A 41,101-nucleotide genomic window follows, 5' to 3' on the forward strand; every position below is an offset into this window, starting at 1 on the left:
GGCAACGCCGTCTGCAGTCAGTAATTCGATTTCGTAAACGAAGATGCCATCCTCTTCTTCCAGTTCGGCTTCCAGCAACCGAGCGCCGGGATGACGCTCCATTGCCTGGCGCAACAAACTTTCCAAGGGCAGGATCAAACCCTCGTGACGCAGCCGCAGGGCTTCATCCTGATCGAGGTCGCGGCTCGCCGCCGGGGTGGCAGCGAGCAGCAGGGCCAGCGGAAGGGTGAAAAGAATGGCGGGTCGCATTAGTCGTCCTGATGGTCCTTGAGGACTTCGCCGGTCTTGGCGTCGAGCTCTACATCCCATTCCACACCTTTGTCGTCACGCAATTCAACCTGATAGATGTGGCGACCGTACTCTTCTTCCAGTTCGGTATCATCGATGGTGGCGCCAGGGTGCTTGGCAAGGGCGGCTTCGTTCAGTTTCTCAAAGGATTGAATGGTGCCCGCATCGCGCAGTTTCAATGCTTCGTCCGGTCCCAGGTCGCGGGCCATGGCCAGGTTGGCACCAAGGGCGAGGGTGGCTGCAGTGGTCAGAGTAGTGAGTGTTTTCATGGTTTCGTTTTCCTGTGTGGGTTTCGACGATTCACAGGTTACGAGGCGCGGCTTACGCGAAACTGAACGAGGCGTCGTGTGACGGGGGCGCAGGTGGGCAGTAATCCTCGCCGCGGCATTGTCCAATACGAGGTACGTCCTGTTGCGGGAGGTCTGCCATGAAGATATTCCATTGCGTCACGCTCAGCCTGATATTGCTCGCCCCGCCTGCGCTGGCCCAGGATCTGCTCAAGCCTGAGGGGCCCACGGGTTCGCCGGAGATCAACGGCGGACCCGCCACCGAGATGGTTTCCGAGCCGGTGATTCACGCCACTGGCACCATCGAAGCCCTGGATCGTGAGCGGGGTGTGGTGACCATCGTGCACGGTCCGATTCCCGCGTTGAAGTGGCCAGCAGCGACCATGGACTTCCAGGCTCTGCGCGAGCAGCTGGAGGGGCTTTCACCCGGTGATCAGGTGCGCATCAGCTTTCAGAGTGAGGGTGACGAAGCAGCTCTGGTGTCCATCGAGAAGCCCTGAAAGGCGCAATCCAGACGAATTGCGATGAACCCTCGATGACTGATGTTGCTCGTATGTAACAGGGCTGTCATACGCCCAACGCTCATTCAGCAGAGAGGATTGACCATGTATCACAAGAAACTGACCGCCGCGCTTGCCATTGCCGTATTGGGTTCTACCAGCACCATCGCACTGGCTGACTCGCCGGGCGCTGATTGGATCACCTTCGAGCAGGCCATGGAAAAGGCCAAGGCCGCCGGTTATACCGAGCTGCATAGCCTTGAGGTCGACGACAAGAGCTGGGAAGGCACCGGCCTTAAAGCCGACGGTAAGAAGTACGAGTTCCAGATGGAAGGCAAGACCGGCAAAATCATGCTGGATGAGATCGACTAATCGTCGAACTCTACAGCTCGCCACGCGCTGCCAGGTCGCGGATGCGATCGGCAGTGCGGCAGGCGATGGCCTGAATGGTCAGGGACGGGTTCACCCCGCCTGAAGTCGGAAATACCGAGCCGTCGCAGACCCACAGGTTGCGGATGTCCCAGCTGCGGCAATCCGCGTCGACCACGCTGGTAGCAGGATCGCTGCCCATCCGCACGGTGCCCATCAGATGCGCCGTACCGTCCGCTTCGCTCCAGATGTTCTGCGCTCCTATGCCTTCCAGGCCCCGGCGCATGAAGTCGATGGAATGGTTCACCAGTCGTTGATCGTTATCGCCCATTGACCAGGTGACTCGCGCGATGGGTACCCCGTACTGGTCCTTTTCCTCAGCGAGAGAGACGCGATTGCTTTCCTGCGGCAATGTTTCGCCGACGATCTTCAAGCCAACCTGATGGTTGTAGTGGGCCATTTCATCCACCAGCGCCTGACCCCAGAGGCCGTGGTTACCTGTCTGGGTCGCGGCCCACGCAGCCGGTAATGGCCCCTGGCTCATGACTGCGTACCCTCCATGGAAATCCTTGCCACGGTCTTCGTAGTTCCAGTGCTCGGTGATCGCCAGCGACGGGGGGCCCTTGTACCAACGGATTTCTTCGTCGACGCGCCCCCAAACCGCCTGATTGGTGTGCACCATCAGGTTTTTGCCGACCAGTCCGCTGCTGTTGGCCAAGCCATCGGGGTAGCGCGCATTAGCCGAATTGAGCAGCAGACGCGGCGTCTCGATGGCATAGCCGGCGACCACTACATGCCGTGCGCGCTGAAAGCGCCATTCACCGTTGCGGTGGTAATGCACGCCGCTGGCGAGGCCGTCGGCATCCGTTTCGATGCGACCAACCATGGCCAGGTCGCGAATCTCCGCACCGGCGTTTAACGCGCGTGGAATCCAGGTGTTCAGCACGCTCTGTTTGGCGTTGGTCGAGCACCCGGTAACGCAAAAGCCGCGGTATACGCAGGGCGGCGAGTTGTCGCGTGGTGCCGAGACGGTCGCCAGCGGTGTTGGCGACCAGTCCACACCCATGGCTTCGCAAGCCTTGGCCAGTGCCAGGCCGGAGGCGTTCACCTCGTGCGGACGATAAGGGTAGCGGGGGCGTTTCGGGCCCCATGGGTAGCGCACCGGGCCGGCAATCTTGAGGGCCTGCTCGACCTCTTCGTAGTAGTGCCACATTTCTTGCCAGCCGATGGGCCAGTCGAACCCATAGCCGAGCAGCGAACGCGACTTGAACCACTCCGGACGCATGCGCAGCGAAACCATGGCGAAGTGCACCGTGCTGCCACCGACAGCCTTGCCGCTGTTGTTGGTGCCGAGCTTCAGCGGGTTGTCGCCGTCGCATAGGCGTTCGTCAGTCCAGAACAGCTTTTCTTGGTGCGCTTCATCTGAGGCGAATTCTTCAAGGGGTCGCCACCAGGCCCCGGCATCGAAAGCGATCACCGAGAAGCCAGCCTCGGCCAGCTTGCAGGCGAGGGTGCCGCCACCGGCGCCGGTGCCGACGATCGCGAAATCGACCGGCTCGTGCTCCGGGTATTCGCGCATCGGCACCCAGCCTCGGCGCTGAAAGACATCCGGTGCGCGACCGTCGCCGCCGCGCTGGTGGTAAAGGGCGTCGAGTAGCGGGTCACTGGACATGGCGGTTCAACTTCCTTGCTTTGGCTTCTTCGCCGGGATGAGCTTCGGCCGACTCCCAGCTGTCGCGGCTGTCTTCGGCGAGGCGCACGTAACCGCGTGGGCTTGCCGGGCCACCGAAGCCGAGCTCGTTCCAGGCGGTCGGGTGGCTGTAGTAGGCGGCGCTGATGTCGTGCACCACGCGATGGCTGAAGAAAGTGGCGGCCGGTACGCCCTGCCAGGCATCGCTTCTCAGCTCGTCGCGCTGCATGGCGGTGATCATTGCGTCCTGCTCTGCTACAGCCAGCTCCGCGAAGCCGCGCTGATGGCGCAGTTGCGCTTCACTGTCTAAGGCGTCGAGGCCGAGCGGCCAGGCCTGTTGCAGCGGCGGCAAGCGCGCGTCACGGTAGCCATCGCCACGGCCTTCGGCGACCTTGAATTGCACCAGCGCGGCGACCGGAATCGGTGGTCGATCCTTTGGCTGCGGAACGATGCGGTCACATAACGCCTCCAGCGTGCGTCGTTGCGTCGTGCTGAAAACAACATTCTCGCGCGGCACCGCCAGTCGGCGATCGACGACTTGACGGCTCGGCTCGTCCCACGAAGGACCCTGGCGTTTGCGCAGCACATCGTAATCGGGGTATCGGTTGCTCATCATTTCCACCATCGGTATTGGGCGAGTTCTTTTTCCTCGTCCAGTAGCGAATGCGCAGCCAGCCCGGCCAGCGCAAGCCCGGTGAAACTCGGCGGTGCCGGCAGTGGCGGGCCAGCCTGTAGATTTTGCCGCCAGTTGCGCCAGCCGCCGTTGTTACGGGCGATACCCAAGGCGTGGAAGCCCGCCCCAGCGAAGCCCATGAACGCGGTGAAGCGCAGCACGAGGCGCGACGTCCAGCGCATCCGCTTGTGCCGCGGGCTGGTCAGGGCGCTGGCTGCTAGCAGCGCGGCTGCGAGCGGCGGGGCGGTCACCGGCAGGTACATGGCCGGGTTCTGGAACGAGCCTCGAAAATGCAGCAGCCCGGCTTCGGCCGTGGTGCCGAGCAGGCCTGCAGCGGCCATCAGCGCGACGGATTTGCCTGCCGGCAGGCCCAGGACGCGTGGTTCGGCGTCACCGCTGGTATTACGCAGTTGCTCGCTGTAGTAGCCAAGCAGTCCGGACAGCACCAGCGCGGCCGGGGCGCCCAGTGGCGCTGCATAAAAGAGATTGCTCCAGCTCATGCCGCCTGGACGCTTGGTCACGTTGTAGAGATGGAAGCCGGCACCGGCCAGCCCGGTCAGGCCGGTCAATACATAGATCGGATCGCGAACCTTGCTGGCGAAGGCGTCCGGGTCCTGCTGGCCTTGGCCGCTGGCGAGCAGGGAGAGCGTCGAAGCCGCCAGCGGCGTGTACATGGCGCGGTTCTGAAAGTCTCCACGGTAGTGCTCCAGCGCGCTGTCCAGCGCCACCGACGTGGCCAGCAAACCCGCGCCGCGGTTCAGCGTACGCGCCGCATCGACCATGGTGCCCTCACTGGGGCTGAACAAGAGGCCGCGCCCGCGTTTCTCGTGCTTCTGCCAGCTCAGCGCAGCGACGCCCAGCGCGGTTGTCGCGCCAACAGCCAGCAGCCGGAGTTGCGTGCGTGAAACCATAAAATCCTCTTCAGATTGCGTAGCGGCGAGCGTCTGCCTCGCGCAGCGTCAGGCCATGCCCCGGCCTTGTCAGGTCTGGCGCTATCCGGCCGTGTTGAACCCGTGGTGCGCCGTCGAACAGCATCGATTCGAGCCGGACGTGATCGTGAAACCATTCCTGATGGCGAAAGCGCGGCGCGGCGCAGCAGGCATGCAGATGCAGCGATGGGGCGCAGTGTGCGGACAGGTCCAGGTGAAAGGCCTCGCACAATGCGGCCGCCTGCAGAAAGCCGCTTACACCGCCGCAACGGGTGAGGTCCGCCTGCAGCACATCCACCGATCCGTGCTCGGCCAGGCGGCGAAAGTCATCGGGCGTGTAGGCGTATTCACCTGCGGCTACATCCATTGCCTGCCCGCTGGCACCAATGGCTTCGCGCACCTGGCGCAGCCCCTTCAAATCGTCGGAGCTGACCGGTTCTTCGAACCAGCCAACCTGTTGTTCAACGATGCGGTGGGTGAAGGCGATGGCACTGCGCGGTGTATGGGCGCCGTTGGCATCGATGAACAGCCCGGCGTCGCCGATGGCCTCGCGCGCGGCACGGACCCTTTCGGCGTCTCGTCGCGCGTCGGCACCAATCTTCATTTTCACCCAACGGCAGCCGTCCTCATGCACCCAGCGGCTCAGCTGCTCGCGCAAGCGCGTATCCTCGTAGCTGGTAAAGCCACCACTGCCATAGACGTCGACGTCACCACGGCGCATGCCGAGTAGCTGCGCTAATGGCATGTCCAACAGGCGTGCCTTGAGGTCCCAGAGTGCTGTGTCGACCGCAGAGATAGCGCAGGCTGCGAGACCGGAGCGCCCCAGGTTGCGCACGCTTGCCCAAAGCTCTTCGTTGATCTGGCCAATAGCGAGCGCATCCGCACCTTCGAGCAAGCCGCGAAAGTGAGCCTCGATCAGCCGCACCAGCGATGCATCGGCATAGGTGTAACCCAGCCCGGTTTGGCCGCTGGCCTCAAGCTCGACCACCACCAAGGTGGTGGCGTCCCATTGCAGGGTGCCGTCGGCCTCGGGTGCGTCGGTCGGGATGCGGTAGGCCGCCACCCGCATGTTGCGGATGGCGGCGTCCGGCCGCGCAATCATTCCCGGTCCTTGCCCTTGTCCGCTTTGTGTCCAGGCAGCACCTTGCTCAGCACCTGCTTGGCCGACTGCTTGATGATCCCCGCTTGGTCGGGATCGCCATGCAACAGCACGGAGGCGTACTGTTTTGCCTGTTCCAGTTTGATGTGCGGTGGCAGCGGCGGTACGTCCGGGTCGGTCTTGAATTCGATCACCACTGGCCGATCCGCCGCAAAGGCACGGTCCCACGCTGCCGCCACCTGATCTTCACGGTCGACGTAGATACCGGTCAGCCCAATGGATTCGGCAAAGCGGTGATACGGCACGTTGGGAATATCCTGCGACGCCTCGAATTTAGGGTCGCCCTCCATCACACGCTGTTCCCAAGTGACCTGATTGAGGTCCTCGTTGTTGAACACGCAGCAGATCCACTGGGAGTTTTGCCATTCCTTCCAGTACTTGGCTACGGTGATCAATTCGGCCATGTTGCTCATCTGCATGGCGCCATCGCCGACCATTGCCACCACCGGGCGGTCCGGGTGAGAAAATTTCGCGGCAATGGCATAGGGCACCGCCGCACCCATCGAGGCCAGCCCGCCGGACAGTGAGCCCATCATGCCGCGGCGCATCTTTACATCGCGGGCATACCAGTTGGCGCAGGAGCCCGAGTCACTGGTAACGATCGAGTAATCCGGCAGCCGTGGTGACAGTTCGAAGGCAACGCGCTGCGGGTTGATCGGATTGGCCTCGACCAGGGCACGCTTCTCCAGCACGCTTTCCCAGTCCATGCGCCACTCCTCGACGCGCTTGCGCCATTTGCGCTCGGTCTTCTCTTGCAGCATGGGCAGCAGCGCGCGCAGGGTTTCAGCGGAGTCGCCCTGGAGATTCACTTCCATGGGATAACGGATGCTGAGCATGTCCGCTTTGAGGTCGATCTGGACACCACGAGCTTGTCCGACTTCCGGCAGGAATTCGGAGTAGGGGAAGCCCGAACCGATCATCAGTAGCGTGTCGCATTCTGTCATCAGCTTGTAGCTCGGTTCCGTGCCTAACAATCCGATAGAGCCGGTGACCCACGGCAGATCGTCCGGTACGGCGGCCTTTCCGAGCAGCGCCTTGGCAACCCCGGCCCCGAGTTTCTCGGCCACGGCAATGACCTCATCGGTGGCATTCAAGGCACCGGCGCCCACCAGAATGGCCACCTTTTCGCCTGAGTTGAGCACCTCGGCGGCACGCTGAAGATCAGCTTCGTACGGCACTATCTTCGGGCGCGTGTAGCCGATACCGGAATGCACGGCCCCGTGGGCGCGCGGTGGCTCGCTGTACTCGGCGTCTTGCAGGTCGCTGGGCAGGATGATGGTGGCAACCTTGCGCTCGCCCACCGCGGTGCGAATCGCCCGGTCGATCAAGTGCCGAACCTGCGCTGGCGCACTGGCCTGCTCGACGAACGCACCGGACACATCCTTGAACAGCGCCGGCAGGTCGATTTCCTGCTGGTAATGGCTGCCCAGTGAGGTACGCGATTTCTGACCGGTGATGGCCAATACCGGCATGTGGTCCAGTCGCGCATCGTAGAGACCGGTGATCAGATGCGCTGCACCTGGACCGGATGTGGCGATGCAGACACCCAGCCCGCCGTTGAATTTGGCGTCGGCGGAGGCCATGAACGCAGCCATTTCCTCATGTCGGGCTTGGATGAAACGGATCTTTTCGTTGGAGCGATTCAACGCACCAAACACGCCGTTGATGCCGTCGCCGGGGTAGCCATAAATGCGGCGCACACCCCATTCATAGAGGCGTTCAATTACGTAGTCACCGACTGTCATTGCCATGGAAACCTCGCTTGGTCTGGGCGTGAGCGTTCAGACACAAGGAGTTGGAACTTCGAGGCTGCCTTCGTGCGCTGCGCAACGAAGCGGCCTTCTCAACCCTATGCCTGGCTGTTCTAGTTCTGGACATGACAGCGCCGTGAGGGTTTCCCGGAAACTTAAGCAATATGATGGGCGAGCCCTTGCTGGTGCGCGGGCACGTCGTCGAAGGTGCTTATCTGGCTGCCTGAGTGTCGACAGCCTGGTGACAGGGCCGGCCAGAACACTAGGCCGTGTCTCAGCTCGCCAAGCACGCTGCGGTATCATCGGCGACTTATCGGTTTGCACGGTTGTCTTCATGTCTGCTCCCAATGCTCGCAGCACACTGCATCTCCCTCAGGGCAACTGGGTGACCGTGCTCGAATGCCTGTGCGCGCATTTTCCGGCGATTGATCGCGATACCTGGGCCGATCGCTTCGCGCGGGGGCGCGTACTTGGCGCTGACGGGCAGCCGCTGGAGGCGACGCATCCTTATCAGGTCGGATTGAAGGTCTATTATTTTCGCGAGGTACCGGGCGAGAAGCCGATTCCCTTCGAAGAGCAGATCCTGCACCTCGACGAGCATCTACTGGTGGCGGACAAGCCGCATTTCCTGCCGGTCATGCCGGCCGGGGAGTACGTCAACGAAACCCTGCTGGCGCGCTTGAGCAAGCGTGTGGGGAATTCAAATCTGGTGCCGATCCACCGCATCGACCGACTGACGGCCGGGCTGGTGCTGTTCTCCACCAATCCCGAAAGCCGTGGCCGCTACCAGGCGCTGTTCCGTGAACGCAAAATCGACAAACGCTACGAAGCGATATGCCCGGCGCTGCCCGGCCTAGAGTTTCCACGGTGCGAACGCCTGCACATGGTCGACGGTGAACCCTTCTTCCTGATGAAGCGCGGCGATGGCGAGCCCAATAGCGAGACCCGCATCGAGGTGCTCGAAAAGCACGGCGAGCTTTGGCGCTATGCGCTCTATCCAGTCACCGGACGCAAGCATCAGCTGCGCCTGCAGATGGCCTCGCTGGGGGCGGGCATTTGCAACGACCCCTTCTACCCCGAGCTACTGGAACGCGGTCGCCGCGATCAGGATGACTACGCCAACCCACTCAAACTGCTGGCGCGTGGCCTGGAGTTTCGAGATCCGCTGACCGGCGAGCTACGTCAATTCGAGAGCCGCCTGCAACTGGACTGGTAATCCGCTTCGCTTCTCGTAGGAGCCAGCTTGCTGGCGATACAGGCTGCTTCGGTGTCGGGTTGATCGCCAGCAAGACGGCTCCCTGCATGGCTGCTATGCAGGCAGGTCGCACCTTCTTAGTCGACCCTAGTCGATATCGTTAACGCCCCAGCCGAAGCGATAAGGCCATGGCTGAGGCCCATCCAGTGTCATCCTGTATGAAGACGCCTCAGCATTCACTGGCAAAACCATCGGACGCGCGGAGGGCAGCGCCAAGATCGATAAAGCACGGTTGGCTGGTCAGACGGTGCGGTCGTTTCGCCGCTGGGGCAATCACTTTTTGCTCAAGCTGGATGACGTCTCGCGGCGCATTTATCGGCAGCTGCCGGAACAATGAACGGTCGAAGCGCCGGCTGATGAGGAAAACAAAACCGGCGCTATGCTTTGCCGACTCACCACCCAGGGCTTGATTACCAGAGGTCAATTATCGATGCGTATTGTTTTGCAGGCGCTGCTCGTCGCCGTGGTTGGGCCAGCCATCGTCCATGCCAGCGAGCCGCTTCTTGGCCTTCAGGTGGGCGGCGCCAGGATCGAGGCCGAGTACGCCCGCTCTCCCGCCGAGCGTGAACGCGGCTTGATGGAGCGCACCGAGATGGCTGCCGACCACGGCATGCTGTTTCGCTTCGATGACTTTCGTCGTCACTGCCTGTGGATGAAGAACACACCGCTACCGCTGTCGGCTGCGTTCATGGACGAGCAGGGACGCATCGTCGATGTGATCGATCTGGAACCGTTGAGTAAGGCGATTCGCTGCTCAAGCGAACCGGCCCGCTATGCGCTGGAGGTCAATCAGGGATGGTTCGAACGCAACGGGATCGAGGTCGGCGAGCAGGTGCGCGGGATACCGGGCCAGTAGCCGTTCGCGCTGGTGATATTTCGTGACGCCTCTGTTGCGGTTGAATGCTGGTGGAAAAGGCTGTGGCCGTTTTCCACCCTACGTTGGGGCGGCGCTGCGTTGTAGGGTGGATAACGGCTCTGCCTTATCCACCATGGCCATTACGCCTCAGCGGCCATCAATCCAACGGCAACTCCGTGGTCCGCTTCACTTCACTCATTGCAATGTGCGAATGCGCTTCCTGCACATGCGGGCGTTGCAGCAGGTGGTCGCGCAGGAAGCGTTCGTAGCTGTCGATGTCCTTGGCCACGACCTTGAGCAGGTAATCCGATTCGCCGGCCATGGTGTGACACTCCAGCACTTCGGGATAACCCACCACGGCGCGCTCGAATTCGTCGAGGTTGCTGCGCCCGTGAGCGGACAGCTTGATGTTGACGAACACCGTCATGTTCAGCCCGAGCTTCTTGGGGTTGAGCAGAGCGACCTTGCGCTCGATCAGCCCTTCTTCCTGCATGCGGTGGATGCGTCGCCAGCAGGGTGATTGCGACAGCTCGACCTTTTCCGCGACCTCGGCGGCGGAGAGGTCAGCGTTATGTTGCAGCAGCAGCAAAATCTTGCGGTCGATGCTGCTCAGAGGCGTCTGCATGGTTGTTCTCATTTTGTTGTTGTTAGTGAATGGATCATGCACGCGATAGCGCTTACACCGCAAAAGTAGAAAGAAAATCTCTCCTTGTCACAGCCAGAATTTATCCAACGCGCAACGGTGGGGTGATCCCCTGCCGGTCGCTGGCGTGGGACGGCTTACCGTGCAGCTACCCACGACCTTGTTAGGCGGACGACGTAAAGCGTCGTCCAGACTCCGATAAAAACAAACAGGAGCGCCACATGTCACTGGCCGAGATCCGCCTGGATGACAAGTACCGGCTCGCAACCGGACATCTGTACCTCACCGGCACCCAGGCGCTGACCCGCCTGCCCATGCTGCAGCATCAGCGCGACCAGGCTCAGAACCTGAATACCGGTTGCTTCATCTCCGGCTACCGCGGCTCGCCATTGGGCATGCTGGACAAGAGCCTCTGGGACGCGCGTGATTTCCTCAAGCAGAACGCCATCCATTTTCAGCCCGGCCTCAACGAGGAACTGGCGGCGACGGCAGTCTGGGGCAGCCAGCAGACCAACCTGTTTCCCGGCGCCAAATACGACGGCGTGTTTGCCATGTGGTACGGCAAGGGCCCGGGCGTCGACCGCTCCGGTGACGTCTTCAAGCACGGCAATGCCGCGGGCGTTTCGCCCCATGGCGGCGTGCTGCTGCTGGCCGGTGACGACCACGGCTGCAAATCCTCGACGCTGCCTCACCAGAGCGAGCACGCCTTTATCGCTGCCTCGATCCCGGTGCTGAACCCGGCCAACGTTCAGGAAATTCTCGACTACGGCATCATCGGCTGGGAGCTGTCGCGCTATTCCGGCTGCTGGGTAGCGCTCAAGACCATCGCCGAGAACGTCGATTCCTCCGCCGTGGTGGAAGTCGATCCGCTGCGGGTGAAGACGCGCATCCCCGATGACTTCGAACTGCCTGAAGACGGCGTGCACATTCGCTGGCCGGACCCGCCGCTGGCGCAGGAAAAACGCCTCAACCTCTACAAGATCTACGCCGCGCGGGCCTTTGCGCGGGCCAACAACCTGAACCAGGTGATGCTCGACTCGCCGAACCCGCGTCTGGGCATCATCACCACCGGCAAATCCTATCTCGACGTACGCCAGGCGCTGGATGACCTCGGTCTGGACGAAGCGCTGTGCGCCCAAGTGGGCCTGCGGGTGCTCAAGGTCGGTATGAGCTGGCCGCTGGAGCCGGTCTCGGTGCATGAATTTGCCCAGGGCCTGGACGAGATCTTGGTGGTCGAGGAAAAGCGCAGCATTCTCGAAGACCAGCTCACCGGCCAGCTCTACAACTGGCCGCTGGACAAGCGCCCACGGGTGGTCGGCGAGTTCGACGAGCACGGCACCTCGCTGCTGCCGAACCTCAGCGAGCTGACCCCGGCGATGATCGCCAGGGTCATCGCCAAGCGCCTTGCGCCGATTTACACCAGCGACAGCATCCAGGCGCGTCTGGCATTCCTGTCTGCAAAGGAAAAGGCCCTGGCCGCGCGCAGCTACGACACCGTCCGCACGCCGCATTACTGCTCCGGTTGTCCGCACAACAGTTCCACCAAAGTGCCGGAGGGCAGCCGCGCCTCGGCCGGCATCGGCTGTCATTACATGGTGCAGTGGATGGACCGGCGCACCGAAACCTTTACCCAGATGGGTGGGGAGGGCGTCAACTGGATCGGCCAGGCGCCCTTCACCGAAACGCCGCATATGTTCCAGAACCTCGGCGATGGTACTTACTTCCATTCCGGCAGCCTGGCCGTGCGCGCTGCGGTGGCCGCCGGGGTGAACATCACCTTCAAGATTCTCTACAACGATGCCGTGGCCATGACCGGTGGCCAGCCCATTGACGGCGAGTTGCGCGTCGACCAGCTCAGCCGGCAGGTCGCCGACGAAGGCGTCAAACGTATCGCCCTGGTCAGCGACGAGCCGGACAAATACCCGACCCGCGAAACCTTTGCGCCGATCACCAGCTTCCACCATCGCCGCGATCTGGACGCCATCCAGCGCGAGCTTCGCGAGTTCAAGGGCGTGTCGGTGATCATCTACGACCAGACCTGTGCCACCGAAAAGCGCCGTCGGCGCAAGCGCGGCAAGCTGGAAGATCCGGCCAAGCGTGCCTTCATCAACCCGGCCGTGTGCGAGGGCTGCGGCGACTGCGGCGAGAAGTCCAACTGCCTGGCAGTGATGCCGCTGGAAACCGAACTGGGGCGCAAGCGCGAGATCGACCAGAACGCCTGCAACAAGGACTTCTCCTGCGTCGAGGGCTTCTGCCCGAGCTTTGTCACCGTGCACGGCGGCGGGCTGCGCAAGCCCGAGGCCATGGCTGGTGGTATCGAGGCGGCGACATTGCCCGAGCCACAGCACCCGTCGCTGGATCGTCCGTGGAACGTGCTGATTCCAGGCGTCGGCGGCAGCGGCGTGACCACCCTCGGCGCGCTGCTGGGCATGGCCGCGCATCTGGAAGGCAAGGGCTGCACCGTGCTCGATCAGGCCGGGCTGGCGCAGAAGTTCGGCCCGGTGGTGACGCATATCCGCATCGCCGCCAAGCAGGACGATATCTATGCCGTGCGCATTGCAGCCGGTGAAACCGATCTGCTGCTGGGCTGCGATCTGGTGGTGGCCGCCGGTGACGATTCGCTCACCCGCCTCAATGATCAGATCAGCCATGCGGTGATCAACAGCCACGAATCGGCGACCGCCGAATTCACCCGCAACCCCGATGCTCAGGTGCCGGGCAAGGCCATGCGCGAGGCGCTGGTCGAGGCGGTTGGCGAAGAGAAAACCCATTTCATCGATGCGACCTACCTGGCCACTCGCCTGCTGGGCGATAGCATCGCCACCAACCTGTTTCTGCTGGGCTTTGCCTATCAGCAGGGTTTGTTGCCGCTGTCTGCCGAAGCCATCGAAAAGGCCATCAGCATCAACGGCGTTGCCGCGGAGTTGAACCAGCAGGCCTTCCGCTGGGGCCGCCGCGCATCGCTGGAGCGCGAAGCGGTGGAGAAACTGGCGCGTCCGGCTGAAACGGCCGAGCCCATCTGCCAAACCCTGGAAGAGATCGTCGACTGGCGTGTGGATTTCCTCACTCGTTACCAGAACGCCGCCTATGCCAAGCGGTATCGCGCCAAGGTGAAGCAGGTGCGGGCGCTGGATACGGCTGATGATCTGGCGCTGTCCAAAGCCGTGGCGCGTTATTACTTCAAACTGCTGGCCTACAAGGACGAGTACGAAGTCGCGCGGCTCTACAGCGAGCCGGAATTCCGTCAGCAGCTCGAAGCGCAGTTCGAAGGCGACTACAAGCTGCAGTTCCATCTGGCGCCGGCCTGGTTGGCCAAGCGTGACAGCACCACTGGCGAGCCGCGCAAGCGCGAACTCGGCCCTTGGGTGCTGAACGCCTTCAACGTGCTGGCGAAACTGAAGTTCCTGCGCGGGACGCCGTTGGACGTGTTCGGTTATGGCCACGACCGGCGTGTCGAACGCGAGCTGATCAGCGAGTACGAGCGCAACCTCGACGGCCTGCTGGCGCAACTGAAGCCGAGCAACTACCGCACCGCTGTGGCCATCGCCGCGCTACCGGAACTGATCCGTGGCTATGGCCCGGTGAAAGAGCGCTCCATTGCCAAGGCACGCCAGCAGGAAAAGGTGCTCAAGGAGCAGCTGAACCGCGGCGACGAGGTGCAGACCGTGCGGCTGTTCGAACCGGCGGCCTGACCGCCGGCGCTGGGCGCTCGTCGAGCGGGCCAGAGTTGTTCGGTGGGCTAAAGCCCACCCTACAAAACCGCCCGCGGCGATGAAGACGCACTCGTAGGGTGGGCTTCAGCCCACCATTCGCCGATGACATACGCCTCGGAGGCCCAGCCTACAAACGCGACCGGATACGCCGCACAGAACATTTTGAAGGGGCCTGAATGACAGGCTCGTACAGAACAACAAAGAGGAATCCGCAATGTCCGTTTTCACCCATCCCGATTTCGATCACCACGAGCAGGTCGTCTTTTGCCACGACAAGGCGTCGGGGCTGCGCGCGATCATCGCCATCCATGACACCACGCTCGGCCCGGCGCTGGGCGGCTGCCGGATGTTCCCCTATGCCAGTGACGACGACGCGGTGCGTGACGTGCTGCGTCTGTCTCGTGGCATGACCCTGAAATCCTCGCTGGCCGGGCTCAAGCTTGGCGGCGGCAAGGCGGTGATCATCGGCGACCCGCACGCCGGCAAGAGCCAGGCATTGCTCCACGCCATGGGTGATTTCGTCGACAGCCTCGGCGGACGCTACATCACGGCGGCCGACTCGGGCACCGGTGAGCCGGAAATGCAGGCCTTCGCCCAGCGCACCCGCCACGTTATCGGCGCCACACCGCGCACCACGCTCGATGGCACTATCGCCAGCGGCGACCCGTCGCCGTCCACGGCACTCGGTGTGTTTGTCGGCCTGCGCGAAGCAGTGCGTCAGCGCCTCGGTCGGGACGACCTGACTGGCCTGAAGGTCGCCATCCAGGGCGTCGGGCATGTCGGGCTCGGGTTGGCTCGTCATCTGAAGGACGCCGGCGCCGAGCTGTGGGTCTGCGACATTTTCGATGCCAACGTGCAGCAATCCGTCGAAGAGCTGGGCGCCAACGCGGTGCGGCCACACGACATCTATGGCCTGGACGTAGATGTGTTCGCGCCCTGCGCCATGGGCGGCATTCTCAACGCCGAAACCTTGCAGAGCCTGCGTGCCCCGGTGATCGCCGGGGCGGCGAACAACCAGCTGGCGAGCCCGGAAATAGGCGTCGAACTGCAGCGTCGCAATCATCTCTACGCGCCGGACTACGCCATCAATGCCGGCGGCATCATCGACGTCTATTACCAGCGCATCGGCGGCAGCCCGGCACAGACGGACGCGCACGTTCGAGGCATCGCTGAAACCCTGCGCGAGATCTTCGAGCGCGCCGCCAGCAGTGGTGAGTCCACGTCGGTCGTCGCCGATCGGCTGGCCCAGGAGCGCCTCGGCGGCCAGCACGCGGTGCAGAAGCACCCACAGCGCCTGCAGGCGTAACGAGCATGAGGGCGGCCCAGGGCCGCCCGTTTTGTTTTCGGCAGCCCGAGTTGTTCTGCCGAGCATGTGCAAATCCCTGACAAAAACAACAAGCAGGAATCCGCAATGACTGACAAAAGCAGCATTGCCGCCGGCTCTCTCGGTGGCGTTCATACTCAGCAAAGCGCGGCGCGTGGGCTCTGGTCCTCACGCTGGGTGTTCTTCCTGGCCGCCACTGGCTCGGCGGTCGGCCTGGGCAATATCTGGAAGTTCCCCTACATCACCGGTGAGAACGGCGGCGGCGCCTTTGTGCTGGTGTACCTCGGTTGCATTCTGCTGATCGGCATCCCTTTGCTGATGGCCGAAGTGATGATCGGCCGTCGTGGTCGGCAGAACCCCGATGACGCGGTGGCGCGTCTGGCCCGTGAGGCGGGCGCCAGTACTCGTTGGCGCATTGCCGGTTGGCTCGGTGGATTGACCGGTTTCCTCATTCTCAGCTTCTACCTGGTGGTGGCTGGTTGGGCGCTGTCCTATGTGCCGACCACGCTCAGCGGCGCTTTCGGTGGTGTGAGCGGTGACACCAGTGGTGAGATGTTCAATGGCCTGTTGGCCAGCCCGATGCGGCTGATCGTCTGCGGCACGCTGGTGCTGGCAGCGACCATGCTGATTGTCGGCTTTGGTGTGCGCGGCGGGCTGGAGCGCTCGCTGCGGTTCCTCATGCCGGGTCTGTTCGTGCTGTTGCTCGGGCTGGTCGGCTATGCCGCGGTCACGGGCGAATTCCTGCAGGCGCTGGAATTTCTGTTTGTGCCGGATTTCTCCGCACTGACCGCCACCAGTGTGCTGATCGCGTTGGGGCATGCCTTTTTCACGCTCAGCCTCGGTGCCGGGGCGATGATGGTCTATGGCTCCTATCTGCCCGAAGGCACCTCGATTGCCAAGACCTCCGTGCTGGTGGCGCTGGCTGACACCGTCGTTGCACTGTTGGCCGGTATGGCGATCTTCCCGTTGGTGTTCGGCAACGGCCTGGAGCCGGGCGCCGGACCTGGGCTGATCTTTGTCACCCTGCCAATCGCCTTTGGTCAGATGCCGCTGGGCCAGGTGGTCGGTGGGCTGTTCTTTGTCATGCTGGTGATTGCGGCGCTGACCTCGGCCATCTCCCTGAGCGAACCGAGCATCGCCTGGATGACCGAGCGCTTCCGCATGAGCCGTACTAAGGCGGTACTGATCAGTGGAGGCCTGCTCTGGATGCTGAGTCTGGGCAGCGTCTTCTCCTTCAACCTCTGGGCGGACTACCAACTGTTCGGCAAGACCTTCTTCGACAGCCTCGACTACCTCACGACCAATTGGCTGATGCCCTTGGGCGGGTTGATGACCGTGCTGTTCACGGGTTGGGTGATGAAGGAGCAAACGGTACGCGACGCCATTGGAATTCGGGACGGCGGACTGTTCCGCGCCTGGTGGGTGCTGCTGCGCTTCGGCACCCCGCTGGCGATCGTGCTGGTGTTCCTCAACCTCAGTGGGCTGATTTAGCACAAGTCTTGCGCTGACCTCGGTGCCCAGCGTCCGGCGCTTGAAGCGATGCGGTGCGGCGAGCTGTCGCACCCGGTTGTCAGGTTTTCGTTACGCGGAAAATGTCGCAACCTTGCAGCCCGGCGCTCGCAAAGGGCCGTAACGAAATCCTTCCAGGCTGAGCTACCTTAAGGTGCCAGCCGCGCTACCGGCGGGCTTGTGCGGCGGGTCCGAGTGGTTTGTCATGGCGGCGGCCAAGCCACTCCTTAGGCCTTGCTGTCTGCTTTGTTCAGCAGGGCTGCCGGGATGGTCAAAGGATTTGCCCGCCACAGAGAACCACGTACTGGGAGCGTTATGAGCAGTGAAACAACCACAACGGCCGGTTCGTCGCCCACGCTGAGGCTCTACGGCTACTGGCGTTCCAGCGCCGCCTATCGCGTACGCATCGCGTTGAACCTCAAAGGCCTCGCCTTCGAAAACATGCCGGTGCATCTGGTCAAGGACGGCGGCCAGCAACGCTCGGCCGACTACAAGGCGCTCAATCCGCAGGGGCTGGTGCCCTTGTTGGTCGATGGCGACGAGCGTGTCAGCCAGTCGCTGGCGATTATCGAATACCTGGAAGAGGTCTTTCCGCTTCCGGCTTTGCTGCCGGATGATCCGGCCGACCGTGCCCGGGTGCGCTCGCTGGCGCTTCATATCGCCTGTGACCTGCATCCGCTGAACAATTTGCGGGTGCTGCAGTACCTCAGCGGCCCGCTGGGCATCGGGGACGAGGCGAAACAGCAATGGATCCAGCACTGGATCCATACGGGCCTCGCCAGCGTCGAGCAGGGCTTGGCGGCCTACGACGGCAAGCTCTCACTCGGCAAACGGCCAGGCTATCTGGAGGCATGCCTGGTGCCGCAGGTATACAATGCGCGCCGTTTTGCCTGTGACCTCAGTGCGTACCCGCGCATTTTGCAGATGACCGAGCAGTGCGAATCCCTCGAAGCCTTTGCCAACGCAGCTCCGGAGGTGCAGCCCGACGCTCAATAGGTTCATCCGCCTTGCACTCCGTCGCGCCACAAGCGCGGCGGGTTCGATTCCGTCACAGATAACAACAAACAGGTGACGCATGACCCGTGAAAAACCCAAGAACCTCTGGCTCTCCCGCTGGGGCTTCATCCTCGCCGCGACCGGCTCTGCAGTCGGCTTGGGCAACATCTGGAAATTTCCCTACATCACCGGCGAGTACGGCGGCGGCGCGTTCGTGCTGATGTACCTGGCGTGCATTCTCGCCATCGGTATTCCAGTGATGATGACCGAGATCGCCATCGGCCGTCGCGGCCGCGGCAGCCCCATCGACGCGATTGGTCGGGCGGCGCGTGAAAACGGCAGCAGCCCGTTGTGGAAAGGCGTCGGCGGCATGGCCATGGCGGCCGGCTTCCTGATTCTCTGTTTCTACGTGGTGGTCGCCGGCTGGGCCTTTGCCTATACGGTGAAGATGCTCGACGGCTCGCTCGCGGCGGGCTCCGTGGACGATCTGGCGCAGGTGTTCGAGGCGCACAACGCTAATGCCCTGCAGCTGGGTGGCTGGAGCCTCCTCGTAGCGCTGTTGACGCTGTGGATCGTCGCCAAGGGCGTGCAGGCCGGCATAGAGCGCGCGGTGCGCTGGATGATGCCGGGCCTCGCGGTGATGTTGCTGATTCTGGTGGGTTACGCCTTTACCAGTGGCGGCTTCGATCAGGGCTTCGCTTTCCTGTTCAGCTTCGACACCTCCAAGCTCACCGGTGAAGCGCTGCTGGCCGCGCTGGGCCATGCCTTCTTTACCCTGAGCCTGGCGTCCGGCGCCATCCTGACCTACGGCTCCTATATCCCGGATGGCCAGTCCATCGCGCGGACCACCTTCATGGTCGCGATTGCCGACACGGCGGTGGCGCTGCTGGCAGGGCTGGCGATCTTCCCGATCATCTTTGCCAATGGTATGGACCCGACCGCCGGGCCCGGACTGATCTTCATGAGCCTGCCGCTGGCCTTCCAGCAGATGCCGTTCGGCACGCTGTTCGGCGTGCTGTTCTTCGCCATGGTTTCGATTGCCGCGTTGACCTCGGCCATCTCGATGATCGAAGCCACGGTGGCCTACCTCAACGAGAAGCACGGCATCAGCCGCGTCAAGGCCGCCATGGGCGCGGGTGCGGTGCTGCTGGTGATCAGCCTGCTGGCGATGCTCTCGTTCAACCTGATGGCTGGCTGGACGCCGCTGGGCAAGAACTTCTTCGACTGGCTCGATTACCTGACCTCGCGCTGGATGATGCCACTGGGCGGGATCTTCATCGTGATCTTTGCCGGCTATGCGCTGCGCAGCGAGATCATGCGTGAAGAGCTGGATCTGCCGCCGCTGGGGTATGCGCTCTGGCTGTTCATGGTGCGCTACGTCTGCCCGGTGCTGATCACCATGGTCTTCCTGCACGCCCTCGGCTGGCTGGGCTTCGATCCTCTGGTGCGCTGGTACTGGATTGTCGGAGCCGTGGTGGTGCTGACCCTCCTCGGTGAGGGGTTGCGCCCGCGGGTCATGCCGGCTTTGGCAGGACGCTGAGTTCGGCAATATTGCTCGCTGATTAACAAAACGGCATGCCTGCAGGGCATGCCGTTTTTGTTTGCAGGCTGAACACAGGGGCGCCCTCAAAAAGCCATGCCGCTCGTCTGAAAGCCGTAATGGTTTACGGCAAAAAGCCCGGCTGGCGGGGCCTGTGGGCTGATTCGATTAGAGGGTGCCTCAAGCTTGAGCCCCTCCGGCCGAAAGCACGTGCTAGCAGGACGCTACGCAAGGAAAGGATTGCCGATTCGATCCAGACCTATCCGGACACGCGCCCATGCCTAGCCGTCTCAAATTCAGCCACAAGATTCTGTTGGCTGCGTCACTCGTCGTGATCGCGACGTTCGCCCTGTTCACGCTGTACAACGATTACCTGCAACGCAGCGCCATTCGCCAAAACCTCCAGCGTTATCTGGACGAGATGGGCGAGGTGACTGCGCACAACATTCAAAACTGGCTGTCCGGCCGCATTCTGCTGGTCGAAAGCGCCGCACAGTCGATTGCCAACGACGATTCGGACGCCGGTGTAGTCGATCTGCTGGAGCAGCGGGCACTGACCTCGACCTTCAACTTCACCTATCTGGGCGAGCAGAGCGGCCGTTTCACCATGCGTCCGGAAGACGAGATGCCTGCCAACTACGACCCTCGCGTTCGGCCCTGGTACAAGGACGCAGTGTCCGCCGGCGGTACAACCCTGACCGAACCCTATGTCGATGCGGCTACCGGAGAGCTGGTCATTACCATTGCCACACCGGCACAAAGCGCCGGTCAGACCGTCGGTGTGGTGGGTGGTGATCTGGGGTTGAAGGCATTGGTGGAGATCATCAATGCGCTGGACTTCCAGGGCATGGGCTATGCCTTCCTGGTCAGCGGTGACGGCAAGGTGCTGGTCCATCCCGACAAGAACAAGGTGATGAAGACCCTGGCTGAGCTCTATCCAGAGAGCACGCCGTCGCTGACCAGTGGCTACAGCGAGGCAGAACTCGACGGTGAAAAGCGCATCCTCAGCTTTAGCCCCGTCCCTGGCCTGCCCTCGGTGACCTGGTATGTCGGTGTATCGGTGTCCAAGGAAAAAGCCTACGCCGCGCTGTCCAGCTTCCGTACCACAGCGTTGTTGGCCACGGTGATTGCCGTGGTGTTCATCCTGGTGTTGCTGGGCATGCTCATTCGCGTGCTGATGCGCCCGTTGACCGACATGGGTCGGGCCATGGCCAACATTGCAGAAGGCGAGGGCGATCTGACCCGCCGCTTGATCGTGCAATCGCAGGACGAATTTGGTGTGCTGGCAATGGCCTTCAACCGTTTCGTAGAGCGTATCCACGGCTCCATCCGGGAAGTGTCATCGGCGACCGAGCAGGTCAACGAAGTGGCGCAGCGCGTGCTGGCCGCCTCCAACTCCTCGATGATCAACTCCGACGAGCAGTCCAGCCGCACCAACAGTGTGGCCGCCGCGATCAACCAGCTCGGCGCCGCCGCGCAGGAGATCGCCCGCAACGCAGCCGACGCTTCGCAGCAGGCCAGCGGTGCCAGCCACCAGGCCGAAGACGGCCTCAAGGTGGTCGAGCGCAACATCGAGGCGATGAAGCAGCTGTCGAACAATATCAGTGCCTCCTGCCAGCAGATCGAGGCCCTCAATAGTCAGACCGTTGGCATCGGCCAGATACTTGATGTGATCAAGGGCATCTCCGAACAGACCAACCTGCTGGCGCTGAACGCTGCTATTGAAGCGGCGCGTGCCGGTGAAGCCGGGCGGGGTTTCGCGGTGGTCGCCGATGAAGTGCGCAGCCTGGCGCACCGCACCCAGACCTCGGCGCAAGAGATCCACGGCATGATCGAGAAGCTGCAGGTCGGTGCCCGCGACTCGGTGAGCACCATGACCGAGAGTCAGCGCCAGAGCGAGGCCAGCGTCGGCATTGCCAACCAGGCCGGCGAGCGCCTGGGCAGTGTGACTCTGAGCATCGGTGAGATCGACGCGATGAACCAGTCGGTGGCCACTGCGACCGAGGAGCAGACCTCGGTGATCGAGTCGCTGAACATGGACATCACCGAGATCAACACGCTGAATCAGGAGGGCGTGGAGAACCTGCAGTCCACGTTGCGGGCCTGTGGTGATCTGGAACAGCAGGCGGCGCGGTTGAAGCAGTTGGTGGGGAGTTTTCGGATATGATCCGGGGTTGATGAAAAGGGCGCTTCGGCGCCCTTTTTGTTTTGACGAGTTTGCGTTGCCGTAGGGGCTTGGAATAAGGAGTGGTCATCCCGTTGGCCGGGTTGTTTCAGGCATTGGTTTCGCCCTGCTGGGCGAGTCCCTTTTGGCAGTCGCCCCAAAAGGAACCAAAAAGTCTTGCCCCTGCATCCGGGTCTCGCTGCGCTCGACTTCCCTCAGTCCATCGCTGCTCCGAAGGGTCGCCGCGCAAGGACCATCCATGGCCCTTCACGGCTCTCGCGGCATCCATGCCGCTCGCCCCTCTGCGCAGCGATTCCATTCGGCCTCCTGAAAGGGGCGTTTAGCGTCGTCTGAGAGTTTTGCGTCTACAAAAGTGCCACAGGCGTAGTCCTGATGACTGTCACCGGCGCAAGCGATCCGAGCTCATGGGTAATCCTGAGTGCCGGGGCAGACCGTGCGGCGAAGCGGTTGACGAATGAAGGCTTGTAGTTAGTACTCGAAGCCTGCCAATCGCCCTTGGCCGTAAGCGGTACTGATTACACGTCCAACTTAGTTGCGCTGCACCGTAGCATGGGCGAGGCCCATCGCCCATGCTTGATGGGATGCCCCGTCCTACTAGGGCTGGGCACCTTGCTTCTCTGCTGACGAACCAACTCACAGACGCCGCTAAACGCCCCTTTCAGGAGGCTGAGCGCAGGTGGCGCGGAGGGGGTTGAGCGGCAAGGATGCCGCGAGAGCCGCGATGGGCCATGGATGGCCCTTCGCGGCGTGCCCCCGGAGCGTCACCGGAGTGAAGGAACCCCGGCGAAGCCGGGGCCGGATGCAGGGGCAAGCGTTTTTGCTTACTTTTTTGGCAACTGAATAAAGTGAGTCGCCCAGCAGGGCGAAACCAATGCCTCGGCCAACTCCGTAATAGGCCGCATGCACAAGCTAAAAAATCTTCGCGAGCAAGGACTCGACGTCTCCCTCGCTCTTACGAAAAGCAACGAGGCATCAGGCTTCACGGCTTTGCCGCCGCCAATGCCAATTGACCGATTCCCCCCTCCCACGGTCCAGATAAACCAAGGCCCCGCCAATCCCGGGCCACCCGACCACAGGAGACCCTCATGAAAGTCCTCATCGTCCTCACATCCCACGACAAACTCGGCGACACCGGCAAGCCGACCGGCTTCTGGCTCGAAGAATTCGCCGCCCCTTACTATGTGTTCAAGGATGCCGGCGCCGAGATCGTATTGGCCTCACCCAAGGGTGGCCAGCCGCCGCTGGATCCGAAAAGTGATGCGCCGGATGCTCAGACCGAGATGACCAAGCGTTTCAAGAACGATGCCGAATCCCAGGCACTGCTGGCCAACACCCGCAAGCTGGACGAGGTATCGGCAGCGGACTTCGATACGGTGTTCTACCCCGGTGGCCATGGACCATTGTGGGATCTGACCGGCAACTCGACCTCCATCGCCCTGATCGAATCCTTCATCCAGGCGCGCAAGCCAGTGGCGGCCGTCTGCCATGCGCCAGCGGCGCTGGTGCAGGTGCGCGGCGTGGACGGCGAGTATCTGGTCAAAGGCAAGCGCGTCACCGGCTTTACCAACACCGAAGAGGAGGGGGTGCAGCTCACCGAGGTGGTGCCCTTCCTGCTGGAAGACAAACTCAAGGAGGTCGGCGGCGACTACAGCAAGGGCCCGGACTGGTCGTCCTATGTGCTGGTCGATGGCCTGCTGGTTACAGGCCAGAACCCGGCGTCCTCGGAAGAGGCTGCCCGTGAGTTGCTCAAACTGTTGAAGGCCGGCTGAGCCTCGCTCGGCTCTACAGTCCGTTCGGCCATGCCAGGGAATCGGCGTGGCTGCAGGTCTCGAACAGCGGTTTGCTGAACAGATAGCCCTGCATCAGGCTGATGCCCAGGTCGCGCAAGGCCTTGCATTCGTCCGATGTTTCCACGCCCTCGGCGATCACCTGAATGCCCAGTTCGTTGCACATGCCCACCGTGCCGCGGACGATAGCCTGGCGCGTGTGGCTCTGGTCGATGCCGCGGATCAGGTCCATGTCCAGCTTGATCAGATCGGGCTGGAAGTCGGCAAGCAGGTTGAGCCCGGCAAAGCCGGCACCGAAGTCGTCGATGGCGGTGAGAAAGCCGATGCGCTGGTATTCACGGAAGACCTCGGTCAGCCACTTGGCGTCACTGATGCGCTCGCCTTCCACCGTCTCGAAAATGATCTGCTCGATGGGGAAGTTGTGCGCACGGGCAGCTTCCAGCGTCGAGCGGATGCACAGCTCCGGGCGATAGATGGCGTTGGGCATGAAGTTGATCGACAGCTTGCTCTGCATCTGGAGCTTGGCCGCGGTCTTGATGGCCTTGACCCGGCAAGCCTGGTCGAAGCGGAAGCGGTTGTCCTCGGTCACCTGCGCCAGCACGCTGGGCGCAGGTTCGCCGTTCACGCCTCGTACCAGTGCTTCGTGAGCGAAGATCTCGCGCTTGGCGATGTCCACGATCGGTTGGTAGGCGTAGCTGAAGCGAAAGCCGAGACGCTCGCCACTCGCGCAGCTGGGGCAGGCCCCATGCTCGCTGGCTGAATGGCAGGCGTATTGGTGCGGAGCAGGGTTACCGGCGGTGTTGCTATGAATCATGGGCGAGCTCGTTCGAAACCTATTGCTGAAGATAGCGGCTACCCTGGCTTTCGCTAGAGCCCGTTCGTCACCGGACCGGTCAGTCACACCGGAATAGATAGCAGGCCTATATGGTAGGCCAGAATCGACCCAGCATGATGGCCAAATGCTACGACATAAAAGCGGCGTCTGAGTTCCAGACCTTCAGAGAGGGTGCTTTACGGGCGGGTGGATGGGGCGAGACGGGCGCGCTCGGTTGGCGGTTCGCTTGACGCGCGGGGAGGGCGTTGATGTTGAACCGAGCCGGAAAACGCGGAGGCCGGTCATGTCGGCCGGCCTCCGGGCTTCGAGCGAGTGGCGTGTAATCAGCCGGTGACGCGGGCGATGGCCGCCGCCAATTGATCAAGCCGTGCAGCGTCCAGTCCGGCGATATTCGCCCGCCCGCTTTCGACCAGATACACCGCATCCTCTCGCCGCAGGCGCAGCACCTGCTCGGCGGTGAGGCCTGTGTAGGAGAACATCCCGCGTTGTTGCGCGATATGCGCAAAGCGCTCGGCCAACCCATAGGGCGCAAGCGCTTCCACCAGCCCCTGACGCAAACCGGCGATGCGCTCGCGTTTGGCGGCGACTTCCTGCTGCCAGAGCTGACGCAATTCGAGGTTGGAGAGAATCGTCGCCACTACAGCAGCACCGTGAGAAGGCGGTGTCGACCAGAGGTTACGCGCCACCGAAGCGAACTGGCTGCGCACATCGATCAGCGACTCGCCGTCAGCGGCAACCACGATCAACGCACCGGTGCGTTCGCGGTACAGGCCGAAATTCTTCGAGCAGGAACTGGTGATCAGCACTTCAGGCAATGCCGCGACAAACAGGCGGACGGCCCAGGCATCTTCATCCAGGCCGTCGCCAAAGCCCTGATAGGCGAAATCGAACAGCGGCAACAGCTCGCGGCGGCGCACGATCTCGAGTACCTGGCGCCAGTCGTCCCGGCTCAGATCGTAGCCGGTGGGGTTGTGGCAGCAGGCGTGCAGCAGCACCACGTCACCGCTGGGGATCTGCTCCAGCGCGGCGAGCATGGCCGGCACGTCCAGCCTGTTCTGCGCGTCGACGTAGGGATATTGCTCAACCTTCAAGCGGGCCGCGGCGAACAGGGTTTCGTGGATCGGCCAGGTCGGGTCGCTGAGCCAGAGGCTGCGGCCCGGCAGGCACTTGGCGATGAAATCGCCCACCAGCCGCAGCGCACCGGTGCCGCCGGGTGTTTGAGTGCAGCCAGCACGGTGTTCGACCAGCGCCGGTGAGCCTTCACCGAGCACCAGCTGCAACAGCTGCTCGCCGAACAGCGGGTCACCATGGCCGCCGATGTAGCTTTTGGTCTGTTCGCTGTCGATCAGCCGCTGCTCGGCCAGCTTCACGGCCTTGGGAATCGGCGTCAGGCCGAGGGCATCCTTGTAGACGCCAACACCGAGGTCGAGCTTCGCCGGATTGGGGTCTGCTCGATACGCATCGAGCAGACCGAGAATCGGGTCGCCGGGCACCCGTGCCACGTCAGCGAACTGTTTCACTTGCGACCCTCGGCGTTTTTCGCGACCTCGTCGGTGCGCGCGGCCATGATGAAGTCGTTGCGATGCAGACCTTTGATCGAGTGGCTCCACCAGGTCACGGTGACCTTGCCCCATTCGGTGAGCAGGCCAGGGTGGTGACCCTCAGCTTCGGCGATCTCGCCGACGGCGTTGGTAAAGGCCAGGGCGTGCTTGAAATTCTTGAACAGGAAGACCTTCTCCAGCTCCATGTGGCCGTCGCGGGTTTCGATGTTCCAGTCCGGGATCTGCTTGATCAGCTCGGCCAGTTCGTCATCGGACACCTTGGGTGCGTCGGCGCGGCAGGCTTCGCAGTGGGCTTGGGTGAGGGCAGTCATGGCTTGGTCCTTGTGGTGAGTCATAAGAGTTAAGCAGCGTAGGGTGGAAAACCGCGAAGCGTTTTCCACGCGTCTGCTTCGGTCTTCACGACGTCGAGCAACAGCGCCATCCGAAACGATGGACGCGTGGATGAGCCTTCGGGGTCATCCACCCTACGCCGCTTTAGGTGGAAACTTCGGCTGGTGCAGGCCCAGCTTCATGGCGGTGCGGACGTGGGCCATGATGTCTTCATGGGCCACGTCGAACAGCCGCTTGAGCTCCGGCAGAACGAAGTAGACCGGCTGCAGGATGTCGATGCGATAGGGCGTGCGCATGGCTTCGACCACATCGAACACCTGGTGCTCGGGTTCGTCGGAAAGGCTGTAGAGCGTTTCCTTTGGCGAGGAAAGGATGCCGCCGCCATAGATGCGACGTCCGGCTGAAGTTTCCATCAAGCCGAATTCGATGGTCATCCAGTACAGCCGCGCCAGGTAGACGCGCTCTTCCTTGGTCGCCTTGAGGCCGAGTTGGCCATAGGTGTGGGTGAATTCGGCGAACCAGGGGTTGGTCAACAGTGGGCAGTGGCCAAAGATCTCGTGAAAGACGTCAGGCTCCTGCAGGTAATCCAGTTCTTGCGGGGTGCGGATAAAGGTCGCGACCGGGAAGCGCTTGCTGGCGAGCAGCTCGAAAAAGGTCTGGAAGGGAATCAACGCCGGAACCCGAGCGACCTGCCAGCCGGTGGTCGCGTCCAGCACGCGGTTGATTTCGCCCAGCTGGGGAATGCGGTCGTGGGGCAGAGCAAGCTGCTCGATGCCGTCCAGATACTCCTGGCAAGCGCGGCCGTCTAGCAGTTTCAGCTGACGTTCAATCAGTGTTTGCCAAACCGCATGTTCAGCGTCCGGGTAGTGGGTGTGACCGTGCGCGTCCGGCTCGCGGGCAACGTATTGCGTGGCTTTCATCTGACCTCCTGAGCGGGGCGGCCGCCTGAGTCTTTGTTGTTATGGATGCCTCATCTGACCGCGGCATCCGTGCCTTGGCGAGGCCGCAGCCGGCTTGAGGGGTGACGCTAGATGCTTCTGCCCGTAACGAAATGATTACGATAGGGTCTGATCGGGCGAATATGACCTTGCTCGACGTTGTTTCTGTCAAATAATCTTGACGAAAATCAACGGTGATCGGCAGAAAGTCCGCCGCCGCTTATAACAACAAGCCCAAAGGCACCCTTGCATGCGTATCAAGATTCATTGCCAGAACCGCATTGGCATCCTCCGTGACATGCTCGAGCTGCTGGTCGACTACGGTATCAACGTGGCGCGCGGCGAAGTCGGCGGTGAGCACGGTAATGCGGTCTACCTGCACTGCCCCAACCTGATGAACCTGCAGCTTCAGGCGCTGCGGCCGAAGATCGAAGCGCTGCAAGGCGTGTTCGAGGTGCGCAAGGTCGGCCTGATGCCCAGCGAGCGGCATTCGCTGGAGCTCAATGCGCTGCTCGGCGCGCTGGAGTTTCCAGTGCTCTCCATCGACATGGCCGGTGCCATCGTGGCGGCCAACCGTGCCGCGGCGCAGCTGCTCGGGGTTCGCGTGGATGAGGTGCCGGGCATGAGCCTGTCGCGCTACGCCGAGGATTTCGATCTGCCGGAGCTGGTGCGAGCGAACAAGGCGCGCATCAACGGCCTGCGCGTTACCATCAAGGGCGACGTCTTTCTCGCTGATATCGCGCCCCTGCAGTCGGAGCACGATGACAGCGAAGCCCTGGCCGGTGCGGTGCTGACGCTGCATCGCGCCGACCGGGTGGGCGAGCGTATCTACAACGTGCGCAAGCAGGAGTTGCGCGGCTTCGACAGTATCTTCCAGAGCTCGAAGGTGATGGCCGCCGTGGTCCGTGAAGCGCGCCGCATGGCCCCGCTGGACGCGCCGCTGCTGATCGAGGGCGAGACCGGCACCGGCAAGGAACTGCTGGCGCGCGCCTGTCACCTGTCCAGCCCGCGCGGGCAGTCGCCGTTCATGGCACTCAATTGCGCCGGCCTGCCGGAATCCATGGCCGAGACCGAACTGTTCGGCTACGGCCCTGGCGCCTTTGAAGGGGCACGCCCGGAAGGCAAGCTCGGTCTGCTGGAGTTGACCACCGGCGGCACCCTGTTCCTCGACGGCGTCGGGGAGATGAGCACGCGCTTGCAGGCCAAGCTCGTGCGCTTTCTGCAGGACGGCTGCTTTCGACGGGTGGGCAGTGACGAGGAGGTCTATCTCGATGTGCGGGTGATTTGCGCGACGCAACTGGACCTGTCCGAACTCTGCGCCAAGGGCGAGTTTCGCCAGGACCTGTATCACCGCCTCAATGTGCTGTCGCTGCACATTCCACCTCTGCGTGAATGCCTGGACGGGCTGGAGCCGCTGGCGCTGCACTTTCTTGACCAGGCCAGCCGGCAGATCGGTTGCGCTTTGCCGAGCCTCTCACCGGCGGCCCTTGAGCGTTTGGCCGGCTATCACTGGCCGGGCAACGTCAGGCAACTTGAGAACACGCTGTTCCAAGCGGTTTCGCTGTGCGAGGGCGGCGTGATCAAGCCTGAGCACATCCGGCTGCCCGACTACGGGACGCCGGCACCGCTGGGCGATTTTTCGCTGGAGGGCGATCTGGGCAATATCGTCGGACGCTTCGAAAAAGCGGTGTTGCAGGAGCTGTATCAACGCCATCCCAGCAGCCGGCTCTTGGGCAAGCGGCTAGGGGTTTCGCATACCACCATCGCCAACAAGTTACGTGAGCACGGGATCGGCAAGGAGGGCTGATTGCCGCCACGGCGCAGCAAGGACCTGTAGGAGCCAGCTTGCCGGCGAATCCGGGGTGGGGCGAGGTACTGGCGTCGCGTTTGACGGCAGGATATCGAGCCGGCTCGCGCCAAGGATGAGCCGCGAGCCGTGGCCTGGCGGATCTAGTGCACGGCCTGGGTCACCGCGTCGATCAGGGCTTGCAGGTCGATCGGTTTGCGCAGGTGCAGGGTGAAACCGGCGGCTTTGGCTGTTTCCACGTCGCGCAGCGTGCCGTAGCCAGTCAGGGCGATGCTTGGCGTGTTGCTGTTAACGCCTTTGGCGCGAATCGAGGTCATCATCTTGTGGCCATCGATCTCCGGCATGCCGATGTCGGAGACGATCACGTCGAATGGCGTCTGTTCGGCCAGCTCGATACCCAGGGCGCCGCCGTTCGCGGTGGTGACCTGCGCACCTTCGCTTTCCAGCAGTTCGCACATGGTTTCGAGGATGTCGGGGGAATCATCCACCAGCAGAATGCTGATGCCAGCGAGGCCGCCGATCTCGTCGTTATTGGCCTGGTCGCTGAGTTCGATTTCGGTCTGCAAGTGGATCGGTAACCAAACGCTGAAGCGCGCGCCGCGATTGATGCCTTCGGAGAACGCTTCGATGCGCCCGTTGTGTGCTTCGACCAGCTGCTTGACCAGCGCCAGGCCGATGCCTAAGCCGTGTTTGGAGCGTTGCGCATGCTGCATTTCAGCTTGCCCGAACATGTCGAATACCTTGGGGAGGAAGTCCGCTGAGATGCCTTCACCCGTGTCGATGACGTCAAGTCTCGCCTGGTCGCCCTCGCGCTCGAGCTGAACGCAAATGCGGTCGCCACCCTTGGTGAATTTCCAGGCATTGTTCAGCAGGTTCCAGATGATCTGATCCAGGCGGGTCGGATCGGCATGGATGTAGATCGGTTGTTCGGGCTTGAACACCTCGAAGGTGACATTTTCCGTCTGAGCCAATGGCGCGAACACCGCTTCGATGCCGCGAAGCACGTCTTCGTACAGCAGGGTCGCGAACTGCAGCTTGAGTTTGCCGGTGCGGATGCGCGATACATCCATCAGGTCGTCGATGATCCGCGACTGGCTGCGAACCGCGTTCTGGATCGCCTGAATCGCCTTGCGCAGGTTCGGAGCGTGCTTCGCGACCTGGGAGCGTCCGATCAGATCGGTGTTCAGTTGGATTAGGTTCAGTGGGTGCTTGAGTTCATGCGATAGCACGGCAAAAAATTGATCCTTCTGCAAGTTGGCGGCCTGAATCAGCTCCAGCTCGCTTTGCTGCTCCGAGTTCTGCTGGCGCTCTTCGGTGAGGTCGCGGGCAATTTTGGTCAGGCCGGTGATCGCTCCATCCTGGTTGATCAGCGGATTGATCAGCCCACTGATAAAGCGCCGCGAGCCGTCGCGTCTCAGATGCCAACGCTCGTCCGCCGCTTGGCCCTGTTCCAGGGCGCGTTGCCGCTCCGCTTCGGGTACACCGGCCAGGCGATCCTCTTCGGTGTAGACCAGGTCTATGCTCTGGCCGATGATTTCCTGCTCGGTGTAGCCGAAGATGTCCTGCGCGCCGCAGTTCCATGTGGTGATCAAACCGTCGCAGTCGAAGGTGATGATGGCGTAGCCGCGGGTGCTCTGCGCAAGCTGGCGCAAGTGCGTCTGACCAGCCTCGAGCTGCTGTTCGGCATGGCGCCGTTCGGTGATATCGATGAAGGTCAGCACGGCGCCCTGAATGCGATCTTCCTGGGTCCTGTAGGGCAGGAAGCGCGCCAGGTACCAGCGGTTGTTGTCGTGGTTGCGGACCTCGCGCTCGATCAGCTGGAGCCCTTCGAACGCGCTCGCCGCATTTTCGTGTAACTGCGGGTAGTCGAGGCGATGGGTGATGTCCAGCAGCGAGCGGCCGGCGTCGGCGCTGATGACGTTGAAGATGTCGCGCGCGCGTGGGGTAAACCATTTGATGCGCATCTGGCGGTCGACAAACAGGGTGGCAATGTCAGTCGAGGAAATCAGGTTCTGCAGGTCATCGTTGATCTTGCTGGTTTCGTCGACCTTTTCCTTGAGCTCGGAATTGACCGTTGTCAGCTCCTCGTTGATCGCCTGCAGCTCTTCCTTGCTGGTTTCCAGCTCCTCGGTGGCCGAGCGAAGTTCTTCGTTGATCGCCTGCAGTTCCTCATTGGAGGCGCGCAGCTCCTCGGTGGAGTTTTCCGAGTGCTCCATGGTGACCTGCAACTGCTCCTTGGTGTGCTGCAGTTCGGCTTCGAGCTGCGTCAGGACGCTGTCCTTGGTCACGGTTTCGGCCGGTAGGCTGCTCTCGATGCAGGCCTCGACTTCGTCGAACAGCACCAACATATAGTCACTGCCCGACTCGTTGTCGCGGAACGGCCGGACCACAATGTTCACGTAGTAGTTACGGCCTTCGCGCTCCAGCCGGACACGGCGCGCCTCGATGCTCTTACCGGTGTGGGTCGCCTGATACAGCGCGGTGCGCAGCTCCAGGCGCAGCTGCGGATGGATCAATGTGGTCAGGTTGAGAGAAGGCTCGCCGCCGACATAGCGCAGGAAGCTGCCAGCGCGATCAGACATGTGCACGATCTCGCCTTCCTGATTGGCGATCACGCTGGGTGGCGCGTATTGCTCCAGGGCGCGCCGGTGGATATCGGCAAAGGAGAACTTCCGGTTGCGCCGCGACGGCTCGCTTGAGGGCAGCCGCGCCGGCATGCTTGGAGCGATGCCCTGGAAGGGGGCCGTCGGTGCGCGGCGCAGCGCTGGACTGACTTCCAGCGCGCGGTAGACGTGGTGCTTCTTGTCCACAGCGGTGAACAGCTGGCTGCAGGCGTCAGCGGTTTCCGAGCTGCCGAGAAACAGGTAGCCGCCGGGGTTGAGCGCGAAGTGGAATATGCGCAGCACTTCCATCTGGATATCCCGGTCCAGGTAGATCATCAGGTTGCGGCAGGAGATCAGGTCGAGGCGGGAAAATGGCGGGTCGCGCAGTATATTGTGGCGGGCGAAGAGCATCCGCTCGCGCAACTCCTTTTGCATGCGGAACTGGTTCTGTTCCTTGGTGAAATACCGTCGTAGCCGGTCCGGTGGCACGTCGGTGACGATGGCGTGCGGGTAGACGCCGGCGCGTGCCGTGTCCAGGGCGCGGTCGTCAATGTCGGTGGCGAATATCTGCAGCTGAATCTCGCCGCTCACCCCGCTGCTGCCGACCTGGTCGGCTAGCAGCATGCCCAGCGAGTAGGCTTCTTCACCTGTGGAACAGGCCGCCGACCAGACGCGGATGGCCTTTTCTTCCGACCCGAGCTTGCGCTGGATGATGTTCGGGATGATATTTCGTTCCAGTGCTTCGAAGGCGTCGCGGTCGCGGAAGAAGTTGGTGACCCCGATGAGCATGTCGGCGAGTAGTGCGGGAGTTTCTTCCGGGTGGTTTTGCAGATGGCGGGCATAGCTCGACATATCGCGCAAGGCGTTGACCTGCATGCGCCGCTCGATACGGCGCAACACCGTGGCTTGCTTGTAATGACGGAAGTCGTGGCCGGTGCGGGCTCGCAGGGCCGCGAGAATCTCGCGCAGCGCCAGTTCGTTGGGCTTGGATTGAGTATGCGCCTGGGCGTATTCGACCTCGCCTTCAGGAAGGTTCTTTTCCTCGATCTCACTTGGCGGCGACAGCGGATCCTTCCGGGCGAGCAAGCCTTGGAGATTCTGCGACAACCCGACCAGTCGCTGAGGAATCTCCGCCACCGGTAACACGATGTCGACCATGCCGGTCGCGATGGCGCTGCTCGGCATGGATTCGTACTCGGCATCTTCCGGCGCCTGCGCCAGGGTCACGCCGCCTTGTTCCTTGATGCGCGACAGGCCCACCGAACCATCGGCGCCGCTGCCAGAGAGAACAATGCCTACCGCATGGCTGTGATGGACGTCTGCCAGCGCGCGGAAGAACAGGTCGATGGCCACTTGGGGGCCGCGCTCACGCTCCGGTTGCTGCAGGCGCAGGTAGCTGTCATTCATCAACAGGTCCAGGGCCGGAGGGATCACGTATATATGGTTGCGCTCGATTGTTACGGCCTGCGTGACCTGTACCACCGGCATCTTGGTGACGTTCTGAATGATCTTGTCGACATTGCTCTCATGCTTGGGTGAGAGGTGCATGATCACCACGAATGCCATGCCGCAGTCGTTCGGCATGTGCTCGAAGAAGGTCATCAGGGCTTGAATGCCACCCGCCGAGGCGCCGATGCCGACCACAGGAAACTCAAGCGTGCTTCGGGTCAGAAGGCTGTTCTTGGGCGTCGATGGCTCAGGGCTGGTGCTCATCAATTCCTCTGCGTTTGTGTGGACGTTCCGGGTTGTCTAGGGGGAGACAGCCAGCCGGGCGAGGAAATTCATCCGTCAGGCATGACGCCGCCGAACGGATGATAAGGCTTTTGTGAACGTGGTTACTGCCGACGCGAAGCCTGAGTTCTGGTGCCGTGGCTGCATCAGCACTCGATGATGTTCACCGCCAGCCCACCGCGAGCGGTCTCCTTGTACTTGCTTTTCATGTCCGCCCCGGTCTGGCGCATGGTGCGGATCACCTTGTCCAGTGAGATGAAGTGCTTGCCGTTACCGCGCAAGGCCATGCGTGCCGCGTTGATCGCCTTGACCGAGCCCATGGCGTTGCGCTCGATGCAGGGCACCTGAACCAGCCCGCCGACCGGGTCGCAGGTCAGGCCAAGGTTGTGCTCCATGCCGATTTCAGCGGCGTTTTCGACCTGCTGCGGCGTGCCCCCGAGTACTTCGCAGAGGGCGCCAGCCGCCATGGAACAGGCTACGCCCACTTCGCCCTGGCAGCCAACCTCGGCGCCGGAGATCGAGGCGTTTTCCTTGTAGAGGATGCCGATGGCCGCCGCGGTCAGGAGAAAATGCACGATGCCGTCTTCGTTGGCGCCGCGGATGAAGCGCATGTAGTAGTGCAGCAGGGCCGGGATGATTCCGGCCGCGCCGTTGGTTGGCGCCGTCACCACACGGCCGCCCGCAGCGTTCTCTTCGTTGACGGCCAGCGCGTAGAGGTTGACCCAGTCGAGTACACAGAGCGCGTCACGCAGGTTGGCTTCGGGGTGCTCGCTGAGCTGACGGTAGAGGCCGGCGGCGCGGCGCTCGACTTTCAGCCCGCCGGGCATTAGCCCTTCGGTGTTGCACCCGGCCTGTACGCACTCCTGCATCACTTGCCAGATCTTCAGCAGGCCTGCTCGTGTTTGGGCCTCGGGGCGCCAGGCGGCCTCGTTGGCCAGCATCAATTGGCTGATGGAGAGGTTATGCGTGTCGCACAGTTCGAGCAGTTCGCTGGCGCTGTGAAAGGGAAAGGGCAGTGGCGTGGTGTCCTCGACGATGCGGTCATCGCCCGCAGCCTGCTCATCGACAACAAAGCCTCCGCCCACCGAATAGTATTCGCGGCTGCGCAACTGCAGCCCGGCGACGTCGAAGGCGCGAAAGATCATGCCGTTGGGGTGGAATGCCAGTGGCTTACGGATGAATTGCAGATCGTTACTGGTCTCGAATCGAATGAGTTTTTCGCCCAGCAGGCGCAGCTCGTGGGATTCGCGCATCGCTGCCATGCGCGGGGGGATGCTGCGGGTATCGATGTCCTCGGGCCGCTCACCTTCAAGACCCAGTAAAACGGCCTTGTCGCTGCCGTGGCCCTTGCCGGTGGCACCGAGAGAGCCGTACAGCTCGACTTTCAGGTGCTCGGTTGCCGCAAGCAGGTCGTCGCGTCTGAGCCCCTCGGCAAAACGTAACGCGGCGCGCATCGGCCCCACCGTATGCGAGCTGGACGGGCCGATACCGATCTTGAACAGGTCGAATACGCTGAGTGACATGGAGGGCTCCGTGGCGAACAGGCTTGTTATTCAGCCTAGACCGTCGCTGCAATCGAGCCGTTGCAAAAGTCGCCGCTGCGCTCGTTTTTTTTCAACGAGTCGCCTCCGTGCCGCCCCAGGGATTGGCTTCGAGGCTGTTATGCACGGCCGTCGCCGCCTGCGCTGCCTGACCGATGGCAACGGTCATCTGTTTCAGGCCCATGGTCACATCGCCGATGGCATAGAGGCCGCGCAGGCTGGTTTGCAGGTGGTCGTCCACCCAGATGCCACCGCACTCGTCACAGTCGGCGCCCAGCTGCAGCGCCAGGTCGGAGCGAAACCGCGCGCCCAGGCTGGGGTAGATGATGTCGAAATGGTGCCGTTCGCCGCTGCAGGTCAGCAGTTCGATGCCGGAGTTGCAAGGATGCAGGGATTCCACACGGTCGCTGATTACCCGAATGTCATAGTGCTCGGCCAACGCGATAGCTTGGTCGCAGGCATCGGGCTCGCCGTGCACCACCACTGTTACGTGAGCCGTGAAGGTGCGTAGGAACACCGCATGGCTGATGGCGTTTTCCGCCTCGCCATAGACGGCGACATTGTCCCCGTCGACCTCGTAGCCGTCGCAGATCGCACACAGCCGGACCTTGCCCTCACCGATGGCCCGCTCGACATCCGGCATGTCCGGCAGGGTGTCCTCAATCCCGGTGGCGAGGATGATTCGTCGAGTCAAGCAGGTGGCATCGCCATAACGCACGCTGAAGCCATCGGCATGGGGCTCGATGCACTCGACCCGGCCTTGCTCGAGCCGCGCGCCATACCCCTTGGCCTGCTCGCGCAGGCGCGCCAGCAGGTCGTTACCGTTGATGCCCGGCGGGAAGCCGGGATAGTTGTGCGACCGCGGAATCCATGAGGCACGGCTGGAGCCGGCATCGATGACCATGCAACTGCGGCGGAAGCGGGCGAGATAGAGCGCTGCCGTCAGTCCGCCCGGCCCACCTCCGACAATCAGGCAGTCGATCACGGTGGGGTTCGGCGATGAGGGGGGCGAAAGCTCGTTCATGGCTGACCGGATGGCTGAGGGTGTTGCCTGTAGAAAGGGGCAGCGGATCGAAAGTTCGGCCGTTCCGATGAGTGAGATGTGCTGTTTTGAGAGCTGGTTGGACTTTCTGGTGCTTGTGCCATCAAGGGTGATGGCCAAGACTTTCCGCCTCGGTTGGCACGGGCATTCAGTGTCCGGTTCGACGCCAACCGTATTCCAATAAAGGCCAGGCGCCGACCGCCGCAGTCGAGATGATCTGGCCACTCAAACCGAAGAATGGACGGACCGCGCTGCTGCGTGAGTCAGGTCTTGTCGTTGTCGATAAACCACTCGAGCGGTGCTCACAAGGCGCTGATTCGGGCTATTCCCGTTGGGGGTCAGATGTTCAAGTCTTGTGTTGCTGCGTTGGTCGCGGTCCTGTGTGGGTTGAGTGCTTCGGTCATGGCGGCCGAAGGAGAGCCTTTCGTCATCAAGTTCGCTCACGTCGTAGCCGACGACACGCCCAAGGGCAAAGGTGCGCTGCTGTTTCAGAAGCTGGTGCACGAGCGCCTGGCGGGCAAGGTCAAGGTCGAGGTCTACCCGAACTCGACACTGGTCGGTGATGCCGAGGAGATGCAGGCGCTGCTGAACAATGAGGTGCAGATCCTCGCACCGTCCCTGTCGAAGTTTGGCAAGTACACGAAAAAACTGCAGGTGTTCGACCTACCGTTTCTGTTCGACGACGAGGCTGCCGTCCAGCGCTTCCAGTCGCGTGAGACGAGCCGTGACCTGCTGCGCTCCATGGCCAATTCCGGCATCTATGGCCTCGCCTACTGGAACAACGGTCTGAAGCAGCTCTCCGCCACCCAGGCGTTGCGTCTGCCGGGCGACGCCGCTGGCTTGGCGTTTCGCATACAGCCCTCTGCAGTACTGGAGGCGCAGTTCAATGCGGTAGGTGCCAAGCCGGTGGTGCTGCCGTTCGCCGATGTCTACAAGTCGCTGCAGGCGGGCGTGGTCCAGGGCGCCGAAAACCCCTGGTCGAACATCGCCAGCCAGAACATGCACAAGGTTCAGCCGTTCATCACCGAGAGTAATCACGGGGTGCTCAACTACATGCTGGTGACCAGCTCGAAGTTCTGGATGAGCATGCCCTTCGCGGTTCGCTCCGAGCTCGAAGACATCATTCTTGAGGTCACCCAGGCGGTGAATCAGGAGGCCGCCGCGCTGAACCAGCGCGACCGCGACCGAATACTCGCCAGTGGCAGCAGCAAGCTGATCGTCCTGACGCCCGAGCAGCGCCAAGCCTGGCGCGAAAAGATGATGCCGGTCTGGCAGGCCTACGAAAGCGAGATCGGTGCTGACGTGATCCGCGCCGCATTGACGGTCAATCGCAAGCGCTGATCCTCAGCCCCTCGGCTCGCCGACATCCGGGGTCGGCGAGCGCGTTGTCGTTCCTTTCACCCGCCCTCGCTCCATCCCGCACTGTCATTAGCGCTGGCGCGACGGCCTTCCTGACGAAACGGTATTGCTTCCAGCCCTTCGGCAGCCGGGCTGCTTGTCACGCAGGCGTGCTGTCAGGGCAGTTGCCAGCCGGTTGGCCTTCGACCTGGCGTTACCTCAACCGCCAGGCAACGGCAAGGCTTGCCTGCGACGGATGACGGTTATGGAATCGTCGATGCCGGTCTTGGCCGTTTGGTATCACCCTTCGGCTGTTAGGATTCTTTCGAAGCGCGTACCTGAGCTCGTGTGCAGCAGAGGGGCGCTCCGTCTTTGTGCTTGTTTCCGATGTGCCAACCCAGAAGAAGGAGAACAGCAGGTGGCGACCAATCCTGGACAGACCACGGCAACGTCCGTGGAAAGCATTCCCGCACCGACCGGGGCGGCCAACCTGATCGATACCGACTACGTCATTGGTCAGGACAACATCAAACGCAAGTTTTTCGATGTGCACGGCAAGGTGTTCATCATCTCGGCCCTGACCATCGTGCTTTTCGTGGTCGTCACACTCGCCCTGCGCAGTGAGGTCGAACCGCTGTTCACCGCGCTTCGCGACTGGTTGACCAGTAACATGGCCTGGTTTTTCATCGGCTCGGCAAACATCTTCGTCTTGCTGTGCGTGGGGTTGATTCTTTCACCTCTGGGCAGGGTGCGCTTGGGAGGAAGGGAGGCGACACCGGACTATTCCTATACCGGATGGTTCTCCATGCTGTTTGCCGCGGGTATGGGGATCGGCCTGATGTTTTACGGTGTGGCCGAACCTATGTCCCACTTCTCTACCGCTTTGGGCGGGGCCACGGTTGAGAATGGCGTGCGTACCGATTGGGCTCCGCTGGGCGCTGCCGGAGGTGATGCGCAGGCTGCCGCGAGCCTGAGCATGGCCGCCACGATTTTTCACTGGGGTCTGCACCCCTGGGCGGTCTACGCGATCGTGGCGCTGGCGCTGGCGCTGTTCTCTTTCAACAAAGGTCTGCCGCTGAGTATTCGCTCGATCTTCTACCCGCTGCTGGGTGAGCGAGTGTGGGGTTGGCCGGGGCATTTCATCGATATCCTCGCCGTGTTCGCGACCCTGTTCGGCCTGGCGACCTCCTTGGGGCTGGGCGCCCAGCAAGCGGCCGCCGGTCTCGAGTTCCTGTTCGGCATGCCTAATACCGACATGAGCAAAGTGCTGCTGGTTATCGGTATCACGGCAATCGCGCTGATGTCTGTGCTGGCGGGCTTGGACAAGGGGGTCAAGCGCCTGTCTGAGTTCAACATGGTGTTGGCGCTGCTGCTGTTGCTGTTCATCATCATTGTTGGTCCGACGCTGGCCATCGTGACGGGCTTCTTCAGCAATCTGGGTAGTTACCTGAGCAACCTGCCAGCGCTGTCCAATCCGATTGGCCGCGAGGACGTGAACTTCAGCCAGGGCTGGACCGCATTCTATTGGGCCTGGTGGATCAGCTGGTCGCCCTTCGTTGGTATGTTCATCGCCCGTGTCAGCCGCGGGCGTACCGTGCGCGAGTTCCTGATTGCTGTGCTGCTGGTACCTTCCCTTGTGTCAGTACTTTGGATGACCGCGTTCGGTGGCACCGCTCTCGGTCAGTTCGTCTCCGACGGGTTCACCGGCGTACAGGATGCAGCGCTGGAACTGAAGCTGTTCGCCATGCTCGGTGAGCTACCACTGACCCAGATCAGCTCCTTTGTCGGTATCGTGCTGGTGGTGGTGTTCTTCGTCACCTCCTCGGACTCCGGCTCGTTGGTCATCGACACCATTACCGCCGGTGGCAAGGTCAACGCACCGGTGCCGCAGAGGGCTTTCTGGGCGGTGCTGCAGGGTGTGGTGGCCATTTCCCTGCTGCTGGGCGGCGGCCTGGTGGCGCTGCAGGCCATGGCGGTGTCCACCGGCCTGCCGTTTACCGTGGTCTTGCTGGTCGGTTGCGTGTCCATCGTCAAAGGGCTGATGAGTGAGCCCCGATAGCCTGGACTAGGCCTATCTCCAGGCGGCCCGGCTGCCTGGAGGGCGACACACAAAAGGCGCGACCGTTAGCGGTCGCGCCTTTTCAGTTCCAAAGATCGCCTATCGCCGTGGTCGGTGGGTAATGAAGGGCCGACTGCGCCTGCAACAGCTCGGCGGTAGCCAGGGCATCGGTCAGGGCATGGTGGGCCTGGTACAGCGGTAGGTTATAGCGCAGGCGGCTGTCGGCCAGACGGATCGATACAGGCCGCTTCGTGCTGAGCACGCGGCGCAGCCAGCCACGTCGGCGCGGATGCAGTCGTGCTTCCAGCTGCATCGTATCGATCACCGGAAACTGCAGGCCTTCGCCGAGCAAGTGGCGCACTGCCTGGTCGAGAAAACGCCGTTCGATGCTGCGGTAATGCACCACCATGATTCTGCCAGCCATCTTCTCGAGCAGTTCGTCGAGCACGTGGGCCAGCCTCGGTGCGTCGCTGACATCCGAGTGCGTGATGTGGTGAAAGGTAATTGACTGACTGCTCAGCTCACAGACCGGTTTGACGACCCAGTAGCTGGCCTCCCGGCAGCGTATTCGGTGCAAGTCGAAAGGCATCAAGCCAAGGCTGACGATTGAGTCGCGCTGGCTGTCCAGTCCAGTGGTTTCGACGTCCAGGGCGAGCAGCGGCACCTGCTCCAGTGGCGTGTCGGCACTGACGGTGCCTGCCTCATAGAAGCGCACCAGGCGCGGGTCGCTGGCCGTCCGCGCGAGCTCGGCAAATACGGCCGGCCAGTCCGGCGCCGTGCGGGATCCGCTACGTTTCATAGCGGCCTGCTTGGAAGCTGGCCCGGGTAGCGGAAGCGCAGAAATTGCTGCGCATTGCTGAGCACCTGGAAGGCCGACTTGAGGTTGTGTCGCTCGTTGGCGGAGATCTGTTCCGGTTCTATGTAGTTATCCGGTTCGCGCCCCTCCAGCAAATCCATGGCCTGATGGCGAATGCGCACAATGGAGAGGAATTCCAAGGCATTGCGCAGCTGGGTGATGGCGTCTTCGGTCAACAGTTTGGTGGCGGCGATGGCCTCCAGGCGCTCCTGGGAGTTTTGCGCCTTGGAGCCGACGGCCAGGGCGTGCACCCGGATCAGGTCGGTCAGCGGCGCGGTCCCACGCCCCTTGAGATTAATGATGTTGTTCTGCTGGCCATCCTTTTCCATCACGAAGGTGCGGAAGAACCCCAGCGGTGGCGTACGGTTGAGCGCGTTGCGTGCGAGGGCGGCGAGAAACAGCGGGTTGCTGCTAGCCTTTTGCGCGATCAGGTCCTTGAGGCTTTCCACGAGTCCGGCCTCTCCGTAGACGCTGCTGAGGTCGAAGAAAATCGAGCTGTTAAGCAGGGTTTCGGGATTGGGCTGCTCGATCCACTGGGTGAAGTAGCCCCTCCATACCCGCAGCGGTTGGCGCCACTTGGCATTGCTCGCCATGATGCCGCCTTTGCAGTAGCTGTAGCCGCAGGCGGCCAGGCCGTCGCTGACGAAGCTGGCCAGCTGCAGGAAATACTCGTCATGGATGCGCGGATCGAAACGGTTATCGAGGACCAGGGCGTTGTCCTGATCGGTGACGATCAGTTGCTCATCGCGTGCCATCGACCCTAACACCATGTAACAGTAGGGCACCGGCGGCGGCCCCAGCCGCTGTTCGGCCAGTTCCAGCAGGCGATGGGTAAGGCTGCGGCCGATGCCCGACATGGCGCTGCCGATCATGTGTGCGGTGGCTTCTTCGTTGACCATGCGCAGGAAGGTAGCGCGCAGGTCCGGCACTAGCAGCCTGTCGGACTTGAATTCATAAATGGACAGAGCGCGACAAAGACAAAGCGAATTGCCCACTATTTGAGCG

Annotated in this window: 31 protein-coding genes (1 of these 31 only partly in view); 14 read left to right on the plus strand and 17 right to left on the minus strand. The window is 62.3% G+C overall.

Annotation, left to right across the window (positions count from 1 at the left end; all coding sequences use genetic code 11):
* Window positions 1-249 carry the 5' portion of a PepSY domain-containing protein gene (locus ACSSNI_RS14490; protein WP_102837871.1) on the minus strand. 57 nt of this gene lie to the left of the window's left edge, so the window shows 249 of its 306 coding nt (coding positions 1-249); it begins with the start codon at window positions 247-249; its stop codon lies off the left edge, out of view.
* The gene (locus tag ACSSNI_RS14495) at window positions 249-557 is read right to left on the minus strand and encodes a PepSY domain-containing protein (protein WP_200638354.1); all 309 of its coding nucleotides are present in this window, start codon (window positions 555-557) and stop codon (window positions 249-251) included. The genes ACSSNI_RS14490 and ACSSNI_RS14495 overlap by 1 nt, the downstream gene beginning before the upstream one ends.
* Before the next feature lie 158 nt (window positions 558-715).
* Here ACSSNI_RS14495 and ACSSNI_RS14500 point away from each other — a divergent pair, with 158 nt between their 5' ends.
* Entirely contained in the window at window positions 716-1,075 is a 360-nt protein-coding gene (locus ACSSNI_RS14500) for a copper-binding protein (protein WP_046163865.1), read from the plus strand.
* A gap of 105 nt (window positions 1,076-1,180) precedes the next feature.
* Window positions 1,181-1,447 (plus strand): PepSY domain-containing protein, encoded by a 267-nt coding sequence (locus tag ACSSNI_RS14505; RefSeq protein WP_200638356.1) that lies wholly within the window; start codon window positions 1,181-1,183, stop codon window positions 1,445-1,447.
* 10 nt (window positions 1,448-1,457) lie between these two features.
* Here the strand turns inward: ACSSNI_RS14505 and ACSSNI_RS14510 are convergent, their stop codons facing one another.
* From ACSSNI_RS14510 to ACSSNI_RS14530, 5 genes are read right to left on the minus strand one after another with little or no spacing between them, the layout of a single operon-like run.
* Window positions 1,458-3,116, minus strand: coding sequence for a GMC family oxidoreductase (locus tag ACSSNI_RS14510; RefSeq protein ID WP_148926837.1), 1,659 nt, complete (start codon window positions 3,114-3,116; stop codon window positions 1,458-1,460).
* Entirely contained in the window at window positions 3,106-3,747 is a 642-nt protein-coding gene (locus ACSSNI_RS14515; RefSeq protein WP_148926836.1) for a gluconate 2-dehydrogenase subunit 3 family protein, read from the minus strand. The genes ACSSNI_RS14510 and ACSSNI_RS14515 overlap by 11 nt, the downstream gene beginning before the upstream one ends.
* Entirely contained in the window at window positions 3,747-4,718 is a 972-nt protein-coding gene (locus ACSSNI_RS14520) for a hypothetical protein (RefSeq protein ID WP_200638358.1), read from the minus strand. Before ACSSNI_RS14520 ends, ACSSNI_RS14515 begins: the two co-directional genes overlap by 1 nt.
* A gap of 10 nt (window positions 4,719-4,728) precedes the next feature.
* The gene (locus ACSSNI_RS14525) at window positions 4,729-5,838 is read right to left on the minus strand and encodes an enolase C-terminal domain-like protein (protein ID WP_148926834.1); all 1,110 of its coding nucleotides are present in this window, start codon (window positions 5,836-5,838) and stop codon (window positions 4,729-4,731) included.
* A complete protein-coding gene (locus ACSSNI_RS14530; RefSeq protein WP_200638360.1) occupies window positions 5,835-7,646 on the minus strand; it encodes a thiamine pyrophosphate-requiring protein in 1,812 nt (603 codons plus the stop codon). The genes ACSSNI_RS14525 and ACSSNI_RS14530 overlap by 4 nt, the downstream gene beginning before the upstream one ends.
* 334 nt (window positions 7,647-7,980) lie before the next feature.
* On the opposite strand from ACSSNI_RS14530, the gene ACSSNI_RS14535 reads away from it, so the two are divergent.
* Entirely contained in the window at window positions 7,981-8,862 is an 882-nt protein-coding gene (locus ACSSNI_RS14535; RefSeq protein WP_187433568.1) for a pseudouridine synthase, read from the plus strand.
* Between the two features lie 469 nt (window positions 8,863-9,331).
* Window positions 9,332-9,757: a DUF192 domain-containing protein gene (locus ACSSNI_RS14540; protein WP_200638362.1), complete on the plus strand. Its 426-nt coding sequence runs from the start codon at window positions 9,332-9,334 to the stop codon at window positions 9,755-9,757.
* Window positions 9,758-9,914: 157 nt separating this feature from the next.
* Here ACSSNI_RS14540 and ACSSNI_RS14545 read toward each other — a convergent pair whose 3' ends face one another.
* Window positions 9,915-10,382: an Lrp/AsnC family transcriptional regulator gene (locus ACSSNI_RS14545; RefSeq protein WP_148926831.1), complete on the minus strand. Its 468-nt coding sequence runs from the start codon at window positions 10,380-10,382 to the stop codon at window positions 9,915-9,917.
* Between the two features lie 239 nt (window positions 10,383-10,621).
* On the opposite strand from ACSSNI_RS14545, the gene ACSSNI_RS14550 reads away from it, so the two are divergent.
* The 7 genes from ACSSNI_RS14550 (at window position 10,622) to ACSSNI_RS14580 (ending at window position 23,436) form a co-directional block, all read left to right on the plus strand.
* On the plus strand, window positions 10,622-14,092 hold the full coding sequence (locus ACSSNI_RS14550; protein WP_448259539.1) for an indolepyruvate ferredoxin oxidoreductase family protein: 3,471 nt from the start codon (window positions 10,622-10,624) through the stop codon (window positions 14,090-14,092).
* Between the two features lie 235 nt (window positions 14,093-14,327).
* The gene (locus ACSSNI_RS14555; RefSeq protein ID WP_102837862.1) at window positions 14,328-15,419 is read left to right on the plus strand and encodes a Glu/Leu/Phe/Val dehydrogenase dimerization domain-containing protein; all 1,092 of its coding nucleotides are present in this window, start codon (window positions 14,328-14,330) and stop codon (window positions 15,417-15,419) included.
* 105 nt (window positions 15,420-15,524) lie between these two features.
* Window positions 15,525-16,928: a sodium-dependent transporter gene (locus ACSSNI_RS14560; protein WP_200638366.1), complete on the plus strand. Its 1,404-nt coding sequence runs from the start codon at window positions 15,525-15,527 to the stop codon at window positions 16,926-16,928.
* Window positions 16,929-17,261: 333 nt separating this feature from the next.
* Entirely contained in the window at window positions 17,262-17,942 is a 681-nt protein-coding gene (maiA, locus tag ACSSNI_RS14565) for a maleylacetoacetate isomerase (protein WP_200638368.1), read from the plus strand.
* A gap of 79 nt (window positions 17,943-18,021) precedes the next feature.
* On the plus strand, window positions 18,022-19,482 hold the full coding sequence (locus ACSSNI_RS14570; RefSeq protein WP_200638370.1) for a sodium-dependent transporter: 1,461 nt from the start codon (window positions 18,022-18,024) through the stop codon (window positions 19,480-19,482).
* 277 nt (window positions 19,483-19,759) lie between these two features.
* Window positions 19,760-21,649 carry a methyl-accepting chemotaxis protein gene (locus ACSSNI_RS14575; RefSeq protein WP_200638371.1) on the plus strand — a complete coding sequence of 630 codons (1,890 nt, stop codon included), beginning with the start codon at window positions 19,760-19,762 and terminating at the stop codon, window positions 21,647-21,649.
* A gap of 1,103 nt (window positions 21,650-22,752) precedes the next feature.
* The gene (locus tag ACSSNI_RS14580) at window positions 22,753-23,436 is read left to right on the plus strand and encodes a type 1 glutamine amidotransferase domain-containing protein (protein WP_200638372.1); all 684 of its coding nucleotides are present in this window, start codon (window positions 22,753-22,755) and stop codon (window positions 23,434-23,436) included.
* Window positions 23,437-23,449: 13 nt separating this feature from the next.
* Here the strand turns inward: ACSSNI_RS14580 and rimA are convergent, their stop codons facing one another.
* The 4 genes from rimA to phhA form a co-directional block, all read right to left on the minus strand.
* Entirely contained in the window at window positions 23,450-24,268 is an 819-nt protein-coding gene (rimA, locus tag ACSSNI_RS14585; protein ID WP_200638373.1) for a S6 modification regulatory phosphodiesterase RimA, read from the minus strand.
* Window positions 24,269-24,612: 344 nt separating this feature from the next.
* Window positions 24,613-25,809, minus strand: coding sequence for an amino acid aminotransferase (locus tag ACSSNI_RS14590; RefSeq protein WP_200638374.1), 1,197 nt, complete (start codon window positions 25,807-25,809; stop codon window positions 24,613-24,615).
* The gene (locus ACSSNI_RS14595) at window positions 25,806-26,162 is read right to left on the minus strand and encodes a 4a-hydroxytetrahydrobiopterin dehydratase (RefSeq protein ID WP_102837853.1); all 357 of its coding nucleotides are present in this window, start codon (window positions 26,160-26,162) and stop codon (window positions 25,806-25,808) included. The genes ACSSNI_RS14590 and ACSSNI_RS14595 overlap by 4 nt, the downstream gene beginning before the upstream one ends.
* A gap of 153 nt (window positions 26,163-26,315) precedes the next feature.
* On the minus strand, window positions 26,316-27,101 hold the full coding sequence (gene phhA, locus ACSSNI_RS14600; protein WP_200638375.1) for a phenylalanine 4-monooxygenase: 786 nt from the start codon (window positions 27,099-27,101) through the stop codon (window positions 26,316-26,318).
* Window positions 27,102-27,369: 268 nt separating this feature from the next.
* Between phhA and ACSSNI_RS14605 the strand changes: the two genes are divergently transcribed.
* The gene (locus ACSSNI_RS14605) at window positions 27,370-28,926 is read left to right on the plus strand and encodes a sigma-54-dependent transcriptional regulator (RefSeq protein ID WP_200638376.1); all 1,557 of its coding nucleotides are present in this window, start codon (window positions 27,370-27,372) and stop codon (window positions 28,924-28,926) included.
* A 143-nt stretch (window positions 28,927-29,069) separates the two neighbouring features.
* Here ACSSNI_RS14605 and ACSSNI_RS14610 read toward each other — a convergent pair whose 3' ends face one another.
* The 3 genes from ACSSNI_RS14610 to ACSSNI_RS14620 form a co-directional block, all read right to left on the minus strand.
* Window positions 29,070-33,242 (minus strand): CheR family methyltransferase, encoded by a 4,173-nt coding sequence (locus tag ACSSNI_RS14610; protein WP_200638377.1) that lies wholly within the window; start codon window positions 33,240-33,242, stop codon window positions 29,070-29,072.
* Between the two features lie 164 nt (window positions 33,243-33,406).
* Complete coding sequence (locus tag ACSSNI_RS14615; protein ID WP_200638379.1) at window positions 33,407-34,783, minus strand: L-serine ammonia-lyase; 1,377 nt, start codon at window positions 34,781-34,783, stop codon at window positions 33,407-33,409.
* Window positions 34,784-34,874: 91 nt separating this feature from the next.
* Window positions 34,875-35,825: an NAD(P)/FAD-dependent oxidoreductase gene (locus tag ACSSNI_RS14620; protein ID WP_200638381.1), complete on the minus strand. Its 951-nt coding sequence runs from the start codon at window positions 35,823-35,825 to the stop codon at window positions 34,875-34,877.
* A 360-nt stretch (window positions 35,826-36,185) separates the two neighbouring features.
* Between ACSSNI_RS14620 and ACSSNI_RS14625 the strand changes: the two genes are divergently transcribed.
* Together ACSSNI_RS14625 and ACSSNI_RS14630 are read left to right on the plus strand one after the other, a co-directional pair.
* On the plus strand, window positions 36,186-37,184 hold the full coding sequence (locus ACSSNI_RS14625; RefSeq protein WP_200638383.1) for a TRAP transporter substrate-binding protein: 999 nt from the start codon (window positions 36,186-36,188) through the stop codon (window positions 37,182-37,184).
* A gap of 415 nt (window positions 37,185-37,599) precedes the next feature.
* On the plus strand, window positions 37,600-39,240 hold the full coding sequence (locus ACSSNI_RS14630; RefSeq protein WP_325166575.1) for a BCCT family transporter: 1,641 nt from the start codon (window positions 37,600-37,602) through the stop codon (window positions 39,238-39,240).
* Between the two features lie 82 nt (window positions 39,241-39,322).
* Here the strand turns inward: ACSSNI_RS14630 and ACSSNI_RS14635 are convergent, their stop codons facing one another.
* Together ACSSNI_RS14635 and ACSSNI_RS14640 are read right to left on the minus strand one after the other, a co-directional pair.
* Window positions 39,323-40,039 (minus strand): 3'-5' exonuclease, encoded by a 717-nt coding sequence (locus tag ACSSNI_RS14635; RefSeq protein WP_200638385.1) that lies wholly within the window; start codon window positions 40,037-40,039, stop codon window positions 39,323-39,325.
* Window positions 40,036-41,101: DUF294 nucleotidyltransferase-like domain-containing protein (locus ACSSNI_RS14640; RefSeq protein WP_448259546.1), on the minus strand; the 1,066-nt coding region annotated here is incomplete at its 5' end. The genes ACSSNI_RS14635 and ACSSNI_RS14640, both read right to left, overlap by 4 nt.

This window comes from Stutzerimonas tianxiuensis (genome assembly GCF_053470365.1).

What these genes read in the sequence shown, in the direction of transcription:
- ACSSNI_RS14495 (WP_200638354.1), bottom strand. Translation starts at nt 557, where the DNA reads ATGAAAACACTCACTACTCTGACCACTGCAGCCACCCTCGCCCTTGGT.
- ACSSNI_RS14500 (WP_046163865.1), top strand. Translation starts at nt 716, where the DNA reads ATGAAGATATTCCATTGCGTCACGCTCAGCCTGATATTGCTCGCCCCG.
- ACSSNI_RS14505 (WP_200638356.1), top strand. Translation starts at nt 1,181, where the DNA reads ATGTATCACAAGAAACTGACCGCCGCGCTTGCCATTGCCGTATTGGGT.
- ACSSNI_RS14510 (WP_148926837.1), bottom strand. Translation starts at nt 3,116, where the DNA reads ATGTCCAGTGACCCGCTACTCGACGCCCTTTACCACCAGCGCGGCGGC.
- ACSSNI_RS14515 (WP_148926836.1), bottom strand. Translation starts at nt 3,747, where the DNA reads ATGAGCAACCGATACCCCGATTACGATGTGCTGCGCAAACGCCAGGGT.
- ACSSNI_RS14520 (WP_200638358.1), bottom strand. Translation starts at nt 4,718, where the DNA reads ATGGTTTCACGCACGCAACTCCGGCTGCTGGCTGTTGGCGCGACAACC.
- ACSSNI_RS14525 (WP_148926834.1), bottom strand. Translation starts at nt 5,838, where the DNA reads ATGATTGCGCGGCCGGACGCCGCCATCCGCAACATGCGGGTGGCGGCC.
- ACSSNI_RS14530 (WP_200638360.1), bottom strand. Translation starts at nt 7,646, where the DNA reads ATGGCAATGACAGTCGGTGACTACGTAATTGAACGCCTCTATGAATGG.
- ACSSNI_RS14535 (WP_187433568.1), top strand. Translation starts at nt 7,981, where the DNA reads ATGTCTGCTCCCAATGCTCGCAGCACACTGCATCTCCCTCAGGGCAAC.
- ACSSNI_RS14540 (WP_200638362.1), top strand. Translation starts at nt 9,332, where the DNA reads ATGCGTATTGTTTTGCAGGCGCTGCTCGTCGCCGTGGTTGGGCCAGCC.
- ACSSNI_RS14545 (WP_148926831.1), bottom strand. Translation starts at nt 10,382, where the DNA reads ATGCAGACGCCTCTGAGCAGCATCGACCGCAAGATTTTGCTGCTGCTG.
- ACSSNI_RS14550 (WP_448259539.1), top strand. Translation starts at nt 10,622, where the DNA reads ATGTCACTGGCCGAGATCCGCCTGGATGACAAGTACCGGCTCGCAACC.
- ACSSNI_RS14555 (WP_102837862.1), top strand. Translation starts at nt 14,328, where the DNA reads ATGTCCGTTTTCACCCATCCCGATTTCGATCACCACGAGCAGGTCGTC.
- ACSSNI_RS14560 (WP_200638366.1), top strand. Translation starts at nt 15,525, where the DNA reads ATGACTGACAAAAGCAGCATTGCCGCCGGCTCTCTCGGTGGCGTTCAT.
- maiA (WP_200638368.1), top strand. Translation starts at nt 17,262, where the DNA reads ATGAGCAGTGAAACAACCACAACGGCCGGTTCGTCGCCCACGCTGAGG.
- ACSSNI_RS14570 (WP_200638370.1), top strand. Translation starts at nt 18,022, where the DNA reads ATGACCCGTGAAAAACCCAAGAACCTCTGGCTCTCCCGCTGGGGCTTC.
- ACSSNI_RS14575 (WP_200638371.1), top strand. Translation starts at nt 19,760, where the DNA reads ATGCCTAGCCGTCTCAAATTCAGCCACAAGATTCTGTTGGCTGCGTCA.
- ACSSNI_RS14580 (WP_200638372.1), top strand. Translation starts at nt 22,753, where the DNA reads ATGAAAGTCCTCATCGTCCTCACATCCCACGACAAACTCGGCGACACC.
- rimA (WP_200638373.1), bottom strand. Translation starts at nt 24,268, where the DNA reads ATGATTCATAGCAACACCGCCGGTAACCCTGCTCCGCACCAATACGCC.
- ACSSNI_RS14595 (WP_102837853.1), bottom strand. Translation starts at nt 26,162, where the DNA reads ATGACTGCCCTCACCCAAGCCCACTGCGAAGCCTGCCGCGCCGACGCA.
- phhA (WP_200638375.1), bottom strand. Translation starts at nt 27,101, where the DNA reads ATGAAAGCCACGCAATACGTTGCCCGCGAGCCGGACGCGCACGGTCAC.
- ACSSNI_RS14605 (WP_200638376.1), top strand. Translation starts at nt 27,370, where the DNA reads ATGCGTATCAAGATTCATTGCCAGAACCGCATTGGCATCCTCCGTGAC.
- ACSSNI_RS14610 (WP_200638377.1), bottom strand. Translation starts at nt 33,242, where the DNA reads ATGAGCACCAGCCCTGAGCCATCGACGCCCAAGAACAGCCTTCTGACC.
- ACSSNI_RS14615 (WP_200638379.1), bottom strand. Translation starts at nt 34,783, where the DNA reads ATGTCACTCAGCGTATTCGACCTGTTCAAGATCGGTATCGGCCCGTCC.
- ACSSNI_RS14620 (WP_200638381.1), bottom strand. Translation starts at nt 35,825, where the DNA reads ATGAACGAGCTTTCGCCCCCCTCATCGCCGAACCCCACCGTGATCGAC.
- ACSSNI_RS14625 (WP_200638383.1), top strand. Translation starts at nt 36,186, where the DNA reads ATGTTCAAGTCTTGTGTTGCTGCGTTGGTCGCGGTCCTGTGTGGGTTG.
- ACSSNI_RS14635 (WP_200638385.1), bottom strand. Translation starts at nt 40,039, where the DNA reads ATGAAACGTAGCGGATCCCGCACGGCGCCGGACTGGCCGGCCGTATTT.